53 protein-coding genes and 3 pseudogenes (2 of these 56 running past the window's edge) are annotated in these 57,010 nt (G+C 61.8%); 32 read left to right on the plus strand and 24 right to left on the minus strand.

Translation table 11 applies throughout. The annotated features are described in order from the left end of the window. Together BLP99_RS26960 and BLP99_RS05735 are read right to left on the minus strand one after the other, a co-directional pair. On the minus strand, positions 1-632 hold the start of the coding sequence (locus BLP99_RS26960; protein ID WP_072390638.1) for a methyl-accepting chemotaxis protein. The gene continues 1,345 nt to the left of window position 1, outside the view; the window shows 632 of its 1,977 coding nt (coding positions 1-632); its start codon is at positions 630-632; its stop codon lies off the left edge, out of view. A gap of 187 nt (positions 633-819) precedes the next feature. Further along, a complete protein-coding gene (locus BLP99_RS05735) occupies positions 820-1,740 on the minus strand; it encodes a LysR substrate-binding domain-containing protein (RefSeq protein WP_072390645.1) in 921 nt (306 codons plus the stop codon). A gap of 151 nt (positions 1,741-1,891) precedes the next feature. Here BLP99_RS05735 and BLP99_RS05740 point away from each other — a divergent pair, with 151 nt between their 5' ends. Then, positions 1,892-3,292: a NorM family multidrug efflux MATE transporter gene (locus tag BLP99_RS05740; RefSeq protein WP_072430949.1), complete on the plus strand. Its 1,401-nt coding sequence runs from the start codon at positions 1,892-1,894 to the stop codon at positions 3,290-3,292. Positions 3,293-3,403: 111 nt separating this feature from the next. Here the strand turns inward: BLP99_RS05740 and BLP99_RS05745 are convergent, their stop codons facing one another. Then, positions 3,404-5,077, minus strand: a complete 1,674-nt coding sequence (locus BLP99_RS05745) for a putative bifunctional diguanylate cyclase/phosphodiesterase (RefSeq protein WP_072390651.1) — start codon at positions 5,075-5,077, stop codon at positions 3,404-3,406. Positions 5,078-5,350: 273 nt separating this feature from the next. Between BLP99_RS05745 and rep the strand changes: the two genes are divergently transcribed. Next, on the plus strand, positions 5,351-7,360 hold the full coding sequence (gene rep / locus BLP99_RS05750; RefSeq protein WP_072390655.1) for a DNA helicase Rep: 2,010 nt from the start codon (positions 5,351-5,353) through the stop codon (positions 7,358-7,360). A gap of 54 nt (positions 7,361-7,414) precedes the next feature. Then, complete coding sequence (locus BLP99_RS05755; RefSeq protein WP_072390660.1) at positions 7,415-7,987, plus strand: xanthine phosphoribosyltransferase; 573 nt, start codon at positions 7,415-7,417, stop codon at positions 7,985-7,987. 116 nt (positions 7,988-8,103) lie between these two features. On the opposite strand, the gene BLP99_RS05760 is transcribed toward BLP99_RS05755, so the two are convergent. From BLP99_RS05760 to dadA, 6 genes are all read right to left on the minus strand, one after another. After that, positions 8,104-10,026, minus strand: a complete 1,923-nt coding sequence (locus BLP99_RS05760; protein ID WP_072430951.1) for an acetyl-CoA hydrolase/transferase C-terminal domain-containing protein — start codon at positions 10,024-10,026, stop codon at positions 8,104-8,106. Between the two features lie 140 nt (positions 10,027-10,166). Next, positions 10,167-10,580 carry a c-type cytochrome gene (locus tag BLP99_RS05765; RefSeq protein WP_072390667.1) on the minus strand — a complete coding sequence of 138 codons (414 nt, stop codon included), beginning with the start codon at positions 10,578-10,580 and terminating at the stop codon, positions 10,167-10,169. A gap of 183 nt (positions 10,581-10,763) precedes the next feature. After that, positions 10,764-11,312 (minus strand): cupin domain-containing protein, encoded by a 549-nt coding sequence (locus tag BLP99_RS05770; protein ID WP_072430952.1) that lies wholly within the window; start codon positions 11,310-11,312, stop codon positions 10,764-10,766. A gap of 125 nt (positions 11,313-11,437) precedes the next feature. Continuing rightward, a complete protein-coding gene (gene alr / locus BLP99_RS05775; protein ID WP_072430953.1) occupies positions 11,438-12,511 on the minus strand; it encodes an alanine racemase in 1,074 nt (357 codons plus the stop codon). Between the two features lie 97 nt (positions 12,512-12,608). Further along, complete coding sequence (locus BLP99_RS05780; protein WP_053148623.1) at positions 12,609-12,962, minus strand: RidA family protein; 354 nt, start codon at positions 12,960-12,962, stop codon at positions 12,609-12,611. Continuing rightward, positions 12,934-14,238 carry a D-amino acid dehydrogenase gene (gene dadA / locus BLP99_RS05785; RefSeq protein WP_072458532.1) on the minus strand — a complete coding sequence of 435 codons (1,305 nt, stop codon included), beginning with the start codon at positions 14,236-14,238 and terminating at the stop codon, positions 12,934-12,936. The genes BLP99_RS05780 and dadA overlap by 29 nt, the downstream gene beginning before the upstream one ends. Positions 14,239-14,392: 154 nt before the next feature. Between dadA and BLP99_RS05790 the strand changes: the two genes are divergently transcribed. Then, entirely contained in the window at positions 14,393-14,881 is a 489-nt protein-coding gene (locus tag BLP99_RS05790) for an Lrp/AsnC ligand binding domain-containing protein (protein ID WP_003206849.1), read from the plus strand. A gap of 17 nt (positions 14,882-14,898) precedes the next feature. On the opposite strand, the gene BLP99_RS05795 is transcribed toward BLP99_RS05790, so the two are convergent. Then, on the minus strand, positions 14,899-15,252 hold the full coding sequence (locus BLP99_RS05795; RefSeq protein ID WP_072390681.1) for a YkgJ family cysteine cluster protein: 354 nt from the start codon (positions 15,250-15,252) through the stop codon (positions 14,899-14,901). A 146-nt stretch (positions 15,253-15,398) separates the two neighbouring features. Here BLP99_RS05795 and BLP99_RS05800 point away from each other — a divergent pair, with 146 nt between their 5' ends. After that, positions 15,399-16,712: an NAD(P)/FAD-dependent oxidoreductase gene (locus tag BLP99_RS05800; protein WP_072430955.1), complete on the plus strand. Its 1,314-nt coding sequence runs from the start codon at positions 15,399-15,401 to the stop codon at positions 16,710-16,712. 68 nt (positions 16,713-16,780) lie between these two features. Here the strand turns inward: BLP99_RS05800 and BLP99_RS05805 are convergent, their stop codons facing one another. Further along, the gene (locus BLP99_RS05805; protein WP_072390687.1) at positions 16,781-17,026 is read right to left on the minus strand and encodes a DUF1127 domain-containing protein; all 246 of its coding nucleotides are present in this window, start codon (positions 17,024-17,026) and stop codon (positions 16,781-16,783) included. Between the two features lie 178 nt (positions 17,027-17,204). On the opposite strand from BLP99_RS05805, the gene BLP99_RS05810 reads away from it, so the two are divergent. Then, entirely contained in the window at positions 17,205-18,638 is a 1,434-nt protein-coding gene (locus BLP99_RS05810; protein WP_072390690.1) for an aminotransferase-like domain-containing protein, read from the plus strand. A gap of 60 nt (positions 18,639-18,698) precedes the next feature. Continuing rightward, entirely contained in the window at positions 18,699-20,267 is a 1,569-nt protein-coding gene (locus BLP99_RS05815) for a phospholipase D family protein (RefSeq protein ID WP_072390693.1), read from the plus strand. Between the two features lie 23 nt (positions 20,268-20,290). On the opposite strand, the gene BLP99_RS05820 is transcribed toward BLP99_RS05815, so the two are convergent. Both BLP99_RS05820 and BLP99_RS05825 read right to left on the minus strand, forming a co-directional pair. Then, a complete protein-coding gene (locus BLP99_RS05820; protein WP_072390696.1) occupies positions 20,291-21,433 on the minus strand; it encodes an MFS transporter in 1,143 nt (380 codons plus the stop codon). Between the two features lie 179 nt (positions 21,434-21,612). Then, complete coding sequence (locus tag BLP99_RS05825) at positions 21,613-23,106, minus strand: aldehyde dehydrogenase (RefSeq protein WP_072390699.1); 1,494 nt, start codon at positions 23,104-23,106, stop codon at positions 21,613-21,615. Positions 23,107-23,340: 234 nt separating this feature from the next. Between BLP99_RS05825 and BLP99_RS05830 the strand changes: the two genes are divergently transcribed. Beyond that, positions 23,341-23,703 (plus strand): cupin domain-containing protein, encoded by a 363-nt coding sequence (locus tag BLP99_RS05830; RefSeq protein ID WP_072390701.1) that lies wholly within the window; start codon positions 23,341-23,343, stop codon positions 23,701-23,703. A 125-nt stretch (positions 23,704-23,828) separates the two neighbouring features. Here the strand turns inward: BLP99_RS05830 and rpmG are convergent, their stop codons facing one another. Beyond that, positions 23,829-23,984, minus strand: coding sequence for a 50S ribosomal protein L33 (gene rpmG, locus BLP99_RS05835; protein WP_003177274.1), 156 nt, complete (start codon positions 23,982-23,984; stop codon positions 23,829-23,831). 11 nt (positions 23,985-23,995) lie between these two features. Beyond that, the gene (gene rpmB, locus BLP99_RS05840) at positions 23,996-24,229 is read right to left on the minus strand and encodes a 50S ribosomal protein L28 (protein WP_007921114.1); all 234 of its coding nucleotides are present in this window, start codon (positions 24,227-24,229) and stop codon (positions 23,996-23,998) included. A gap of 438 nt (positions 24,230-24,667) precedes the next feature. On the opposite strand from rpmB, the gene BLP99_RS05845 reads away from it, so the two are divergent. After that, positions 24,668-26,257: an ABC transporter substrate-binding protein gene (locus BLP99_RS05845; protein WP_072430957.1), complete on the plus strand. Its 1,590-nt coding sequence runs from the start codon at positions 24,668-24,670 to the stop codon at positions 26,255-26,257. A 64-nt stretch (positions 26,258-26,321) separates the two neighbouring features. Here the strand turns inward: BLP99_RS05845 and radC are convergent, their stop codons facing one another. After that, positions 26,322-26,996 carry a RadC family protein gene (gene radC / locus BLP99_RS05850; protein WP_072390705.1) on the minus strand — a complete coding sequence of 225 codons (675 nt, stop codon included), beginning with the start codon at positions 26,994-26,996 and terminating at the stop codon, positions 26,322-26,324. Positions 26,997-27,143: 147 nt separating this feature from the next. Between radC and coaBC the strand changes: the two genes are divergently transcribed. The 4 genes and pseudogenes from coaBC (at position 27,144) to argB (ending at position 31,397) form a co-directional block, all read left to right on the plus strand. After that, positions 27,144-28,352: a bifunctional phosphopantothenoylcysteine decarboxylase/phosphopantothenate--cysteine ligase CoaBC gene (gene coaBC / locus BLP99_RS05855; protein WP_072390707.1), complete on the plus strand. Its 1,209-nt coding sequence runs from the start codon at positions 27,144-27,146 to the stop codon at positions 28,350-28,352. A 6-nt stretch (positions 28,353-28,358) separates the two neighbouring features. Next, complete coding sequence (gene dut / locus BLP99_RS05860; protein WP_072390710.1) at positions 28,359-28,814, plus strand: dUTP diphosphatase; 456 nt, start codon at positions 28,359-28,361, stop codon at positions 28,812-28,814. Positions 28,815-29,063: 249 nt separating this feature from the next. After that, positions 29,064-30,467: pseudogene (locus BLP99_RS05865) on the plus strand (phosphomannomutase/phosphoglucomutase); the annotation flags it as partial. A 24-nt stretch (positions 30,468-30,491) separates the two neighbouring features. Then, complete coding sequence (gene argB, locus BLP99_RS05870) at positions 30,492-31,397, plus strand: acetylglutamate kinase (protein WP_053192101.1); 906 nt, start codon at positions 30,492-30,494, stop codon at positions 31,395-31,397. Positions 31,398-31,564: 167 nt separating this feature from the next. Here the strand turns inward: argB and pyrE are convergent, their stop codons facing one another. After that, positions 31,565-32,209: an orotate phosphoribosyltransferase gene (pyrE, locus tag BLP99_RS05875; RefSeq protein ID WP_072390716.1), complete on the minus strand. Its 645-nt coding sequence runs from the start codon at positions 32,207-32,209 to the stop codon at positions 31,565-31,567. Positions 32,210-32,292: 83 nt separating this feature from the next. On the opposite strand from pyrE, the gene BLP99_RS05880 reads away from it, so the two are divergent. Beyond that, a complete protein-coding gene (locus BLP99_RS05880; protein WP_072390719.1) occupies positions 32,293-33,072 on the plus strand; it encodes an exodeoxyribonuclease III in 780 nt (259 codons plus the stop codon). Between the two features lie 115 nt (positions 33,073-33,187). Here BLP99_RS05880 and BLP99_RS05885 read toward each other — a convergent pair whose 3' ends face one another. Further along, positions 33,188-33,556 (minus strand): DUF4870 domain-containing protein, encoded by a 369-nt coding sequence (locus BLP99_RS05885; RefSeq protein WP_072390721.1) that lies wholly within the window; start codon positions 33,554-33,556, stop codon positions 33,188-33,190. Between the two features lie 30 nt (positions 33,557-33,586). Then, positions 33,587-34,309, minus strand: a complete 723-nt coding sequence (rph, locus tag BLP99_RS05890; protein ID WP_003229494.1) for a ribonuclease PH — start codon at positions 34,307-34,309, stop codon at positions 33,587-33,589. A gap of 262 nt (positions 34,310-34,571) precedes the next feature. On the opposite strand from rph, the gene BLP99_RS05895 reads away from it, so the two are divergent. The 7 genes from BLP99_RS05895 (at position 34,572) to BLP99_RS05925 (ending at position 41,077) form a co-directional block, all read left to right on the plus strand. Next, positions 34,572-35,435, plus strand: coding sequence for a YicC/YloC family endoribonuclease (locus BLP99_RS05895; protein WP_072430961.1), 864 nt, complete (start codon positions 34,572-34,574; stop codon positions 35,433-35,435). A 12-nt stretch (positions 35,436-35,447) separates the two neighbouring features. Continuing rightward, on the plus strand, positions 35,448-36,068 hold the full coding sequence (gene gmk, locus BLP99_RS05900) for a guanylate kinase (RefSeq protein WP_072390727.1): 621 nt from the start codon (positions 35,448-35,450) through the stop codon (positions 36,066-36,068). Between the two features lie 167 nt (positions 36,069-36,235). Then, complete coding sequence (gene rpoZ, locus BLP99_RS05905) at positions 36,236-36,499, plus strand: DNA-directed RNA polymerase subunit omega (RefSeq protein WP_003177259.1); 264 nt, start codon at positions 36,236-36,238, stop codon at positions 36,497-36,499. Positions 36,500-36,556: 57 nt separating this feature from the next. After that, entirely contained in the window at positions 36,557-38,662 is a 2,106-nt protein-coding gene (gene spoT / locus BLP99_RS05910) for a bifunctional GTP diphosphokinase/guanosine-3',5'-bis pyrophosphate 3'-pyrophosphohydrolase (RefSeq protein ID WP_072390731.1), read from the plus strand. Positions 38,663-38,685: 23 nt separating this feature from the next. Then, positions 38,686-39,066: a RidA family protein gene (locus BLP99_RS05915; RefSeq protein WP_024780260.1), complete on the plus strand. Its 381-nt coding sequence runs from the start codon at positions 38,686-38,688 to the stop codon at positions 39,064-39,066. 55 nt (positions 39,067-39,121) lie between these two features. Further along, positions 39,122-39,862 carry a hypothetical protein gene (locus tag BLP99_RS05920; protein ID WP_072458526.1) on the plus strand — a complete coding sequence of 247 codons (741 nt, stop codon included), beginning with the start codon at positions 39,122-39,124 and terminating at the stop codon, positions 39,860-39,862. Between the two features lie 471 nt (positions 39,863-40,333). Next, a complete protein-coding gene (locus BLP99_RS05925; RefSeq protein WP_072390739.1) occupies positions 40,334-41,077 on the plus strand; it encodes an SDR family NAD(P)-dependent oxidoreductase in 744 nt (247 codons plus the stop codon). A 319-nt stretch (positions 41,078-41,396) separates the two neighbouring features. On the opposite strand, the pseudogene BLP99_RS26605 reads toward BLP99_RS05925, so the two are convergent. Then, positions 41,397-41,537: pseudogene (locus BLP99_RS26605) on the minus strand (DUF6124 family protein); the annotation flags it as partial. 189 nt (positions 41,538-41,726) lie between these two features. Between BLP99_RS26605 and BLP99_RS05935 the strand changes: the two are divergent. The 4 genes from BLP99_RS05935 to BLP99_RS05950 all read left to right on the plus strand — a co-directional run bounded on the left by BLP99_RS05935 (position 41,727) and on the right by BLP99_RS05950 (position 46,106). Next, on the plus strand, positions 41,727-42,092 hold the full coding sequence (locus BLP99_RS05935; protein WP_092179917.1) for a hypothetical protein: 366 nt from the start codon (positions 41,727-41,729) through the stop codon (positions 42,090-42,092). A 101-nt stretch (positions 42,093-42,193) separates the two neighbouring features. After that, a complete protein-coding gene (locus tag BLP99_RS05940) occupies positions 42,194-43,324 on the plus strand; it encodes a hypothetical protein (RefSeq protein WP_092179919.1) in 1,131 nt (376 codons plus the stop codon). Positions 43,325-43,415: 91 nt separating this feature from the next. Continuing rightward, complete coding sequence (locus BLP99_RS26130) at positions 43,416-44,051, plus strand: Nmad2 family putative nucleotide modification protein (RefSeq protein ID WP_168199068.1); 636 nt, start codon at positions 43,416-43,418, stop codon at positions 44,049-44,051. Between the two features lie 306 nt (positions 44,052-44,357). Continuing rightward, on the plus strand, positions 44,358-46,106 hold the full coding sequence (locus BLP99_RS05950) for a diguanylate cyclase (RefSeq protein WP_092179921.1): 1,749 nt from the start codon (positions 44,358-44,360) through the stop codon (positions 46,104-46,106). Between the two features lie 30 nt (positions 46,107-46,136). Here the strand turns inward: BLP99_RS05950 and BLP99_RS05955 are convergent, their stop codons facing one another. Continuing rightward, positions 46,137-46,994, minus strand: coding sequence for an SDR family oxidoreductase (locus tag BLP99_RS05955; protein WP_072390752.1), 858 nt, complete (start codon positions 46,992-46,994; stop codon positions 46,137-46,139). A 187-nt stretch (positions 46,995-47,181) separates the two neighbouring features. On the opposite strand from BLP99_RS05955, the gene exbB reads away from it, so the two are divergent. The 6 genes from exbB to BLP99_RS05985 all read left to right on the plus strand — a co-directional run bounded on the left by exbB (position 47,182) and on the right by BLP99_RS05985 (position 54,018). Next, positions 47,182-48,162, plus strand: a complete 981-nt coding sequence (gene exbB / locus BLP99_RS05960) for a tonB-system energizer ExbB (protein WP_072458521.1) — start codon at positions 47,182-47,184, stop codon at positions 48,160-48,162. A 6-nt stretch (positions 48,163-48,168) separates the two neighbouring features. After that, positions 48,169-48,597: a TonB system transport protein ExbD gene (gene exbD / locus BLP99_RS05965; protein WP_072390758.1), complete on the plus strand. Its 429-nt coding sequence runs from the start codon at positions 48,169-48,171 to the stop codon at positions 48,595-48,597. Then, a complete protein-coding gene (locus BLP99_RS05970; protein WP_072390761.1) occupies positions 48,594-49,349 on the plus strand; it encodes an energy transducer TonB family protein in 756 nt (251 codons plus the stop codon). Before exbD ends, BLP99_RS05970 begins: the two co-directional genes overlap by 4 nt. A gap of 184 nt (positions 49,350-49,533) precedes the next feature. Beyond that, on the plus strand, positions 49,534-50,454 hold the full coding sequence (locus BLP99_RS05975; protein WP_072390764.1) for a hydrogen peroxide-inducible genes activator: 921 nt from the start codon (positions 49,534-49,536) through the stop codon (positions 50,452-50,454). Between the two features lie 9 nt (positions 50,455-50,463). Beyond that, on the plus strand, positions 50,464-52,539 hold the full coding sequence (gene recG / locus BLP99_RS05980; protein ID WP_092179923.1) for an ATP-dependent DNA helicase RecG: 2,076 nt from the start codon (positions 50,464-50,466) through the stop codon (positions 52,537-52,539). A gap of 78 nt (positions 52,540-52,617) precedes the next feature. Continuing rightward, on the plus strand, positions 52,618-54,018 hold the full coding sequence (locus BLP99_RS05985; RefSeq protein WP_072430966.1) for an aminoacyl-tRNA deacylase and HDOD domain-containing protein: 1,401 nt from the start codon (positions 52,618-52,620) through the stop codon (positions 54,016-54,018). Between the two features lie 82 nt (positions 54,019-54,100). Here the strand turns inward: BLP99_RS05985 and BLP99_RS05990 are convergent, their stop codons facing one another. Then, positions 54,101-54,484 (minus strand): helicase, encoded by a 384-nt coding sequence (locus tag BLP99_RS05990; protein WP_072430967.1) that lies wholly within the window; start codon positions 54,482-54,484, stop codon positions 54,101-54,103. A 462-nt stretch (positions 54,485-54,946) separates the two neighbouring features. Between BLP99_RS05990 and BLP99_RS05995 the strand changes: the two are divergent. After that, positions 54,947-55,319, plus strand: a pseudogene (locus BLP99_RS05995) (DUF6124 family protein). Positions 55,320-55,978: 659 nt separating this feature from the next. On the opposite strand, the gene tagQ reads toward BLP99_RS05995, so the two are convergent. Then, a complete protein-coding gene (tagQ, locus tag BLP99_RS06000; RefSeq protein WP_072390786.1) occupies positions 55,979-56,917 on the minus strand; it encodes a type VI secretion system-associated lipoprotein TagQ in 939 nt (312 codons plus the stop codon). A gap of 84 nt (positions 56,918-57,001) precedes the next feature. Then, positions 57,002-57,010, minus strand: the end of a protein-coding gene (locus BLP99_RS06005; RefSeq protein ID WP_176776493.1) for a formylglycine-generating enzyme family protein. 1,734 nt of this gene lie beyond the right edge of the window; the window shows 9 of its 1,743 coding nt (coding positions 1,735-1,743); its start codon lies beyond the right edge, outside the window; it ends in the stop codon at positions 57,002-57,004.

The raw sequence follows: 57,010 nt of genomic DNA on the forward strand, positions 1-57,010 counted from the left end.
GCGTCGGTGTAATCGAATCCTACGTACAGTGCGGCAATGATCTTGCCACCACTGTCACGAACCGGGCTGTACTGGGTCATGTAGTAGCGCCCGAACAGCAGGGTGCGACCGATGTAGCTTTGCCCACCCATCAGGCGGGCATAGGCCGGGCTGGCATGGTCGAGCACGGTACCGATGGCTCGCGTGCCGTCCTGCTTGGTGACCGAGGTGCTGACGCGGACGAAATCGTCACCGTTGCGCACGAACACCGTGGCGGTGCCGGCGGTCATCTGCTTGAACTCATCGACTTCGGTGAAATCGTTGTTCAGCACCGCATTGCCCAGGTTCAGGCTCGGGAGCTGCACGCCCGCCACTGCGACTGGCTGGTCGGGATGCACGCTCAGGCCGGCGCTGAAACGTTTTTCGAACAGGCCGGCCAACCGCTGGGTGCTTTCCCTCAGGGTGCCATGGAAAGTGCTGAGTTGATCGGCTAGAAGACGCGCTTCACTGGCCAGATGCTCTTCACGGGTGGCGAGGTTGGCTGTATCCAGCGAACGCAACGCAAATACAGTACTGCCGGAAATTACGACCGCCAGTATCACGGCAAGGGCAAGACCCAGCTGTGAGGCGATACGGGCACGGGGTTGAGACATGACGGCTCCTGGACGAGTGACCAGATCATCCTGATCGAGTCGCACACTCGGCTTTTTTTTCGGGGTGAAATATCGGTAAGCCCTTTCTGAACGAAGGTTCCATCTTCACGGATTCGGCGGCAAAGCCGAATACTTGAGCGCATTGGACGGATTAATGCCAACTAGCCACCACCCAAGCTTCAACGATTCAGCCCAGGCGCTTCACCGCAGGCAATTGCATGGCCTTGACCTCCCCCTGGAGGAAGTCACTGAGCCGACGCAAACGTTCACCCCCTGGCCGGGTTTTCGGCCAGACCAGATAGTAGTGCTCTCCGCTGGCCACGGCGGTGGGCCACGGCAGGCTCAGACGTCCCTGGGCCACGTCCTCGGCCACCATCAACAGATCACCCATGGATACGCCGTAACCTCGGGCCGCCGCAATCATGCCCAGCTCCAGCGTATCGAACACCTGCCCACCCTTGAGGGACACCTTATCTGACAGCCCCATGCACTCGAGCCACTTGCGCCAGTCCCGACGGTCGGGCGTCGGGTGCAGCAATTCGACACTGGCCAGCCGTTGCGCATCCCAGGGTCGATCGCTTCCCAGGTTCGGCGCGCCTACCGGAATCAACTCCTCGGGGAAAAGGAAACTGGCCTCCCAATCCGCTGGAAAATGCCCATTACCCAGGAGCACCGCGCAATCGAAGGGTTCGGTGTTGAAGTCCACGGAGTCGACGTCCATCCAGGCGCTGGTCAACTGCACCTCATTGCCAGGCTGCAGATGTCGAAAGCGACTCAGGCGCGCCAGCAACCAGCGCATGGTCAGGGTCGAGGGCGCCTTCATGCGCAGGATGCCGTCCTCCCCGTGCAGGGTGTGGCAGGCCCGCTCCAGCGCCATGAAGCCTTCGCGCACGCCTGGCAACAGCAACCGCGCCGCTTCGGTCAGTTGCAGGTTGCGACCACTGCGCTGGAACAATCGACAGGCAAAGTGCTCCTCGAGGGTGCGGACATGCCGGCTGACCGCACTCTGGGTGATCGACAGCTCTTGCGCCGCCCGGGTGAACGAGCTGTATCGCGCCGCCGCTTCGAATGCCCGCAGCGCATACAGGGGAGGAAGACGACGGGACATGAGAAAAGCTCCGGGGATGAGTCCTGCACCTTAGCAAATAGTTGCCCTGCATGAGTTTTAATCATGCCAGCGATCTTTTTTATCCTTTTGTGCAAAGCCCGGCAAGGGCCGAGAATCGACGCTTTACTGCCTCGTCTGGACAGGGAGTGTTATGAACATGCGGCATCCGGTGCATACCGAACTCGGGGCCATTCTGCGGCTGGCGGGGCCATTGATTGCCTCGCAGCTGGCGCATATGTTGATGGTGCTGACCGACACCCTGATGATGGCGCGCTTGAGCCCCGAAGCCCTTGCCGGCGGCGGTCTCGGTGCCGCGGCCTACTCGTTCGTCTCGATTTTCTGCATTGGCGTGATCGCGGCCGTGGGTACCCTGGTGGCGATCCGCCGGGGCGCGGGCGATGTCGAGGGCGCCACCCGCCTGACCCAGGCCGGGTTGTGGCTGGCCTGGCTGATGGCCCTGATGGCCGGACTGCTGCTGTGGAACCTCAAGCCGGTACTGCTGATGTTCGGCCAGACCGAAACCAACGTGCTGTCCGCCGGGCAATTCCTGCTGGCGCTGCCGTTCGCCCTGCCTGGTTACCTGAGCTTCATGGCCCTGCGCGGCTTCACCAGCGCCATCGGCCGCGCCACGCCGGTCATGGTCATCAGCCTGTGGGGCACGGTCATCAATTTCCTGCTCAATTACGCACTCATCACCGGCATGTTCGGCCTGCCGAAACCGGGCCTGATGGGGATCGGCCTGGTAACCGCCATTGTCGCCAACTGCATGGCGCTGGCGTTGGCATGGCATATCCACCGGCACCCGGCCTACCGCGCCTATCCGCTGCTCGAAGGCCTGTCGCGCCCCAACCGCCAGTACCTCAAGGAGCTCTGGCGCCTGGGCCTGCCGATTGGCGGCACGTACGCAGTGGAGGTCGGCCTTTTCGCGTTCGCCGCGCTGTGCATGGGCACCATGGGCAGCACGCCGCTGGCGGCCCACCAGATCGCCCTGCAGATCGTCTCGGTGGCGTTCATGGTCCCGGCGGGGATGTCGTATGCGATCACCATGCGGGTCGGCCAGCACTACGGGGCCGGGCAATTGTCGATGGCGCGGCTGTCCGGGCGGGTCGGCATCGGCTTCGGCGCGTCGGTGATGCTGGCTTTCGCCATGGTGTTCTGGCTGCTGCCGAACCAGCTGGTCGGTCTGTTCCTGGACCATGACGACCCGGCATTCCGCTCGGTCATCGACCTGGCGGTGAGCCTGCTGGCCGTGGCGGCGTGGTTCGAGCTGTTCGACGGCACGCAGACCATCGCCATGGGTTGCATTCGCGGACTCAAGGATGCCAAGACGACCTTCCTGGTGGGCCTGGGGTGTTATTGGCTGATCGGCGCGCCGGCCGCGTGGTGGATGGCTTTCCACCTGAACTGGGGGCCGACCGGTGTCTGGTGGGGCCTGGCCCTGGGGCTGGCCTGCGCGGCGGTGAGCCTGACGCTGGCATTTGAATGGAAGATGAAGCGGATGATTCGCAGTGAGGCTGGACAGCCCGGTTTCGAAGCCATTCAGGCCAAGTGAAATCCATCTCTTTGTAAGAGCGAGCTTGCTCGCGATCGCGATAGGTCTGTCACATCCATTTTGGCTGGTACCCCGCTATCGCGAGCAAGCTCGCTTCCACAAGGGTTTGTGTCAGACCACGACATCGTGTGTGGACTGCTGATCACCCTCGAACGTCAAGTACTCGACCAATTCCGGCAACGGCAACGGCTTGCTGATCAGGTAGCCCTGGACCTGGTCGCAACCGAAGCCACGCAGCAGGTCCAGCTGCTCGGGGGTCTCCACCCCTTCGGCCACAACTTCCAGGTTCAGGTTGTGGGCCAGGTTGATCATCGCGTGCACCAGCTTGCGGTTCTCTTCGCGCTGCTCCATGCCGCCGACAAAGCTCTTGTCGATCTTGAGCAAGGCGATGGGTAGGCTGTTGAGGTGCACGAACGAGGAGAACCCGGTACCGAAATCGTCCAGGGAAAAACGCACCCCCAGGCGCCCCAGGGCGTCCATGGTCTGCTTGACCAGCTCGCTGCGACGCATGACGGCGGTTTCGGTGAGCTCGAACTCCAGCCATTGCGCCTCGACGCCGCGTTCGGCGATCAGCCGGCTCAAGGTCGACAGCAACTGGCTGTCCTGGAACTGCCGGAATGACAGGTTGACCGCCATGTGCAACGGCGCCAGCCCTCGCTCGCGCAGCGCCTGCATGTCCCGCAGTGCCCGGGAAATCACCCAGTAACCCAGCGGCACGATCAGGCCACTCTGCTCCGCCAGCGGCACGAACTCACTCGGCGGCAGCAACCCGCGCTCGCCGTGACGCCAGCGCACCAGGGCTTCGAGGCCGACAATGTTGCCGCTATCGAGGTCCAGTCGCGGTTGGTAATGCAGTTCCAGCTCATCGCGACGCAGTGCCCGGCGCAGTTCGCTCTCAAGGTCGGCGAGGCTGCGGGCATTGCGGTTGATACGTTCGTTGAAGATATGAAAGGTACAGCCCTGGGTGCTCTTGGCCTGCTGCATGGCGATGTGGGCGTGCCACATCAGCGGGTCGGCGCCGGCCTGGGCGCGGGCATGGGCGATGCCCAGGCTGCAACCGATCAACAGGCTCTCGCCGTCCACCCAATACGGCTCGGCCATGGCCTGGGTGATGCGCTCGGCGATCCACTCGGCCCGTTGCGGCGCGCGGCGGGTATCGATCAGCAAGGCGAATTCGTCGCTGCCCAATCGCGCCAATTGGTCGCCGGCCTCGAGCGAACCCTTGAGGCGCGACACCACTTGCAGGATCAAGCGGTCGCCGGCCTGGTGGCCCAGGGCATCGTTGGCGTGGCGGAAGTTGTCCAGGTCCAGATGACCGAGTGCCAGGCCGCGACCTTCGTTCTCGGCCAGGCGCGCCGCCAGCAGGGTCTGGAAACCCTGGCGGTTGGCGATGCCCGTCAAGGGGTCCTGCTCGGCCAGGCGCTGCAACGTGTTTTCCAGCACACCGCGCTCGCGTACATGGCGCAGGCAACGACGCAGGGTCGCGCTGTCGAGCGTGTCGCGCACCAGCCAGTCGCTGGCGCCATCGGGCGGTGTCGCAGGTTCCTGCTCCAACAGCAGGACAGTCGGCAGGCGGCAACGGCCGGGTGCCGGCTGCAATGCCGCGACGGTCAGCAGCACGGCACTACGATTGTCTTCGAACAGGTCGCTGACCGACTCCCAGTCCGGGGCGCTGGTCAACACGATCGAGCCCGCCATGGGCGCCAGGCACTCGCGCAGTATCGCCGGCCACTCAGGCTCTTCGGCCAATAACAGCAAACGCAAGGGTTCGACAGGCGTGGACAAGCTGACTCCCTAGACTCTGCAAGGTGGTAGGCGCCGGGCATTATGACCTGCCAATCGGCAATGACCAATGTCAATGGTTCTCAAATACAGGCTTCTGGCGATTTTTTCATCCAAAAATCGAACATTCTCCGCAAATCTGCCGCAAATTCCGCATGGCACAGGCAAAACGGTGATTTGCGTCAGTTGTCGAGTCACAAGTCGGACAGAGCAGCACAATTCGCTGAGCCTGTTAAAATGCCGGCCCATTTTCGCAAACGACTCCCAGACCCCGTCATGTCCCGACTCAACCCCCGGCAGCAAGAAGCCGTGAACTATGTCGGCGGCCCACTTTTGGTGCTCGCCGGTGCAGGCTCCGGCAAGACCAGCGTGATCACCCGCAAGATCGCGCACCTGATCCAGAATTGCGGCATTCGTGCCCAATACATCGTCGCCATGACGTTCACCAACAAGGCTGCCCGGGAAATGAAGGAACGGGTCGGCGGCCTGCTGCGTCCTGGCGAAGGCCGGGGCCTGACGGTCTGCACCTTTCACAACCTGGGGCTGAACATCATCCGCAAGGAGCATGTGCGGCTGGGCTACAAGCCGGGCTTTTCGATTTTCGACGAGACCGACGTCAAGGCCCTGATGACCGACATCATGCAGAAGGAATACTCCGGCGACGACGGCGTCGACGAGATCAAGAACATGATCGGCGCCTGGAAGAACGACCTGGTGCTGCCTCCCGAAGCCCTGGAGAACGCTCGCAATCCCAAGGAACAGACCGCCGCCATCGTCTACGCCCATTACCAGCGCACGCTCAAGGCCTTCAACGCGGTGGACTTCGACGACCTGATCCTGCTGCCGGTCAAGCTGTTCCAGGACCACGCCGACATCCTGGAGAAATGGCAGAACAGAGTCCGCTACCTGCTGGTGGACGAATACCAGGACACCAACGCCAGCCAGTACCTGCTGGTGAAGCTGCTGATCGGCAAACGCAACCAGTTCACCGTGGTGGGCGACGACGACCAGTCGATCTACGCCTGGCGCGGTGCCCGGCCGGAAAACCTGATGCTGCTCAAGGAAGACTACCCATCGCTCAAGGTGGTGATGCTGGAGCAGAACTACCGTTCCACCAGCCGTATCCTGCGTTGCGCCAACGTGTTGATTTCCAACAACCCTCACGAATTCGAAAAACAGCTGTGGAGCGAGATGGGCCACGGTGACGAGATCCGTGTGATCCGCTGCCGCAACGAAGATGCCGAAGCCGAGCGCGTGGCCATGGAAATCCTCAGCCTGCACCTGCGCACCGACCGGCCCTACAGCGACTTCGCCATCCTGTATCGCGGCAACTACCAGGCCAAGCTGATCGAACTCAAGCTTCAGCATCATCAGATCCCTTATCGCCTGTCCGGTGGCAACAGCTTTTTCGGCCGCCAGGAAGTGAAGGACCTGATGGCCTATTTCCGCCTGATCGTGAACCCGGATGACGACAACGCCTTCCTGCGGGTGATCAACGTCCCGCGCCGGGAAATCGGTTCCACCACCCTGGAAAAACTTGGCAACTACGCCACCGAGCGCAAGATCTCGATGTATGCCGCCACCGATGAAATCGGCCTGGGCGAACACCTGGACAGCCGTTTCACCGATCGCCTGGCGCGCTTCAAGCGCTTCATGGACAAGGTACGCGAGCAGTGCGCCGGGGAAGACCCGATCTCGGCGCTGCGCAGCATGGTCATGGACATCGACTATGAAAACTGGCTGCGCACCAACAGCTCCAGCGACAAGGCCGCCGACTACCGCATGGGCAATGTCTGGTTCCTGATCGAAGCGTTGAAGAACACCCTGGAAAAAGACGAAGACGGCGAAATGACCGTCGAGGACGCCATCGGCAAGCTGGTGCTGCGCGATATGCTCGAGCGCCAGCAGGAAGAGGAAGAAGGTGCCGAAGGCGTGCAGATGATGACCCTACATGCCTCCAAGGGCCTGGAGTTTCCCTACGTGTTCATCATGGGCATGGAAGAGGAAATCCTGCCCCACCGCTCCAGCATCGAAGCCGACACCATCGAAGAAGAACGGCGCCTGGCCTACGTCGGCATCACCCGGGCACGCCAGACGCTGGCATTCACATTCGCCGCCAAGCGCAAGCAATACGGCGAGGTGATCGACTGCGCCCCGAGCCGCTTCCTCGACGAACTGCCGCCGGATGATCTGGCCTGGGAAGGCAACGACGACACGCCGACCGAAGTGAAGGCCGTGCGAGGCAACAACGCCCTGGCCGATATACGCGCGATGCTCAAACGCTAGAATCGATTTTTTCAACTGACCTCAGGCGTCGAAAGCGCCACCAAAGGAGGCTTCATGGAAGCCCTGCACCAGAAAATCCGTGAACAAGGCATCGTGCTTTCCGATCAGGTTCTGAAAGTCGACGCCTTCCTGAACCACCAGATCGACCCGCAGCTGATGAAGCTGATCGGCGACGAATTTGCCGCGCGGTTCAGGGATTCGGGCGTGACCAAGATCGTCACCATCGAAGCCTCGGGCATTGCCCCGGCGATCATGACCGGCCTGAACCTGGGCGTACCGGTGATCTTCGCCCGCAAGCAGCAATCCCTGACCCTGACGGAAAACCTGCTGTCGGCTACCGTGTATTCGTTCACCAAGAAAACCGAAAACACCGTAGCTATCAGCCCGCGCCACCTGACCAGCAGCGACCGCGTGCTGATCATCGATGACTTCCTGGCCAACGGTAAGGCGTCCCAGGCGCTGATCTCCATCATCAAGCAGGCAGGCGCAGCCGTGGCCGGACTGGGGATCGTGATCGAGAAATCGTTCCAGGGCGGGCGCGCGGAGCTGGATGCCCAAGGCTATCGCGTCGAATCCCTGGCCCGGGTGCAATCCCTGGAAGGCGGGGTCGTGACCTTTATCGATTGATCCGCAACCCTGTGGGCGCAAGCCTGTTCGCGATGAGGTCGCACATCCAGCATCGAGTTGGCTGATAGTCCGCTATCGCGAGCAGGCGCGCGCCCATAGGCGTCTCAGGCTGATCGCTATGGCGCAGTGGCCTTGAGACCCGCCAGCAACAACCGCTGGGCCAGCTCCTCCTTCAGGCCTTCAGGGCTCGTCAGTTGCATCCGCTCCAGGTGCTGGGCAAATTCCCACGGCTGCGGTGCGTCCAGCGCGGCTTTACCCAATTCCAGGATCTCGGTGAGCTTGAACTTGCTCTTGAGCCAGTTCAGCGCCCGCAGCAGGTCCCGCTCTTCAGCGTCGAAATCGCAGCCCAGCGGGTACTCCGGGAAAAGATTCGGATGCCGTGCCTGGATCGTCTGCAAGCGCTGCGAAGTGTTCTCGGCGAATCGCGGATCGAGACGGAAATCCTTCGGCAGCTTGCCGGCGTTTTGTGCCTGCTCGATCAGCCCCGGCTGGAACCGGGAATCGCTGATATTGAGCAGCGCCTCGATCACTGCGGCATCGGTCTTGCCCCGCAGGTCGGCGATACCGTACTCGGTAACCACGATGTCTCGCAAATGCCGGGGAATGGTACAGTGGCCGTACTCCCAGACGATGTTGGAGCTGACCTCGCCCCCTGCCTCGCGCCAGCTGCGCAGCAGCAGGATCGAACGCGCGCCCTCCAGCGCATGGCCCTGGGCAACGAAGTTGTATTGCCCTCCCACGCCGCTGAGCACCCGCCCGTCTTCCAGCTGGTCAGCCACCCCGGCGCCCAGCAATGTCATGGTGAACACCGTGTTGATGAACCGGGCATCGAGCCGTTGCAAGCGCTTGAGCCGCTCCTGGCCGTACAGCTCGTTGATGAAACTGATACGGGTCATATTGAATTCGAGCCGCCTGCTCTGGGGCAGCTCGTGCAGGCGCTCGTAGAAACTGCGCGGCCCAAGAAAGAACCCGCCATGGATGCAGACGCCATCGGGCTGGGCCGCCTCGTCGAGGGTACCGGCGTTGGCCTGTTCCTGGGTCGGCTCGTCGGGATAGACCTTGCGCCGGATGATCCCCGCTTCCGCCAGCGCCAACAGGCCGTTGACGAACATTTCACTGCAGCCGTACAGCCCCTTGGCAAACGGTTCGACCCCGCCCTCGCGCTCGATCAACCGGGCCCACTGGCTGAGGTTCAGGTCCGCCAGCAGGGCCTGGTATCCGGCGTTGTCGGCCTGGCGCGCCAACAGTGCCGCCGTCAGCGCGTCGCCCATCGAGCCGATGCCAATCTGCAAGGTGCCGCCGTCGCGCACCAGGGTGCTGGCGTGCAGGCCGATGAAATGATCCTGGAACCCCACCGGCATGTTCGGCGTGGAAAACAACCGGTGGCTGTCCTTCTCATCGATCAACAGGTCGAAGGTGTCGATGCCGACCTCAGCATCGCCCGGCATGTAGGGCAGGTCGCTGTGGACCTGCCCCAGCATGAGGATCGTCTCCCCCTCCGCGCGCCGCTTGGCGATCATCGGCAACAGGTCGAGGGTGATGTCGGGGTTGCAGCTGAGGCTCAGGCGATCCGGGTATTGCGGGTCGCTCGCCACCAGTTGTGCCACCAGGTTCAGGCCGGCGGCGTTGATGTCCCGGGCCGCATGGCTGTAATTGCTGCTGACGTAGTCCTGCTGGGCCGAAGCACTGTGCAACAGGCTGCCGGGCTGCAGGAAGAATTGCTGGACCCGGATATTGGCCGGCAGGCTGTCCCGATGCAGGTCGGCGAGATAATCCAGTTCGGGGTAGTCGCCAAAGACACGCTCGATGAAGGGCTCCAGGAAACGCTTCTGCAAACCATCGCCCAGGTTCGGCCGTCCCAGGCTCAGCGCCGTGTAGAGGGTCAGCTGCCGCTCCGGCAGTTGGGCGATGCGTCGGTAAAGCGCGTTGACGAACAGGTTGGGCTTGCCCAGCCCCAGGGGCATGCCAAGGTGAATGTGCGTCGGCAACCGCTCCAGCACCTCGTCCACCGCCTGTTCGATTGAACACAATTGCACCATCGGCCCCTCCGACCTGCTCCGTGAATGTGGGTTGGACCGAGATTGACGGGTCTTGGTTGCGATGAACAGCGTTGCAAAGCCGCAGGCACAAAAAAGCCGCTCGTAAGCGGCTTTTCCGGATGGATGCGGGCTGTTGGCTTTTACAGGCCAGACATCTCTTTGATTGCGCCCTTGAGCTCCTCATCCGAGCAATCGGCGCAAGTGCCTTTAGGCGGCATGGCATTGATACCGGTGATGGCCTTGGCCAGGATACCGTCAAGACCGCCCTGGTGATCGGCACGCTCTTTCCAGGCCGCTTTGTCACCGATTTTAGGGGCACCCAGCAAGCCAGTGCCGTGGCATGCATTGCAGTGTTTCGCAATGACATCCTTCGGTGCCTTGGCCCCACCAGCGCCACCAGCCGAAGCGGCGACTTCCATGCCCTTGCATTCTTTCCCCTGAACACAAACCTGGCCGACGGGTTCAAGACGCTTGGCGATTTCATCGTTGGGCGCCGCTTGAGCGCTCGCAGCCCATAGGGCCAATACGGTTGCTGGTGCAGCCAGCATTTTCATAATTAGGTTCACGCGTACACCCTCAATGGTGGCTAGTCACGCCTGCGGCCACGGTTTGCAGGCGGGCGCAAGTATAGCGGTAAGCCTGCCACACTGAAACAACCCTAAAGTCGCAAGGGTCTTGTCAGCCATGGCCCGCTCACCCCCAGGCGCCTTTGCCATCCAGGCTCGGCGCCGTTTTTCCTAGAAATTGGCCGGCGTAGCTGCGCTGATCAGTCGCGCCGGCGTATCGAACGGATTACGAAAACGGTGTGGCTTGGTGCTCTCGAAATAGTAGCTGTCGCCTGCCTCGAGCACGAATGTCTCGGCCCCCACCACCAACTCCAACCGGCCCTCCACCAGGATCCCGGTTTCCTCGCCCTCGTGGGTGAGCATCTCGTCACCAGTATCGGCGCCAGGCGGATAGATTTCGTTCAGAAAGGCAATCGCCCGGCTCGGGTGCGCCTTGCCCACCAGCTTCATGGTCACGGCACCATCGGAGATGTCGATCAATTCGTTGGCTTTGTAGACGATCTGGGTAGGTTTCTCCTGGAGGATTTCCTCGGAAAAGAATTCGACCATGGACATGGGAATCCCGCCGAGAACCTTGCGCAGCGAGCTGATCGAGGGGCTGACGCTGTTTTTCTCGATCATGGAAATGGTGCTATTAGTAACGCCCGCGCGCTTGGCGAGTTCACGCTGGGAAAGACCTTTGAGTTTACGAATGGCTTGCAGTCGTTCACCGACGTCCAATGCAGGAACCTCCAGGGAGTGTTGTGTGGTAAGTGAGCGTTATCATGGCGACAGCGTTCAGTATTTACAACACTTTGGCCCGAATCCCGTGCGGTGAAGCGACCTCCGGTCGACCCAGCCTCGCCTCAGCCCTCGGAATAGAGCCGTGGCACTCGTCGCAGGTTACAAAAAATCTGATAGGGAATCGTCCCGGCGGCCTTCGCCACGTCACTGGCGAGCACGTGCTTTCCCCAAAGCTCAACGGTGGAACCGAGGCCGGCCTGGGGCAGGTGCGTCAGGTCGACACACAGCATGTCCATCGACACTCGCCCGACCAGTTGGCTGGGCTGTCCGTCGATCCGCACCGGCGTACCGGTCGGCGCCTGGCGCGGATAGCCGTCTGCATAGCCCATGGCAACCACCCCGACCCGGGTCGGTTGCGCGGTCACGAAACGGGCGCCGTATCCCACCGGCTCGCCGGCGGGCAATTCCCGCACGCTGATGATCTTCGACTCCAGTGTCATCACCGGTTGCAGGCGTGACGCCGTGGCCTGGGCCTCCTCGAAGGGCGTCGCGCCATACAGCATGATGCCCGGACGCACCCAGTCGCTTGGTATCTGCGGCCAACCCAGAACCGCCGGTGAATTGCGCAGGCTCGTTTCCGCCACCAGGCCCTGGCGCGCAGCCTCGAACACCGTCAGTTGCTGGACAGTGCTGGGGTCATGCAGCTCATCGGCACGGGCAAAGTGAGTCATCAACACGATCTTCGCCACCTTGCCGCTGGCCAGCAGTCGACGGTAGGCGCCTTGATAGTCCGCCGGGTGCAAGCCGACCCGATGCATCCCGGAGTCAAGCTTGAGCCAGACGGTGATCGGCTTGCTCATCGTCGCTTTCTCGATCGCTTCGAGCTGCCACAACGAGTGCACGACACACCACAAGTCATGCTCGACGATCAACGCCAATTCATCGGCTTCGAAAAAGCCTTCCAGCAGCAAGATCGGCCCACGGATCCCACCGGCCCGCAACTCCAGGGCCTCTTCGATGCAGGCCACGGCGAACCCATCGGCACTGTCCTGCAGGGCCTCGGCGCAACGTACCGCACCGTGCCCGTAGGCGTCGGCCTTGATGACCGCAAGGGCCTTGGCCCCTGTGACTTCGCGGGCCAGTTGGTAGTTATGACGCAGGGCTTGGAGATCGATCAGGGCACGGGCAGGACGCATGGCGGCAGACTTCTAATAGTCGGACAGGGTAAAAAACCGGCGCTGGCTGACGGCATGCACCATCAACAGCGCCGGGAGAGGGACTGGTTCGATCGGTTTACGGCAGCGCGGCCACGACCGACAGTTCAATGAGGATTTCCGGCTCGCAGAGCCGGGCCTGCACTGTGGCCCGTGCCGGCGCGACACCTTGGGGCAGCCATTTGTCCCAGACCGCGTTCATGCCTGCGAAATCCGCCTCGATGTCTTTCAGGTAGATCGTCACCGACAGCAAGCGGCTCTTGTCGGTCCCGGCCAGGTCGAGAAGACGCTCTATATTGGCGAGGGTTTCGCGGGTCTGTTGTTCAATGCCGGCGCTCATGTCGTCGCCGACTTGCCCGGCCAGGTAAACGGTGCCGTTGTGCACCACAACCTGACTCATGCGGTCATTGGTGAGCTGGCGCTGGATTGCCATGTTTCGCAGACTCCTGATGTTTGCTGCCATAACGGGAAATATCGAGGCCTTCGGCGCTGATCTGTGGCTTTTTCCGAGCCATCAGGTCCGCCAGCAGACGACCGGAACCGCAAGCCATGGTCCAGCCGAGCGTGCCATGGCCGGTGTTCAGGAACAGGTTCCTGAACGGCGTGGCGCCGACGATTGGCGTACCGTCCGGGGTGGTCGGGCGCAGGCCGGTCCAGAAACTGGCCTGGGCCAGGTCACCGCCCTGAGGATAAAGGTCGTTGACGATCATCTCCAGGGTTTCGCGGCGACGCGGGTTCAGGGACAGGTCGAAACCGGCGATTTCCGCCATGCCACCCACGCGGATGCGGTTGTCGAAGCGGGTGATCGCCACCTTGTAGGTTTCGTCGAGGATGGTCGAGGTGGGCGCCATTGCCGGATTGGTGATCGGCACGGTCAGGGAGTAACCCTTGAGCGGATACACCGGTGCACGGATACCGAGGGGCTTGAGCAATTGCGGCGAATAGCTGCCCAGGGCCAGGACGTAGCGGTCGGCGGTTTCCAGCTTGCCGTCGATCCAGACGCCGTTGATGCGGTCGCCGGCAGAGTCCAGGCGCTGGATGTTCTGGCCGAAGCGGAATTCCACACCGAGCTTGACGGCCATTTCCGCCAGGCGCGTGGTGAACATCTGGCAATCGCCGGTCTGGTCGTTGGGCAACCGCAAGGCGCCGGCGAGGATATCGGTGACATTGGCCAGGGCCGGCTCGACCCGCGCGATGCCTTCGCGATCGAGCACCTCGAAGGGCACGCCGGACTCCTTCAGCACCGCGATGTCTTTCGCCGCGCCGTCGAGCTGGGCCTGGGTACGGAACAACTGTGTCGTCCCCAGGGTACGGCCTTCGTAGGCAATGCCGGTTTCGGCGCGCAGTTCGTCGAGGCAGTCGCGGCTGTACTCCGACAGGCGCACCATGCGCTCCTTGTTGATGGCATAACGGCTGGCGGTGCAATTGCGCAGCATCTGCGCCATCCACAGGTACTGGTCGATGTCGGCAGTAGCCTTGATGGCCAGCGGAGCATGACGCTGCAGCAGCCACTTGATGGCCTTGAGCGGCACACCCGGCGCGGCCCACGGCGAGGCATAACCCGGCGATACCTGGCCGGCGTTGGCGAAGCTGGTTTCCATGGCCGGCGCCGGCTGACGGTCGACCACCACCACTTCAAACCCGGCCCGGGCCAGATAGTAAGCACTGACAGTGCCGATGACGCCGCTACCCAAGACCAGAACGCGCATTTTATGACCTCATCGCGGATAACCGCTGACGTTTGTTGTACACAGCTTTGATGCGCGCAGTTTAAAAAAGATCAGCCAGTGCTTTTCACTATATAAATGCCTATATTTGGCGAGAATTCTCGGCAAAAACCCTTTTCATGGAGGAGCATCCCCTGTGCGTACCAATACACAGACCAAACGCGAGCTGGACAAGATCGACCGCAACATCCTGCGCATCCTCCAGGCCGACGGGCGGATCTCCTTCACCGAGCTGGGCGAAAAGGTCGGCCTGTCCACCACACCGTGTACCGAGCGGGTGCGGCGCCTGGAGCGCGAAGGGATCATCATGGGCTACAACGCCCGGCTAAACCCGCAGCACCTCAAAGGCAGCCTGCTGGTGTTTGTCGAGATCAGCCTCGACTACAAGTCCGGCGACACTTTCGAAGAATTCCGACGCGCCGTGCTGAAATTGCCCCATGTGTTGGAATGCCACCTGGTGTCGGGGGATTTCGACTACCTGGTCAAGGCACGGATTTCCGAAATGGCCTCGTATCGCAAGCTGCTGGGAGACATCCTGCTCAAGCTGCCCCACGTGCGTGAATCCAAGAGCTACATCGTGATGGAAGAGGTGAAGGAGAGCCTGAACCTGCCGATTCCGGATTGAACCTGGGCGTTGCGGCGTCAGACCAATACCTGCCGATTGCTGGCCATGTACTCATGGATCTGCTGCTCGACCCGCGGATGGATCAGCTCCACCGGGCGCCGGCCATTGGGGCATGGCAGACTCGCCGTGGTGCCGAACAGCCGACAGATCAACGGTCGCTCGTCATAGACGGTGCAACCGTTCGGTCCCAGGTGAACGCAATCGAGCGCTTCCAGGGCGGCGTCCTGTTCGGCCCGGGTCTTGCGCGGCAGACGGGCCATTTCCTCGGGGGACGTCGTCACCGGTCCGCAGCAGTCATGGCAGCCCGGCACACATTCGAACGACGGGATCTGCTGGCGCAGCGTGCGGATTTTTTGACTGTTGCAACTCATCGAAACGGCTACCAAGGCGAGACAGTTCGGGATTCTGCCTTAAAAGCAGTGGGCCAGACAGCGTCGGCCGACCGATGTTGCTCACGAGCAAAGTCGCGGCTTATGCTCCGTAAAATTTCTCAAACATGACAATCAGGATTACGCACATGAACGCCCGTGTTCAGCAAGCTGTCCCGAGCCACGCACACGCCGCCTCCTATTACGCCGCCAGCAGCCTGCCACAGCCGGACCACCCAGTGCTGCAAGGCGAGCGGATGGCGGATGTGTGCGTGGTCGGCGGCGGGTTTTCCGGGCTGAACACCGCCATCGAACTGGCCGAGCGCGGCATGAGCGTCATCTTGCTGGAGGCACACAAGATCGGCTGGGGGGCGAGCGGGCGTAACGGCGGCCAGTTGATCCGTGGCGTCGGCCATGGCCTCGATCAGTTCGCCCCGGTCATCGGGGCCGATGGCGTGCGCGAGATGAAACTCATGGGCCTGGAAGCGGTAGAAATCGTCCGACAACGCATCGAGCGCTTTCAGATTCCTTGCGACCTGACCTGGGGTTATTGCGACCTCGCCAACAAACCTGCCGACCTGGAAGGTTTCGCCGAAGACGCCGAAGAATTGCGCGCCCTGGGTTATCGCCACACAACGAGACTGCTGCAGGCCCACGAGATGCACAGCGTAGTGGGTTCGGATCGCTACGTGGGTGGCCTGATCGACATGGGCTCGGGCCACCTGCACCCGCTGAACCTGGCCCTGGGCGAAGCCGATGCGGCACAGCGCCTGGGGGTCGGCCTGTTCGAGCAATCGGCGGTCACGCGCATCGACTACGGCCCGGAAGTGACGGTACATACACAACAGGGCTCGGTCCGCGCCAAGACCCTGGTCCTGGGTTGCAATGCCTATCTCAATGGCCTCAACCAGGAACTGAGCGGCAAGGTGCTGCCGGCCGGCAGCTACATCATTGCCACACAACCCCTGAGCGAGGACCTGGCACAGCGTCTATTGCCACAGAACATGGCTGTCTGCGATCAGCGAGTGGCGCTGGATTACTATCGTCTTTCGGCGGACCGACGCTTGCTGTTCGGCGGCGCCTGTCATTATTCGGGGCGGGATCCGCAGGACATCGGCGCCTATATGCGTCCGAAGATGCTCAAGGTCTTCCCGCAACTGGCTGATGTGAAAATCGATTATCAGTGGGGTGGGATGATCGGCATCGGCGCCAATCGCCTGCCGCAGATCGGCCGGCTGAAGGATCAACCCAATGTGTATTTCGCCCAGGCTTACTCAGGCCATGGGGTGAATGCCACGCACCTGGCCGGCAAGTTGCTGGCCGAGGCCATCAGCGGGCAACAAAGCGGCAGGTTCGATCTGTTCGCCCGGGTGCCCCATATCACCTTCCCCGGCGGCAAATACTTGCGCTCGCCGCTGCTGGCGCTGGGCATGCTGTGGCACAGGATGAAAGAGCTGGTCTGATCCATGGTGGGGTGTGGCGAGGGCATCCAGACTCTCGCCATCCCCGTCTGCGCTTGGCGAGCGATTGCTCAAAGCCGCCAGAATGGCTTGAGCCCCTCCTCCCTCGCCTGTTCACGCGTCAACCCGATATCCCGTAACTGTTCGGGCGTCAGCTCCAGCAAGGCCTTGCGTGTATGCAAGCGATGCCAGAACAGGCCCCAGCGGCTCAGGCAGGCAGGCCCGCTGCGCAGCATTGGATTGCGCAACTCCCTTTCCTGCCCCGCCTGGAGTTCCTGACCGTGCAGCGCCAGCCGTACATCGCTCAAGCCGTTCATTTTCATCGCTCCTGTTTACTTGGGTAGCCAGAGCTTTCATGATGCGCGGACGGCCAAATGCAATACAGATTCAACCACTGTCTTTTAGAAGCATACAGATAAGGCTTTTCCGTCACTGAATCCTGTTTTTCCCGGCCAACTGTATCGGTATCGTTCTCACCTCTATCGAGAGTACGCCATGACCCTCTACGTGAACCTCGCCGAATTGCTCGGCACTCGCATCGAACAGGGCTTCTATCGTCCGGGCGACCGGCTGCCGTCGGTGCGGGCCCTGAGCGTGGAGCACGGGGTCAGCCTGAGTACGGTGCAGCAGGCCTACCGCGTATTGGAAGACAGCGGCCTGGCGATGCCGAAGCCCAAGTCCGGTTATTTCGTGCCGGTCAGCCGAGAATTGCCCGAGCTGCCGGCGGTTGGCCGCCCGGCCCAGCGTCCGGTGGACATCTCCCAATGGGACCAGGTGCTTGAACTGATACGTGCGGTGCCGCGCAAGGACGTGGTACAGCTGGGGCGCGGCATGCCGGATATCCACTCACCGACCATGAAACCGCTGCTGCGCAGCCTGGCGCAAATCAGCCGCCGGCAGGATATGCCGGGGCTGTATTACGACAATATCTACGGCAACCTGGCACTGCGCGAGCAGATCGCCCGCCTGTTACTGGCTTGCGGCTGCACGCTCGGGGCGGGTGACCTGATCGTCACTACCGGTTGCCACGAGGCGCTGTCGGTCAGCATTCGCGCCACTTGCGAGCAAGGCGATATCGTCGCGGTAGACTCCCCCAGCTTTCACGGCGCCATGCAGACCCTCAAGGGCCTGGGCATGAAAGCACTGGAAATCCCCACCGACCCACTGACCGGTATCAGCCTGGATGCATTGGAACTGGCGTTGGAACAGTGGCCGATCAAGGCCATACAGTTGACGCCCAGCTGTAACAACCCGCTGGGCTATATCATGCCGGACGCCAATAAACGCGCCCTGCTGACCCTGGCTCAACGCTTCGACGTGGCGATTATCGAAGACGATGTGTATGGGGAACTGGCCTACACCTATCCACGACCACGCACGATCAAATCCTTCGACGAAGACGGCCGAGTCCTGCTTTGCAGTTCGTTTTCCAAGACCCTGGCACCCGGCCTGCGGGTCGGCTGGGTAGCGCCGGGACGCTATCTGGAACGGGTGCTGCACATGAAATACATCAGCACCGGTTCCACCGCCCCGCAGCCGCAGATCGCCATCGCCGAGTTCCTCAAGGCCGGGCATTTCGAACCCCACTTGCGCCGGATGCGCACCCAGTACCAGCGCAATCGCGACGTGATGATCGATTGGGTCAGTCGCTACTTTCCGCCGGGTACCCGGGCCAGTCGCCCACGGGGCAGCTTCATGCTGTGGGTCGAGTTGCCCGAAGGCTTCGATACGCTGAAGCTCAACCGGGTCCTGAACGACCAGGGCGTACAGGTCGCCGTCGGCAGCATCTTTTCCGCGTCGGGCAAATACCGCAATTGCCTGCGGATGAACTACGCTGCCAAACCAACGGCACAGATCGAAGAAGCCGTGCGCAGGGTCGGTGCGGCCGCCATCGCGTTGTTGAACGAAAGCCAACGCGACGTCGTCTGAACTTACGCAGGGAAGCAGCACCCGACAGCCGATAGATGCCAACTTGCGGAACGCTCCTACGTGAGACCCAGACCGATCCTGACTGCTCTACTGTTAATCGCCTCGCTGTTGGGTGGCTGCGCCAGTCTTGATGTCACTCGCGAGCCGTCCCAGGCGCTGCCGGCCTCACAGTCTTCCTTCGGCCGCTCGGTCCAGAGCCAGGCCGCCCCGCACGAGGGGCGCTCGGGGTTCCGCCTGCTGTCCGACAGCGCCGACGCCTTCTCCGCCCGCGCCGAGCTGATTCGCCAGGCCCAGAGCAGCCTGGATTTGCAGTACTACATCGTGCACGACGGCATCAGCACGCGGATGCTGGTGGATGAGTTGCTCAAGGCCGCCGACCGCGGCGTGCGAGTGCGGATCCTGCTGGACGACACCACCAGCGACGGCCAGGAGCAAATCATCGCCACCCTCGCCGCACATCCACAGATCGAGATCCGCCTGTTCAACCCGCTGCACCTGGGGCGCGCCACCGGTGTAACCCGTGGCCTGGGGCGCCTGTTCAACCTGTCGTTGCAGCATCGGCGGATGCACAACAAGCTCTGGCTGGCGGACAACAGCATGGCGATCGTCGGCGGGCGCAACCTGGGGGATGAATATTTCGATGCCGAGCCCAACCTCAACTTCACCGACATCGACCTGCTAGGCGTCGGCCCGGTAGCCGAACAGCTGGGACACAGCTTCGACCAGTACTGGAACAGTGCCCTGAGCAAGCCCATCGAGCAATTCCTGTCCCATCGCCCCACCGCCCAGGACTTGGCCAACAGTCGCCAACGCCTGCAGGAGTCCCTGGAACAGACGCACAAGGAGAACCAGGCGCTGTACCGACAGCTGACCACCTACAGGACTCAGCCACGCCTGGATATCTGGCGCACTCAGTTGATCTGGGCCTGGAACCAGGCATTGTGGGACGCCCCTAGCAAAGTGCTGGCCAAGGACGAGCCGGATCCGCAGTTGCTGTTGACCACGCAGTTGGGACCGGAGCTGACGGGGGTGCAGGACGAACTGATCATGATTTCGGCCTATTTCGTGCCCGGTCAGCCAGGGCTGGTGTACCTCACCAGCCGCGCCGATGCCGGAGTCTCGGTGAGCCTGCTGACCAACTCACTGGAAGCCACCGATGTACCCGCGGTGCATGGCGGTTATGCGCCCTATCGCAGGGCGTTGCTGGAGCATGGGGTACGCCTGTTCGAACTGCGCCGCCAACCCGGGGATACCGGAGGCAGCAGCCCCCACCTGTTCTACAGCAAGTCCTACGGCGAATCGGATTCCAGCCTGCACAGCAAGGCGATCATTTTCGACCGGCAGAAGTCCTTCATCGGGTCTTTCAATTTCGACCCGCGCTCAGTGCTGTGGAACACCGAGGTAGGCGTCCTGGTGGACAGCCCGGAACTTGCCGGCCAAGTGCGTGAGCTGGCCTTGCAAGGCATGGCGCCGCCGCTCAGCTATCAAGCCCGGCTCAAGGATGGCAGGCTCGTGTGGAGCACCGAGGACAACGGCAAACTGCACGACCTGGACAGCGAGCCGGGTAGCTGGTGGCGACGCTTCAACGCCTGGTTCGCCACCACCGTGGGGCTGGAGCGAATGCTGTAGGCGCTGTGTCGCGCTTGCAGGATTCAGGCGGTCTGCGCGGTGCCAAACGCTCCCTGGCGCAACAACAGGATCACCAGCCCGAACGCTCCCACGGCCATGAACAAGGGCAGTGCATGGCCGCTGATCCACTGGCTGCCCGCGCCCGCCACCAAGGGGCCGATCAAGCAACCGATCCCCCACAGCTGGGCGATATGGGCATTGGCCCGCACCAGCGCATCGTCGCGATAACGCTCGCCGATCAGGATCAACGACAAGGTGAACAATCCGCCCGCACTGGCACCGAACAGCACCCACAGGGGCCAGATCAGCAAGGTATCGATCAACAATGGAACAGCGAGGCTGGACAAGGTCAGCGCCACCGCGCAACCGGCGAACAGCGAGCGGCGCGACAACCGATCGGCCAAGGCTCCGATGGGCAGTTGCAACAAGGCATCACCCACAACCACCGTACTGACCATCGCCAAGGCGATATCGGCGCTGAACCCCTGGCGCAGGCAATACACCGGCAACAGCGTCAGGATCATCGCCTCGAACGCGGCGAACAGCGACACGGCCCAGGCAATCGCGGGCAAGCCCCGGCAGAAACCCCATAGATCCCTGAGCGTAACGCTGCAGGCTTCGCTGCTGGGAGCACCGCTACGGCCAAGCAATAACAGCGGCGAGACCAGCAGCAGGGCTACGCCCACCCAGAAGCCGTAATCGTGCTCGGTGCCCAAGGCGCCGAGCAGCAACGGACCAGACAGTTGGCTCAAGGCGTAGCTGCTGCCATACAGCGCCACAAGTCGGCCCCGCCACTGTTCAACGACCAACTGGTTGATCCAGCTCTCACCCAGAATGAACACCAGGGTCAGGACCACACCGATCAACAACCGCAATACCAGCCATACCGGATAGCTGGGCAACAGCGCCAGCATCCCGATGGACACCGCGCCGCCCCAAAGGCACAGGCGCATCAAGGCCGCCGTGCCGAAACGCGCCGCCAGGCGGCTCGACACCTTGGCACCGAGCAACACTCCCACGGCCGGCATGGCCGCCATCACTCCAATGGCAAACGAGCCATAGCCCCAGCTCTCCAGGCGCAGCGACACCAGCGGCATGCTTACGCCCAGGGCCAGGCCGACGCTCAGGACTGACGACAACACGGCGAAATAAGTCGCCCAACGCATTTCCACGCTCCTGTGGACAGTTATTCGCTTTTCAGTGTTCGCCCAAAACAAATGCGGGAGCGAGCTTGCTCGCGATGACGGCGCAACATTCAACAGAGTCGTCGACTGCCTTACCGCTATCGCGAGCAAGCTCGCCCCCACAAGGGACCCGGGCTACATGAAGCGCGGGGTCTTCGTTGTCAGAGCTTGATCCAGGTCGCCTTCAGCTCGGTGTATTTATCGAACGCATGCAGCGACTTGTCGCGTCCGTTGCCCGACTGCTTGAAGCCACCGAACGGCGCGGTCATGTCGCCGCCGTCGTACTGGTTTACCCACACGCTGCCGGCCCGCAGGGCCTTGGCGGTGAGGTGGGCCTTGGAGATGTCCCGGGTCCATACCGCCGCCGCCAGGCCATAGGGCGTGTCGTTGGCGATCTGGATGGCTTGCTCGGCGGTGTCGAAGGCGATGACCGACAAGACCGGGCCGAAGATCTCCTCCTGGGCGATTTTCATGGCATTGCTCACACCGTCGAAAATCGTCGGTTCGACGTAGGTGCCACCGGTTTCTTCCAGGATCCGCTTGCCGCCAGCCACCAGCTTGGCACCATCGCCATGACCGGCCTCGATGTAGGACAGCACGGTGTTCATCTGCTGGGTGTCCACCAGCGCACCGACCGTCGTGGCCGGATCCAGTGGATTACCCGGCTTCCAGCCCTTGAGGGCTTCGATCACCAGGGGCAGGAAAGTGTCCTTGATGGAGCGCTCCACCAGCAGGCGCGAGCCGGCGGTGCAGACTTCGCCCTGGTTGAAGGCAATGGCGCTGGCGGCCGCTTCGGCGGCGGCCTGCAGGTCCGGGGCATCGGCGAACACGATATTCGGACTCTTGCCACCGGCCTCCAGCCAGATGCGCTTCATGTTGGATTCGCCGGAATAGATCATCAACTGCTTGGCGATCCTGGTGGAACCGGTGAACACCAGCGTATCGACGTCCATGTGCAGGGCCAGGGCCTTGCCTACGGTATGACCATAGCCGGGCAGCACGTTCAGCACGCCTTTCGGAATGCCCGCCTCGACAGCCAGGGCGGCGATACGGATAGCGGTCAGCGGGGATTTTTCCGAGGGCTTGAGTACCACCGAGTTACCGGTGGACAGCGCCGGGCCCAGCTTCCAGCAGGCCATCAACAGCGGGAAGTTCCACGGCACGATAGCTCCCACGACACCCACCGGCTCGCGGGTTACCAAGCCCAGTTGGTCGTGCGGGGTCGAGGCCACTTCGTCATAGAGTTTGTCGATGGCTTCGCCGCTCCAGCTCAATGCCTGGGCCGCACCGGGAACGTCGATGTTGAGCGAGTCGCTGATAGGCTTGCCCATGTCCAGGGTTTCGAGCAGGGCCAGCTCTTCGGCGTGCTGCTTGAGCAGGCCGGCGAAACGAATCATGGTGGCTTTGCGCTTGCTCGGCGCCAGGCGCGACCAGGCGCCGGAATTGAAGACGGCGCGTGCGTTCTCTACGGCTCGCTGGGCATCGGCAACGTCGCAGCTGGCGATCTTGCCCAGCAAACGGCCATCGACCGGGCTGACGCACTCGAAGGTTTCACCGGACACTGCATCGGTGTATTCGCCATTGATGAAGGCGCGGCCTTCAATGCGCAGATCGCGGGCACGCTGTTCCCAGTCGGCACGAGTCAGGGTGGTCATGCGAGTGTCCTCCTCTTATTGGAAAATAAACGCCGTGCTGCGCGCAGCGCTCAAGAATTCTGCCCGGCCAGCCTATTCGCGGCATACGTTTTTGGCACAGGGCACCCGCCACCCTAAACCAGCCGCCCCTCAAGTTTCAATATATTTGACACAAGGCCAGTAAACGGCCTTGCGATGTTCATTTTAATAAACATAGACTCGGAACCTTCCAGGCATTCACCAGGGATTACGCAAATGAACATCCAGGACATCGTCGACTTCAGTCAGGCCAGCACCGCCGCCGACCGTTATCGCCCGGATCCGGCCAAGGTCCTCAAGGGTGACCCCGAGCAGGCCGTGTTCAACCACTACAACAGCCCTTGCGGGCAGATGAATGCTGGCGTGTGGGAAGGCGCCGTCGGTCAGTGGACCGTCAACTACACCGAGCATGAATACTGTGAGATCGTCCAGGGCGTATCCGTACTACGAGACCAGGAAGGCAATGCCAAGACCTTGCGGGCCGGCGACCGCTTCGTGATCCCGGCAGGTTTCAAGGGTACCTGGGAAGTGCTGGAACCGTGCCGCAAGATCTACGTGGTGTTCGAACAGAAGGCTTGAGGATGGGAGTCTTGCGGGCCTGACCTCACGGCGGACAGGTATTGCGGTGCGCTCCTGATCCGACAAGCAACAAAAAAGGCCCGCATCTCGCGATACGGGCCTTTTTCGTAAGAAGGAAAAATCAATTACTTGATTTTGCCTTCCTTGTAGATCACGTGCTTGCGAACAACCGGATCATATTTCTTGATCTCGATTTTGTCCGGGGTAGTACGCTTGTTCTTGTCGGTAGTGTAGAAGTGACCAGTACCGGCGCTCGAGATCAAACGAATCAATTCACGCATGATTAGCTCCCTTAAACCTTGCCATCGCGGCGAAGTTCGGCCAGCACGACATCAATGCCGCGCTTGTCGATGATACGCATGCCCTTGGCAGATACGCGCAGACGTACAAAACGTTTCTCGGACTCAACCCAGAAGCGGTGATGCTGCAGGTTCGGCAGGAAACGACGACGGGTTTTGTTGTTTGCGTGGGAAATGTTATTCCCAGTCACCGGACCCTTACCGGTAACTTGACAGACTCTAGACATGCCTCAGCCCTCTAAAACCACATGCCCAACCCGGCATGGGTTGGCCGCTTAATCTCTCAGTCATTTGGCGCCAGGCGCCGCGTTTCTTTAAGGGTCTTACCGGCTACACCTACAGTGAAGGAACCGGGCCCCTAGAAAAGAGCGCTGCTTTATACCAGAAAGACCTCGGTGCAACAACAGCCCGTGTGATTTGTCTTCATGAGAATGCATAGGCCTGCAGCCCCGGATCACTGGGGCAAAGGCTGGCGAGACCCATGACCGCTCGTCGCTGGATTGAGGTTTTTTCAACCGCCAGTGGGTTTCGCCTCATCAATTGACCTGCAAAGCCTGCCGGAAAAAGCAAAAAGGGGATAGTCATTTGCCAACGAGCCCACTAGGGTAGGCCTTTTCCAGACTGCACTCGCAGATGGGCCTCCGACCTGCACAAGGAACCTGCTCATGCGCCTCGCTGCCCTATCACTGTTGCTCGTCCCCCTGCTGGCCAGCCCCCTGGCCCAGGCCGCTGCCCTGAGCGTCTGCACCGAAGCCAGCCCGGAAGGGTTCGACGTCGTCCAATACAACTCCCTGACGACCACCAACGCCTCGGCCGACGTCCTGATGAACCGACTGGTGGATTTCGACACCGCCAGCGGCAAGGTGGTCCCCAGCCTGGCCGAACAGTGGGATATCTCGCCCGACGGCCTGACCTATGTGTTCAAGCTGCGGCCCAAGGTCAAATTCCATCGCACCGAATATTTCACTCCGCACCGCGAGCTGACCGCCGAGGACGTGAAGTTCAGTTTCGAGCGCATGCTGGATCCGGCCAACCCCTGGCATAAAGTCGCCCAGAGCGGTTTCCCCCACGCCCAATCCATGCAACTGCCGGCGCTGATCAAGAAGATCGACGCCCTCGACCCGCTGACCGTGCGCTTCACCCTTGACCACGCGGACTCGACCTTCCTGGCCACCTTGAGCATGGGGTTCGCCTCGATCTATTCGGCTGAATATGCCGACCAGTTGATGAAGGCCGGCACGCCGGAAAAACTCAACGGCCAGCCCATCGGCACCGGCCCGTTCATTTTCAACCGGTTCCAGAAGGATGCTTCGATCCGCTACAAGGCCAACAGCGACTATTTCGGCGGCAAGCCCCAGGTAGACCCGCTGGTCTTCGCCATCACGCCAGATGCGAACGTGCGCCTGCAGAAACTGCGACGCAACGAATGCCAGATCGCCCTCTCGCCCAAGCCGCTCGACGTACAGGCCGCCCGACAGGAGCCGACGTTGAAAGTGGAACAGACCGACGCCTTCATGACCGCTTTCGTAGCGATCAACAGCCAGCACCCACCGCTGGACAAACCCGAGGTCCGGCAGGCCATCAATCTCGCCTTCGACAAGGGCAGCTACCTCAAGACCGTCTTCGAAGGCACCGCCCAGGCGGCCAACGGCCCTTACCCGCCAAACACCTGGAGCTACGCCAAGAACCTGCCCGGCTACGCCCATGACCCGGCCAAGGCCCGCGACCTGCTGGCCAAGGCGGGCCTGAAGGACGGTTTCAAGACGACGATCTGGACCCGACCTTCCGGCAGCCTGCTGAACCCCAACCCCAGCCTCGGCGCACAACTGCTGCAATCGGACCTGGCGGAAATCGGCATCCAGGCCGAGATCCGCGTGATCGAATGGGGCGAGTTGATCCGCCGCGCCAAGGCCGGCGAGCACGACCTGCTGTTCATGGGCTGGGCCGGCGACAATGGCGACCCGGACAACTTCCTCACGCCGCAGTTTTCCTGCGCGGCGGTCAAGTCCGGCACCAACTTCGCTCGCTATTGCAATGCCGACCTGGACAAGCTGATCGCAGCCGGCAAGACCACCAGCGAACAGGGCGTGCGCACCAAGCTCTATGAGCAGGCCCAGGCACAGATCCAGCAACAGGCCCTATGGCTGCCCCTGGCGCACCCCACCGCCTTCGCGCTGGCTCGCAAGGAAGTCCAGGGTTACGCGGTCAGCCCGTTTGGTCGACAGGATTACTCGAAGGTCAATCTCAAGCCGTAAGCCGCAAGCTCAGATCACACCCTGCCCTGGACTTGCGGCTTGAAGCTGACAGCTTGCCACCGCCTCACATCCACCCAGACTCCGCCATGGACAGCGGCTCCCCGTCGCCCACGATGAAATGATCGAGCACCCGCACATCGATCAGTTCCAGCGCCTCCTGGAGGCGCTCGGTGAGGACCCGGTCGGCCTGGCTCGGCTCGGTGTTGCCCGAAGGATGGTTGTGACACAGGATCAGCGCGGCGGCATTGTGGGCCAGGGCGCGCTTGACCACTTGCCGCGGATAGACGCTGGCGCTGTCGATTGAACCGCGAAACAGCGCTTCGTAGGCCAGCACCCGGTGTCGCGAATCCAGGAACAGGCAACCGAACACTTCATGGGGTTCATGGCGCAGCATGGCCTTGAGGTAATCACGCACGGCCAACGGGCTCTCCAGCACCGACGCGCGGCGCAGATCCTGGGCCAGGTGCCGGCGTCCCATCTCCAGGATCGCCTGCAATTGCGCGAATTTCGCCGGCCCCAGGCCCAACTGCGCGCTGAACGTTCGCAGGTCGGCCTCCAGCAGCACGCGCAGGCAACCGAATTGCCGCAGCAGGTGTCGAGCGAGGTCCACCGCGCTTTTGCCCGAAACACCGGTTCGCAGGAAAATCGCCAGCAACTCGGCGTCGGAAAGACTCGCCGGGCCCAACTCCAACAACTTTTCCCGGGGCCGCTCGGCCGCCGGCCAATCACGAATACTCATAGGACCTCCCTGGTCAGTGGTGCGCCGCTGTTCCATAGCGGACGCTGTGATATCGTAGCCCATCTTTTTTGCAGGCGATTTGCACCCTGGCAAGCGGTTGCCAAGAGGTTCGCCTTGCACTGACCACTGAAATCGAAAGGCAGGCCTATGCAGCGGCTGTATCGGAAACGCATCGTTCTGGGCGTCGGCGGCGGCATTGCCGCCTACAAGAGCGCCGAGCTGGTTCGCCGACTCATCGACCAGGGCGCGGAAGTACGGGTCGTCATGACCCGCGGCGGCAGTGAGTTCATCACTCCGCTGACCATGCAGGCCCTGTCCGGGCACCCGGTCCACCTGGATCTGCTCGACCCGGCGGCCGAAGCCGCCATGGGGCATATCGAGCTGGCCAAGTGGGCCGACCTGGTGCTGATCGCACCGGCCACCGCCGACCTGATCGCCCGCCTGGCCCAAGGCATCGCCGACGACCTGTTGACCACCCTGGTGCTCGCCACCGACGCGGTGGTCGCGGTCGCGCCGGCGATGAACCAGGCCATGTGGCGCGACCCGGCCACCCAGGCCAACCTGCAACTGCTCGAAAGCCGCGACCTGAAAGTCTTCGGCCCGGCCTCCGGCAGCCAGGCCTGTGGGGATGTCGGCATGGGTCGCATGCTCGAAGCAACCGACCTGGCCCAATGCGCCGCCGATTGCTTCAAGCGCCAGGCGCTGACCGGCAAACACGTGCTGATCACCGCCGGCCCCACCCAGGAAAACATCGACCCGGTGCGCTACATCACCAACCACAGCTCCGGGAAAATGGGCTTCGCCCTGGCCGAAGCCGCCGTGGAAGCCGGCGCCCGGGTCACCCTGATCACCGGCCCGGTGCACCTGCCGACGCCGGACCGGGTGACCCGCATCGACGTGGTCAGCGCCCGGGACATGCTGGCGGCCTGCGAAGCGGCCATCCCTTGCGACCTGTTCATCGCCTCGGCGGCGGTTGCGGACTACCGTCCCGAGGTCGTCGCCCCACAAAAATTGAAGAAAGACCCTACAAGCGGCGACGGCCTGTTATTACAAATGGTCCGCAACCCGGATATTCTTGCCACAATCGCCACCCGTCCCGACCGCCCTTTCAGCGTCGGCTTCGCCGCCGAAACCGAAAACCTGCTCGATTACGCCGCGCGCAAGCTCAAGGACAAGAATCTGGACTTGATCGTCGCCAACGACGTCGCCAACCCGAGCATCGGCTTCAACAGCGAAGAAAACGCCTGCAGCGTGATCGACCGCCAGTTGCACGCCACCCTTTTCGCCCAGACCAGCAAGGGCAAGATCGCCCGCCAACTGATCACTTTTATCGCCGAACGGCTGAACCAGGTTTAATTTTCCATGCACGCTCTACAAGCCAAGATCCTCGACCCCCGCATCGGCAGCGAATTCCCGCTGCCGCAGTACGCCACACCGGGCTCCGCCGGTCTCGACTTGCGGGCCATGCTCAAGCAGGACACCATCCTGGAACCAGGCCAGACCCTGCTGATTCCCACCGGTCTGTCGGTGTACATCGGCGATCCGGGCCTGGCCGCTCTGATCCTGCCGCGTTCGGGCCTGGGTCATAAGCACGGTATCGTGCTGGGCAACCTGGTGGGCCTGATCGATTCCGACTACCAGGGTGAGCTGATGGTCTCGTGCTGGAACCGTGGCCATACGACATTCAACATCGCGGTGGGCGAACGCATCGCCCAACTCGTGCTCGTACCGGTGGTCCAGGCCCACTTCGAACTGGTCGAGGAATTCGACGAGAGTCAGCGCGGCGCAGGCGGTTTCGGGCACTCGGGCAGCCACTGACCGGTGAGATCGGCCGGGCGTCCTGCCCGGCCGGTTTATTAAGCTTCTGTTTCAGGGCAAAAAATGCGCAATGGCTTTCTGCTAGGTTTCCCATCCGGAATCAATGTATTAGGCGTGCGAGGCCGGGGTAACGCTGTCTCATGGCACTTTCCCACCACGAACTCTCTGTCAAAAACGCCGTCATACCCTTCAGCTTGAGCCTGCCGACGCTGTCCGTCGGCCTGTCCAGTCACCTTCTGATAGAGCGCCCCGTCCATGAACACCCCAGCCGCAATCGCCCCGATCTTCCCTGACAGCATCTTCCGCGCCTACGACATCCGTGGCGTGGTGCCGGAGACGCTGACCGCCGAAACCGCCTACTGGATCGGTCGTGCCATCGGTTCCCAGAGCCTGGCCCAAGGCGAACCCAACGTATGCGTCGGTCGCGATGGCCGCCTGTCCGGCCCCGAACTGGTCGAACAACTGATCAAGGGCATTGCCGACAGCGGCTGCCACGTCAGCGACGTGGGCCTGGTCCCGACCCCTGCGCTGTACTACGCCGCCAATGTGCTGGCAGGTAAATCGGGCGTGATGCTCACCGGCAGCCACAACCCGTCCAACTACAACGGCTTCAAGATCGTGATCGCTGGCGACACCCTTGCCAACGAGCAGATCCAGGCCCTGCATACCCGCCTCAAGACCAACGACCTGAGCAGCGGCAAGGGCAGCGTGACCAAGGTCGATATCCTCGAGCGCTACAACGACGAAATCGTCAAGGACGTGAAACTCGCCCGTCGCCTGAAAGTGGTGGTCGATTGCGGCAACGGCGCGGCCGGCGTGATCGCCCCGCAACTGATCGAAGCCCTGAACTGCGAGGTCATCCCGCTGTTCTGCGACGTGGATGGCAACTTCCCCAACCACCATCCGGACCCGGGCAAGCTGGAAAACCTCGAAGACCTGATCGCCAAGGTCAAGGAAACCAATGCCGACCTGGGCCTGGCCTTCGACGGTGACGGCGACCGCGTAGGCGTAGTGACCAATACCGGCAGCGTGGTGTTCCCCGACCGTCTGTTGATGCTGTTCGCCAAGGATGTGGTGGCTCGCAACCCCGACGCGGAAATCATCTTCGACGTCAAATGCACCCGTCGCCTGGTGCCGCTGATCAAGGAATATGGTGGTCGCCCCCTGATGTGGAAGACCGGTCATTCGTTGATCAAGAAGAAAATGAAGCAGAGCGGCGCCCTGCTGGCTGGCGAAATGAGCGGCCACATCTTCTTCAAGGAGCGCTGGTTCGGTTTTGACGACGGTATCTACAGTGCCGCGCGCCTGCTGGAGATCCTCAGCAAGGAGCCTGCGAGCGCCGAAGAGCTGTTCGCGACCTTCCCGAACGATATTTCTACGCCGGAAATCAATATCCATGTGACCGAAGAGAGCAAATTCAGCATCATTGATGCACTGCACGACGCTAAATGGGGCGAAGGGGCCGAGCTGACCACCATCGACGGTGTACGGGTCGACTATCCCCATGGCTGGGGCCTGGTTCGCGCATCCAACACCACACCGGTGCTGGTATTGCGTTTCGAGGCCGATAACGAAGCCGAACTGCAGCGCATCAAGGATGTGTTCCACACCCAACTCAAACGTGTTGCACCCGATCTCAAACTACCGTTCTGACTTTTTGAAGCTCCGGAGCCCTGAATGACCCTCGAACGCGAAGCCGCCACCAATACCGCCAAGGTTCTGTCCGAAGCGTTGCCGTATATCCGACGCTACGTCGGCAAGACCCTGGTGATCAAATATGGCGGCAACGCGATGGAGAGCGAGGAGCTGAAGACCGGCTTCGCCCGCGACATCGTGCTGATGAAGGCCGTGGGCATCAACCCGGTGGTAGTACATGGTGGTGGCCCGCAGATCGGTGACCTGCTCAAGCGCCTGTCGATCGAAAGCCACTTCATCGATGGCATGCGCGTCACCGACGCGCAGACCATGGATGTGGTGGAAATGGTCCTCGGCGGCCAGGTCAACAAGGACATCGTCAACCTGATCAACCGCCATGGCGGCAGCGCCATCGGCCTGACCGGCAAGGACGCCGAGCTGATCCGGGCGAAGAAACTCACCGTTACCCGCCAGACACCGGAAATGACCCAGCCGGAAATCATCGACATCGGTCACGTGGGCGAAGTGGTCGGCATCAACACCGACCTGCTGAACCTGCTGGTCAAGGGCGACTTCATCCCGGTGATCGCGCCGATCGGCGTGGGCGCCAATGGAGAGTCGTACAACATCAACGCCGACCTGGTGGCCGGCAAGGTCGCCGAAGCCCTGAAGGCCGAAAAACTGATGTTGCTGACCAACATCGCCGGTTTGATGGATAAGTCGGGCAAGGTCCTGACCGGGCTGTCGACCCAACAGGTCGACGACCTGATCGCCGACGGCACTATCTACGGCGGCATGCTGCCGAAGATCCGCTGCGCGCTGGAAGCGGTACAAGGCGGCGTGGGCAGCTCGTTGATCATCGACGGCCGGGTACCGAACGCCATCCTGCTGGAAATCTTCACCGATACCGGCGTGGGTACGTTGATCAGCAATCGCAAGCGTCCTTAAGCGATATCGGTAAAAAAATACCCCGCTCAACGGGTTGAGCGGGGTCTTTTTTTGACTATTGCGGGAGCGAGCTTGCTCGCGATAGCAGTGGGTCAGTCAATATCAATGCTGAATGATAAGCCGCTATGGCGAGCAAGCACGCTCCCACAAGGCTTGGCACAGGCCTTTTAAACACCGAACTGCGCCCGGTAGGCCTCCACCGCCGGCAGATGCTGCTTGAGCTGCGGATCGTCGGCCAGGAACTCCAGGACCTGATTCAGCGACACGATGCTGATCACTGGGATGCCGAAATCACGCTCCACTTCCTGGATCGCCGACAGTTCGCCGTTACCGCGCTCCTGGCGGTTCAGGGCGATCAGCACACCGGCGGCCTTGGCGCCTTCCTGTGAAGCGATGATCTGCATCACCTCGCGGATGGCGGTGCCGGCGGTGATCACGTCGTCGATGATCAGTACGTCACCGGTCAGCGGCGCGCCCACCAGGCTGCCCCCTTCGCCATGGGCCTTGGCTTCCTTGCGGTTGAAGCACCAGGGCAGGTCGCGGCCGTGGTGTTCGGCCAGGGCGACGGCGGTGCTGGCGGCCAGCGGGATACCTTTATAGGCGGGGCCGAACAGGACGTCGAACGAAATACCACTCTCGACAATGGCCGCCGCGTAGAAACGCCCCAGCTGCGCCAGGGCCGAACCGCTGTTGAACAGGCCGGCATTGAAGAAATACGGGCTCGTACGCCCGGACTTGAGGGTGAACTCACCGAAGCGCAGAACGCCGCGATCGATGGCAAAACGAATGAAATCGCGTTGATACGCCTGCATGAAAAAAAGCCTCAGATACCGCGGATTTAGCTAAATAGGTAGACGGCGTGTATCATACACGCACGTGATTTTTGGGGCCATTTATGCGGATCATCAGTGTGAACGTCAATGGTATTCAGGCTGCAGTGGAGCGAGGTTTGCTCAGTTGGCTGCAAGCACAGAATGCCGACGTCATCTGCCTGCAGGACACCCGCGCCTCCGCCTTTGAACTGGACGATGCAGCCTTCCAACTGGATGGTTACTTCCTTTATGCCTGCGATGCCGAAGTCCCCGCCCAGGGTGGCGTGGCCTTGTACTCGCGGCTGCAACCGAAGGCTGTCATCAACGGTCTCGGTTTCGAGACGGCGGACCGCTACGGGCGCTACCTGCAAGCCGATTTCGACAAGGTCAGCATCGCGACCTTACTGCTCCCGTCGGGGCAGAACGGCGATGAAGATTTGAATCAGAAATTCAAGTTGATGGACGACTTCGCCCGTTACCTGGATAAACAGCGGCGCAAACGTCGCGAGTACATCTATTGTGGCTCGCTGTACGTGGCGCAACAGAAGCTGGATATCAAGAACTGGCGCGACAGCCAGCAATCGCCTGGCTTCCTGGCGCCGGAACGGGCCTGGATGGACGAGATCATCGGCAACATGGGTTATGTCGATGCCCTGCGTGAAGTCAGCCGCGAAGGCGACCTGTACAGCTGGTGGCCAGACAACGAACAGGCCGAGATGCTCAACCTCGGCTGGCGTTTCGACTATCAGCTGCTGACGCCAGGCTTGCGCCGTTTCGTACGCAGCGCACGCCTGCCCCGCCAGCCACGGTTCTCGCAGCACGCACCGTTGATCGTGGACTATGACTGGACGCTGACGATCTGAGTGTCGTCCGGCCGCCACAAAAAACCGACAGAACTGTCGGTTTTTTTGTGAGCGACCATTTTTTCGATAAGGGAAGCGAACCTGCTCGCCTCCCCTATCAATGACTAGCTGATCATTATTTGATCAGCCGCCAAGTGAACGGATACCGATACGGCTGCCCCTCGTTGGCCTTGACCCCGGCAATGATGGTCAACACCAGCGCACCAATGGCGATCAGTCCGAACAGGAAGAAACCGATCACCACGAGCATCAGCAGGAAACTGATCATCGAAGCGATCGCCACGGTGATCTGGAAGTTCAGTGCTTCCTTGCCCTGGGCATCGATGAACGGGTCAGACTCGCGCTTGACCTGCCAGAGCACCAGGGGCCCGATCAGCGTACCGAACGGAATCACGATGCCCAGTAGGGCGGAAAGGTGGCAAAACATTGCCCACTGACGTGCCTCCTGGCTTGGCTTAGGCAGCAGGACTTGCTCATCACTCATGTCGCTCTCCTTGTCTGAAGCGTGTCACGATCAGTCGGCCAGTGCGGCCTTTTGCAGTTCGAAGATCTCGTTCATGCCTTTCTTCGCCAGCTCCAGCATAGCGTTCAATTCTTCAGGCTGGAACGGCGCGCCTTCGGCGGTGCCCTGCACCTCGATGAAGCCACCGGTGCTGGTCATGACCACGTTCAGGTCGGTCTCGGCGGCGGAGTCTTCCAGGTAGTCCAGGTCCAGCACCGGCTCACCCTGGTACATGCCCACGGACACCGCGCCGATCATCTGCTTGAGAGGATCGCCGCCCTTGAGACCGCCACGCTTCTTGATGACTTTCAAGGCATCGACCAGCGCGACCATGGCACCGGTGATGGACGCGGTGCGGGTCCCGCCGTCGGCCTGGATCACATCGCAATCGACATACAGCGTCACATCGCCCAGCTTGGACATGTCCAGGGCGGCGCGCAGCGAACGGCCGATCAGGCGCTGGATTTCCAAGGTCCGGCCACCCTGCTTGCCACGGCTGGCTTCGCGCTGGTTCCGCTCGCCGGTGGCACGCGGCAGCATGCCGTATTCGGCGGTCAGCCAGCCTTGACCCTGGCCCTTGAGAAACCGTGGCACGCCGTTTTCGACGCTCACCGTGCAGATGACTTTGGTATCACCGAATTCGACCAGTACAGATCCCTCGGCGTGTTTGGTGTAGTTGCGGGTAATGCGGATCGAGCGAAGCTGATCGGCAGCGCGACCACTTGGACGTTTCATAGGGGACACCTGTACAGAGGACGGAAAACTGCCGGCATTATAGAGCCGTGAGCCTGCGGAGGGCAGTTCTAAAAAACCGGTGCGACGAGCGAAGCCTCTCCCGGGCCCGGCCGACGGGCTGCAGCGCTTTGTCACATGCTCGGTTTGGGGCATGCGCCCCACTGCGCTACAATCCTGCGCCTTTGCGGCCCTTCGGCTTTAATTCACAGATTCCAGGCCTCACGACCACCGTCGTGCCCAGCCTGCATTGCGAGGAACCCCCATGGTGCACAGCATGACCGCCTTCGCCCGCGTCGAAAAAGCCGGCGCACAAGGCACGCTGAGCTGGGAGCTGCGCTCGGTCAACAGCCGTTACCTGGAGCCCCACCTGCGCCTGCCTGAATCCTTCCGCGACCTCGAAGGCGGCGTACGCGAAGCGCTGCGCCAGGGCCTGTCCCGGGGCAAGCTTGAATGCACCCTGCGCTTCACCGAGGAAAACACCGGCAAGACCCTGCAGGTAGATCGCGAGCGCGCCGCGCAACTGGTGGCCGCCGCCGAAACCGTCGCCAGCCTGATCAAGAACCCCGCCGCCCTCAACCCTCTGGAAGTGCTGGCCTGGCCCGGCGTGCTGGTGGGTGACGCCAGCGATCCCCAGGCTCTCAACGCCGAGGCACTGGCTTTGTTCAACCAGGGATTGCAGGAGCTCAAGGCCGGGCGCGAGCGCGAAGGTGCGGAACTGGCCCGGCTGATCAACGAACGCTTGACCGCCATCGAGGAAGACGTGGCGACCCTGCGCGAACTGGTCCCGCAGATGCTGGCCACCCAGCGTCAGAAAGTGCTCGACCGTTTCACCGACATGAAGGCCGAGCTGGACCCCCAGCGCCTGGAACAGGAAATGGTCATGCTCGCACAGAAGAGCGACGTGGCCGAAGAACTGGATCGCCTGAGCACCCACATCATCGAAGTGCGCCGGGTGCTCAAGTCCGGCGGCGCGGCCGGCCGCCGCCTCGACTTCCTGATGCAGGAGCTCAACCGCGAAGCCAACACACTGGGCTCCAAGGCCTTCGACCCGCGCAGTACCCAGGCTGCGGTCAACCTCAAGGTGTTGATCGAGCAGATGCGCGAACAAGTGCAGAACATTGAGTAAGGCTAACCCGACATGACCCACAGCACCGGCACTCTCTACATCATCTCCGCGCCCTCGGGCGCCGGCAAGACCAGCCTGGTCAAGGCACTGATCGACGCCGAGCCGCAGATCCGCGTCTCCGTCTCCCACACCACCCGCGCCATGCGCCCGGGCGAAGTGAACGGCGTGAACTATCACTTCGTCGACCGCGAAGAGTTCGTGAGGATGGCCGAGCACGGCGACTTCCTGGAGCGTGCCGAAGTCTTCGGCAACCTCTACGGCACCTCGCAGAGCTTCTTGCAGCAGACCCTGGACGAAGGCCACGACCTGATCCTGGAAATCGACTGGCAAGGTGCCGAACAGGTGCGCAAGCTGATGCCCCAGGCCCGTTCGATCTTCATCCTGCCACCGAGCCAGGAAGCGTTGCGCCAGCGCTTGACCAATCGCGGCCAGGACAGCGACGACATCATCGAAGGCCGGATGCGCGAAGCGGTCAGCGAAATGAGCCACTACGTGGACTACGATTACCTGATCATCAACGACGATTTTGCCCACGCACTGGACGACCTCAAGGCGATTTTCCGCGCCAGCCAGCTGCAACAGAAACGCCAGCAACAACGTTTCGGCAAATTGCTGGCTGAATTATTGGGCTGAACAGCCCTTCCCAAAACCGTTGCGACGGCCTTACATTGGTACTCGCAGCGCGCCGAGGGGTTTGGTTAAAAAATCAGCGCTTCCCTAAACGCTGGTGTTTTTTTAAACTGTCGAGTCCGCTCGCCCAACCGGGCAGCGCGCATATTGCATTCGCTCCGAGGAATACCATGGCCCGCGTAACCGTTGAAGACTGCCTAGAACACGTGGAAAACCGCTTTGAGCTGGTCATGCTCTCTACCAAGCGGGCCCGTCAGCTGGCCACCGGTGGCAAAGAGCCGTTGGTCCAGTGGGAAAACGACAAGCCTACCGTGGTAGCGCTGCGTGAAATCGCCGAAGGCCTGATGAGCTACGAGTTCATCGCCAATGCCGAAATCGTTGAAGACGAGCCGCTGTTCGCAGCGTTCGAGGACGAGTCCAACGAGGCGGTCTAAGCCTATGCCTGGTCGACGTAGCACGGCGCGGGGTCACAGCAAACGGCAGGAGTCATCATGCCGAGCATAGACGCCCTCGCCGATCGCTTATCGGCCTACCTCGGCAAGGACCAGGTCAACCTGGTCCGCCGAGCCTATTTCTACGCCGAACAAGCCCACGACGGCCAACGCCGCCGCAGCGGCGAGGCGTACGTCACGCATCCCCTTGCCGTGGCGAACATTCTTGCCGACATGCACATGGACCATCAGAGCCTGATGGCGGCCATGCTCCATGACGTGATCGAAGACACCGGCATCGCCAAGGAAGCACTGCAAGCGCAGTTCGGCGAAACCGTGGCCGAACTGGTCGACGGAGTCAGCAAGCTGACCCAGATGAACTTCGAGACCAAGGCCGAGGCCCAGGCCGAGAACTTCCAGAAAATGGCCATGGCCATGGCCCGCGACATCCGCGTGATCCTGGTCAAGCTCGCCGACCGCCTGCACAACATGCGCACCCTGGAAGTGCTGTCCGGTGAAAAACGCCGGCGCATCGCCAAGGAAACCCTGGAAATCTACGCACCCATCGCCAACCGCCTGGGCATGCATGCGATCCGCATCGAATTCGAAGACCTCGGCTTCAAGGCCATGCACCCGATGCGTTCGGCGCGGATCAACCAGGCCGTCAAGCGCGCCCGGGGCAACCGCAAGGAAATCGTCAACAAGATCGAGGAGTCGTTGAGCCACTGCCTGGCCATCGACGGCATCGAAGGCGAAGTCAGCGGCCGACAGAAACACCTCTACGGCATCTACAAGAAAATGCGCGGCAAGCGCCGGGCCTTCAACGAGATCATGGACGTGTACGCGTTCCGGATCATCGTCGACAAGGTCGACACCTGCTACCGCGTACTGGGTGCTGTGCATAATTTGTACAAACCGTTGCCGGGGCGCTTCAAGGACTACATCGCGATCCCCAAGGCCAACGGCTACCAGTCGCTGCACACCACGTTGTTCGGCATGCACGGCGTACCGATCGAGATCCAGATCCGTACCCGTGAAATGGAAGAAATGGCCAACAACGGCATCGCCGCCCATTGGCTCTACAAGTCCAGCGGCGACGAACAGCCCAAGAGCACCCATGCCCGGGCCCGACAGTGGGTCAAGGGCGTGCTCGAAATGCAGCAGCGGGCCGGCAACTCCCTTGAATTCATCGAGAGCGTGAAGATCGACCTGTTCCCGGACGAGGTCTACGTGTTCACGCCCAAGGGCCGGATCATGGAGCTGCCCAAGGGCTCCACGGCGGTGGACTTCGCCTATGCGGTGCATACCGACGTCGGCAACAGCTGCATCGCCTGCCGGATCAACCGTCGCCTGGCGCCGCTGTCCGAGCCGCTGCAAAGCGGCTCCACCGTGGAAATCGTCAGCGCCCCCGGCGCGCGGCCGAACCCGGCGTGGCTCAACTTCGTGGTCACCGGCAAGGCCCGCACCCACATCCGTCACGCCCTGAAACTGCAGCGCCGCTCCGAATCCATCAGTCTGGGCGAACGCCTGCTGAACAAAGTGCTGAACGGCTTTGACAGCTCCCTGGACAAGATCCCGGCCGAGCGCGTGCAGGTGATGCTCAACGAGTACCGCCTCGAACTCATCGAAGACCTGCTCGAAGACATCGGCCTGGGCAACCGCATGGCCTATGTGGTCGCCCGCCGCTTGCTCGGTGAGGGCGAACAGTTGCCAAGCCCCGAAGGCCCGCTAGCGATTCGCGGCACCGAAGGCCTGGTACTCAGCTACGCCAAGTGCTGCACGCCGATCCCGGGCGACCCTATCGTCGGACACCTGTCCGCCGGCAAGGGCATGGTGGTGCACTTGGACAACTGCCGCAACATCAGCGAAATCCGCCACAACCCGGAAAAATGCATCCAGCTCTCCTGGGCCAAGGATGTCACTGGCGAATTCAACGTCGAGCTGCGAGTCGAGCTTGAACACCAGCGCGGCCTGATCGCCCTGCTGGCCAGCAGTGTCAACGCCGCCGACGGCAATATCGAGAAAATCAGCATGGACGAACGCGATGGCCGCATCAGCGTCGTCCAACTGGTGGTCAGCGTGCACGACCGCGTGCACCTGGCCCGCGTGATCAAGAAACTGCGCGCCCTGGCCGGGGTCATCCGCATCACCCGCATGCGCGCGTAGCCCACCCATAACAAGGAGTCCTCATGACCAAGACCGTTATCACCAGCGACAAGGCCCCGGCCGCCATCGGCACCTATTCCCAGGCGATCAAGGCAGGCAACACCGTGTACATGTCGGGCCAGATCCCACTGGACCCGAAAACCATGGAGCTGGTGGAAGGCTTCGAAGCCCAGACCGTGCAGGTATTCGAAAACCTGAAAGCCGTGGCCGAAGCGGCCGGCGGTTCGTTCAAGGACATCGTCAAGCTCAACATCTTCCTCACCGACCTGAGCCACTTCGCCAAGGTCAACGAGATCATGGGCAAGTACTTCGAACAGCCCTACCCTGCCCGCGCCGCCATCGGCGTAGCCGCCCTACCCAAGGGCGCGCAGGTCGAGATGGATGCCATCCTGGTCATCGAGTAACAAGGCCGGCGCAGCGTCCCCCGCTGCGCCGTTTTCGTTTTGAAAGGATTTCACCATGCGCAAAGCGCTTGCTCTCCCGCTGCTCGCCCTTCTCCTGGCCGCCTGCGCCAGCGACCCCGCCGACCGTGATATCAGCGGCACCTGGATCAACCAGGCGGCCATCGACGCTGCCGCCAAGGGCGGTCCACTGCGCGAAGCGCTGCAGGCCTATGGCCCGAACCTGGAATGGGACGTCAACACCCGGGCCGGCCAGGCGCGCTACACCAATGGTTTTGAAAACGTCGAAGGCAAGCTGCTGGGCGAAGAAGACGGCGCGTGGAAAGTCGATTTCTATGGCAGCTCCGCCAGCGAACTCAAGCGCGACGGCGATCAGCTGAACCAGGCCGCCACCGAGAACGAACCCGAACAAGTCTTCGACCGTGCCCAGGTTCAGGTCCCGGCAGGCGCTCCCCTGGGTGCCAGCTTCGAACGCACCCTGTACGCCGCCTACCTGGGCGGCACCTGGCACATCCAAAGCGGCCCCGGCCAGGGCGCCACCGTGCAATTCCAGCCCGACGGCCAGGTCAGCGGCCTACCGGGCGCCGACCGCTATGCCCTGTGCCTGGCAGGCGACTGCGCCTCCATGAGCGGCGGCAACGACAACATCTGGCTGCAACAGAATGGCCAGGGCAACACCTGGATCTTCGCCCGCAATGGCAAGACGCTGGAAATCTTCCAGACCGTGAACGCGGCACTGGCGGATGAAATGCCGTCGTTCTCGCCGGGCAACCGGCAGTGGGTATTGGAACAGCAATAAGCTGGACCTGAACCTTTCCAATCCTCTGCTCGCGATAGCGCGGTGAAGAGCCGCAGCCATCTCGAGCAAGGTTGACTGATCGATGCCGGTGCGACTGCCGCTAGCGAACTCAGTAGACCAGTTACCCACCCAATGAATCTCTATCGCACATTCTCTCGCCGATAACCCCCCCAGCGGCGCCCCTCCCCTGAATACGCCGGAAGGCGACCCGCACCCAGCCCAGATTTTCTAGGATCCAAGGTTTTTCACTTCAGTAGTGCCCAATTCAGGCGGTCGACGCGTGTGATGTATATAGGCAGCAGAGGGCGAGATGGGGTCATTAAGACCTCCTCCCTAGTCTTTACGACAACTCTAGTAAGTTGTCATAAAGACACCTAATGCTCTCAACCTGCTGATTTTATTAGCATCATGCTGCTGGCACAGAAAATGTAAAAGCAATGCGGTTATTTCAAATGATCGCGGAGCAGCGTAATGGACAGTGAGTACGACAATCGCATTGCAGTGGTAACGGGGGCCAGTTCAGGCATCGGCCTGGCCGTGGTGCAGCAGCTGCTGACTCAGGGCGCGTCGGTGGTGGCAATGGCGCGAGGGCGAGGCGGACTTACCGAACTCAAGGATATCCATGGAGATCGCCTGCATCTGTTCAAGGGCGATGTCACCTCGATGGCTGACCTGGAAGGGCTGGCGCGCTACAGCAGCGAGCTCGGCCCGGTGGATTTCCTGGTGCCCAATGCAGGAGTGGCAATCTTGGAAAACAGCCTGGACAGCACTGGCTTTGCCCGCAACTGGGAGGTGAACGGAGCAGGAGCACTAAACACCTTATCGGCATTACGTTCGCAATTGGCAACGTCCGCTTCGGTGGTATTCATCGGAACCTTTCTCAGCGCGCTGGCATTTCCAGGCCTTGCCGGCTACATCGCTTCAAAAGCGGCATTGACCGCTCATGCACGCACGCTGGCGGTGGAACTGGCCAGTGCGGGCATCCGGGTCAACGTTGTATCGCCGGGGCCAACCGCGACGCCGATCTGGAAGACATTAGGGCTGGACAATGCTCAATTGTCGGCGGTAGCGGAAGCGGTTAATGAACGCTTGATCGAAGGCGAGTTTCTCCAGCCTGAGGCAGTGGCCGATGTGATCCTGTTGCTGCTGTCCAACCGCTCACGCGGTATCTATGGACAGGACATCGTGGTGGACGGCGGCTACACACTGCGCTAGACGCAGCGACATATCGAATGACTTACAACGCGTGATGATGCTGGGCTACGCACCCATGGACCGGCTGCGAACGAAGCATCTGCCCGAAGAGCGAGGCAGGTGCTTCTGATCAACCGGTATCCATTACGCTCCAGAATCCGCGACATTATCTTCACGGCTCTCGCCTCGCCAGATCAGGAAGATGTGAATCGCATCCACGATTACCGGTTCGATCCGGCTGATGTTCCGTAAAGGCAGCCTTGCGAAAAGCTGCTCTAGATGGCGCCCCCCTGAAAAACCCGATACAACGCATCGATTTTTTCATCGGTCCCACTTGCCGTTATCGCGGCTCGACGTTATCCAACGCCCGATTCGCCAGCAACGTACCCAGCTCGATCAATTGCTGAATTCCATGGGCAACATGGCGGCGGGAGCCATCCAGTTCGAAAGCCAAGTCGCTGACCATGGCATCCGCACAAGCCGGCGGATTCTGGCGTAGTCGTAGGCAGAGGCGCAAAGCGGCGTGGCCTGGTGGAAGCCTGGCAGTCAGGAGATGAAGCACGCGGCGGGAGCCTTTCATTGCCCTGGCCGCCAGGCTTTGATCTATGGTGTCGAATCGCTCTGCCACACGGCAGCGGCGCAATCCACCACTTCGCTTGGAAGAGAAACCATGCTGTTCAAAACCGATGACGAGCTGATCGCCGAGCGCTACTTCCGCTCCTCCCAGGACATTGGCGCCCTGTTTGGCATTAGCGCTGGCTTCACCTGCCTGCAATTCCCCGATCCCCGCCCCTTCGCGATGATCGTCACTGCGCTGTTTTTTCTTTGGGGCTATCTGTCGGGCGACAGTTACCGGCGGGTCGCCAAGGCCTACCTCAAGCAATACCCAGGCCCCTTGGGCGGCATCCGGTTCGCCTTTACCAAACTTCCCCTCGTGGTGCTCTGCCTGGGATTTCTCACCTTGATCATGATGGGCGCCGTGACCGCCGAACGTATTTCAGCGTGGGGACGGTTCTTGCCGCCGTCGCCTTTCTGAGAATGCATGACGAGGGATTGGCGAGACGGCAATTTGCCATCTACGCTCCGACTGGGCATGCCGGACCGCCTCCTCCCCTTCGCATTCTTAGGAAAGAAATCATGAAGGACGTGACTTGGTCATCCGTTTTGATTGTGTGTGTCTGTCTATTCGCGGGATGTGCGCCTTATCAGAAGTCTCGAGTTCTTGAGGCTGACGAACGGTTACTGACCTACTCCACTCGCACGGATAGGAGTGGCAAGAACACCGAGGTGCTGTGTCCCGAGCCCAGCCCGGATGCCCTCAAGACGTTGGCTGGCTCGTTATCCTTGGAAAAAGAAGATGTGGCTGCGCTGGCGGCAGCCTTTCAGGAATCGGGGGCAAGTATTGGTCTGCGAACCCATTCTATTCAGCTGCTGAGGGATCAGCTCTACAGTATTTGCCAAGCCTACGGTAACTCTGGCATTACACCGAGCGCGTACAGGATGATGCTCACCAGAAACCAGCGCAACACTGTCGCTTTAATGGCGATAGAACAGCTCACGGGGGTGGTTCGTAGTCCAAGTGTAACGCTGAGCGGCTCGGCGACAGCAGACAGAGCGGGTACCGTGCTTGAACTGACCACCCAATTGAACGCAGCAAATGCAAAGTACAAGGGCATGGATCCGACGACTGATGGAGCCAAGCAGTTGAAAGCGTCGATTGACTCCATTGAGGCTGCGCTCAAGGAGGCGAGAAAGTCGCTGGTTACGGCGTCTGGATCAAGCGCCTCCACATTGGCCAGCACAAGCGAAATCAGTAAGGACGTCATGCAAGTGGTTGCGGCCAGTGTGGAGAAGATAGCTGGCTCGGTGATCGGTGTTGATGATCAGTTCTATCTGTGCCTTGACCTGTACGAAAGTATTGGCGAGGACAAGGTCCCGACCGTACTGAAAGACAGGTGCTCGGCTGTTTTCGCAAGAGACCTGGGCGATAGCGTGAAAAGCTTAGGACAACAATCTCAACAATCAGGCCAACTAGCTCGACCCGGTGAGGGAGGGCGCGTCGATACGCCTCCGCCTACGCTCGGAATGAACTCCCGAGTTGCCCGTACTGTAACTTTGCCGTCGGGCGCACAACTGTTCCTATACGATGATCACAGTATGGCTGTAATGAAAAAACTCGAACTTGGTAAACCCCTCGGGAAGGAGTTGGCGGTCGACCCCAAAGGCTTGCAAAAGGCAATTGAGGACCTGCGCCGGGGGGAGATGTAACTTTCGCGGGAAAGCGAACCGAGGACGGAACTGGCAGCACGGTATCCTCGGTAAAACTCCTCGTTCGAATCTTTATGAAGGAGGCGCGGATTTGCGAGTCCACACGTATGTAATCGTTACGGACGCGGGGTCCGCCCCGAACTACGACCCGCCGGCCGTAACGCTGGCGGTTTGTAAACCACGCATCCGCAAGAAGGCGAAAGTGGGCGATGTCGTGCTCGCATTTGCCGGTTCGGCAATGAATCCCTCCTCACGCCACAGCGTCGTCTGGGCAGGCGTCGTCTCCGAAGTCCTGACCATCGCCGAGTACTGGAACGACGCGCGCTTTGCCTCAAAGAAGCCTAACCGCACCGAGGTACCGGACAACTTCTATAAACCTACCGATGGCGGTGGTTTCATCTGGCAGCGTAATTGTGTTCACGGTGCTGAGGCGCTGCAGCACGACACTGGCGGCCGGAACGTCCTTGTGTTCGAACAGGCCTGGCGCTTCGGCGCCTTCGGTCCACCTCTGCCGCAGGACTTTGGGCTGCGCATGACGGCTGGCCGACGCGGGGAACGGGTTGCCGACCGGAATGATGTCGAGTGGCAACGCCTCGAAGCCTGGCTCAATGCCCAATCGCAGGTTACCGTTGAGCCAATCCATTACCGCAAGTCTTGCGTTACCGACATGCAATGTTCACATCCGGTAACGCCACGACCAACCTCGCCAGCAAAACGGCGATGCTAGGTGTCGGCCGTTCTACAAGACATTTGAATCTTTTGCCACGCTTGATTCACCAGCAACACACCTAGCGTTGGATGCCCAACGCACATGGCGTCGCAGAGCGATGAGTTAGAAAGCCAGGCCTCTGCCCGTTGCATCAACCCCAGGCTGGCGTCAAGGTCGCTCTTTCTGGGGATGACGCTTGCAGTGGAGCGCATTTCCACCCCGGGCTTTGGCCCACACGGACTAGGCTTGGGATGAACTCCAACGAAACCTCCTGTTCCGTATCTTCAAAGCGCAGGTCGTTTACCTCCATGTGCAGGGGCCTTGATGGGATACCGTAAACCCAGCTTGAAAATCGCAGCCGCCGCGGCGGTGATCATCATGAGCTTCAATGCCGCCGTTGCGCCGCTGTGCCTGTCCTGGGTGGGGCAGACCCAACGTGACCGTCAGTTGGTCGAGGACCAACTGACCTCCCTTCGTGGCTTGCTCGAGCTGGTGGTGGATGCTGAAACCGGGCAGCGCGGCTACATCATCACCGGCGATGACCGTTTTCTGCAGCCCTACTACGCCACCATGACCAATCTGCCCGAAGGACTGCGCACGCTCGAAGCGCTGTACGCCACCGATCCGGAGCAAGAACAACAGGCCGTCCAGGGCATACGGGCCCTGGTGGACGAGAAGATGGCGAACCTGGCCGAGACCATCAAGCTGCGCCGTGACAAAGGCTACGACGCGGCCATGCAAGTGGTGATGCAGGGCGTCGGCAAGGGGCTGACGGACCGCATCAGGGAAAGCATCGCCACCCAGGTCAAAGGCGAAATGGATGAAGTCGTGCAGCTCGATCAGCAACTGGTGCAAAAAGCCCTGTTGGCCGTTGCCTTTTCCCTGTCGGGCACTTTGCTCACGCTGGTGCTGCTGACCTGGCTTTTCCTGAGGATGCGTGAAGCCATACGCCAGACCGAAAACTCGGCTTTGGAGGCGTCCCAGGAGTCGAGTCGTGTCGAGGCGGGCATGGTGTTGCTGCGAAAACGCAACAGGGAAATCTCGCTACTCGGAGAAATGTCCCAACTGCTGCAGACCGAAATGACCCTGGCCGAAGGCCTGAAAGTCACTGCGGAATATTGCAATCATCTGCTGGCGGGAACCGCAGGTTCCGTTTATCTGTACAGCCAGGCAGCCGATCTGTTCGAGCTGGCCGGTGAATGGGGGGATGGACAACCCGCCTCCCCGACCATCATCCCCCACGAATGCTGGGGCCTGCGGCGTGGCAATGCCCACCATGGTGTGCTCGGCCAGCCACTGATTTGCTGCGAGCATTACTCGCCGCTGGACCCAGCCTCCGAGCGCAACCAGTCCAACCTTTGCCTTCCGCTCATCGCCTACGGCGAAGTGATGGGGATGTTCTACATTCGCAAGCTTGCCGAGGCCGGTAGCCAGGAAGCTTTCAGCGAGACGCAAATGGAGATCGCCAAGTCGATTTCCGAGCAGGTCGCGCTGGCCCTGTCCAACGTCAAGCTGCGCAATGCGCTGCATGACAAGTCGATCCGCGACCCACTGACCGGGCTGTTCAACCGCCGTTATATGGAGGAAACCCTCAACCGGGAGATGGCCCGGGCACAACGCATGGAGTCGCCGTTGAGTGTGGTCATGCTGGACCTCGATCACTTCAAGCAGATCAACGACATGCATGGCCACGCTGTCGGCGATGCCGTGCTGCGTTCGGTGGCGAATCTGCTGAAACAGTCGCTACGGACTTCGGACGTGGCCTGTCGGTATGGCGGCGAGGAGCTCATGCTCATCCTTCCCAACTGCACCAGCGAGCACGCCGTGCAGAAGGCACAACAGCTGTGCGATTCGGTGCGTGCGTTGATCATCACCGAGGCCGGCAAGGCCATCTCGGTCACGGCCTCGTTTGGCGTGGCCTCGACGGGCATCGGTCATTTCGATGCGGCGGAGCTGGTCGGGATGGCGGACAAGGCGCTTTACCACGCCAAGGAGACGGGGCGCGACCGGGTTGTTTTGCAAGCCTGCCGCCCTGAGGCGACTGCAAGCCCGGTGCACCCGCAGGTGCCCTGAGCACAGCCGCATCCACCGCAGGCTGACGGATCAGCAACGCCCTTCGAGAATCGCCGCATACCCCTCGCGAAAGCTCGGATAACGCGGCGACCAGCCCAGGGCCTTGGCCCGGGCGTTGCTGCAACGCTTGCTGCCGGCGCGACGGACGCTGGCGTTTTCGGCCCATTGGGTGACACCCAGGTAGTCCCGCAGCCAGCCCACCACGTCGGCCAGGGCGGCGGGAGCATCGTCGACGCCGATGTAGCAGTCGTCCAGGGTCTTGCCCTGGCGATCGGCTTCCAGCAGGAAGGCCAGCAGGCCTGCGGCGTCATCAGCGTGGATGCGGTTGGCGTACAGGGGTGGGTCTTCCACCACACTGTAGCCCTGGCGCACCTGGGTCAGCAGCCATTCGCGGCCCGGGCCGTAGATGCCGGTCAGGCGGACACGGCTGGCAGGGATGCCGCTTTCGAGCGCCACTTGCTCAGCCTCGAGCATCAGCCGGCCGGAGTAGCCGCCGGCCACGGTGGGCGAGGTTTCATCGACCCACTCCCCCGCCTGTTGCCCGTACACGCTGCTGCTGGAGACAAACAGCAGCCGTTTCGGTTGCTGCCCGTGCTGCCTCAACCAGCCCAGCACATGCTTCAACCCTTCGACATAGGCGGCGCGATAGCCCGCTTCGTCATGTTCGGTGGCTGCGGCGCTATACACCAGGTAGTCCAGCGGAGCGGTAGGCCAATCGGCGGGGCATTGCTGGCTGAACAGGTCTCCCGCCACCCCGAGCACACCCGCCGGGAGGTTGGAAACCGTACGGCGCAAGCCATACACCTGCCAGTGTCGGGCCTGTAGCTGGCTGGCCAGACGGCCGCCGATATCACCGCAACCGGCGATCAGAACAGAAGGCGCGGACATCAGAAACTCCTCGTTTAAAGCCGCAGACTAGCCCTCGAAAGGGACGAGCGGCTAGCGATGTCGGAAAAAAAGATACTCTATTACTTCTGCTAACAAGAATTACTTGCAATAATGCTCGCCACTTTTGTTCTCGGCCCCACGAGGCCTGGAAGAACATCAACCTTCTTATCTCTCAGGTCCGGCCAGCATGAAACACTCTCTATCCTTCGCTTCGCCAACCCAACGACCTCGCGCCTGGAGCGCCGTGGCTGCGCTGTTGTTCAGCCTGCTGCTGGCGCCGGCCGCCGCGTTCGCCGATGCGCAGACGCCCGCGACGACTGCCCCAGCCACCGCGCCTGCCACCCAGGCACCTGCCGATGCGGCCGCTCCGGCTGCAACGCCGGTGGCCACCGAGCCGGCCCAGGCCACCGAAGCCACACCGACCGACGCGCCTGAAGTGCTTGAAGCCGACAACACCCTGGGCATGGCCCATGACCTGTCCCCATGGGGCATGTACCAGAACGCCGACGTCATCGTGAAGGCCGTGATGATCGGCCTGGCCATCGCCTCGATCATCACCTGGACCATCTGGATCGCCAAGGGCTTCGAGCTGCTGGGAGCCAAGCGTCGCCTGCGCGGTGAGATCGCCGCCCTGAAAAAAGCCACCACCCTCAAGGAAGCCAGCGCCACTGCGGCGAAGGAAGGCACCCTCGCCAACCTGCTGGTGCACGATGCGCTCGAAGAGATGCGCCTGTCGGCCAACAGCCGCGAGAAGGAAGGCATCAAGGAACGCGTGAGCTTCCGCCTCGAGCGCCTGGTGGCCGCCTGCGGTCGCAACATGAGCAGCGGCACCGGCGTACTCGCCACCATCGGTTCCACCGCGCCGTTCGTGGGCCTGTTCGGTACCGTGTGGGGCATCATGAACAGCTTCATCGGCATCGCCAAGACCCAGACCACCAACCTCGCCGTCGTGGCGCCCGGCATCGCCGAAGCCTTGCTGGCGACTGCGCTGGGCCTGGTGGCGGCGATCCCCGCCGTGGTCATCTATAACGTTTTCGCCCGCTCCATTGCCGGCTACAAGGCCCAGGTGTCCGACGCGTCGGCCGAGGTGCTGCTGCTGGTCAGCCGCGACCTCGACCACCTGCCGCCTGAGCGCAGCTCGCAACCGCACATGGTGAAAGTGGGGTAATCGGCCATGGGCCTGCATTTGAAAGAAGGCGCAGACGACGATCTGGCCGAGAACCACGAAATCAACGTCACCCCATTCATCGATGTGATGCTGGTGCTGTTGATCATCTTCATGGTGGCGGCCCCGCTGGCCACCGTGGACATCAAGGTCGACCTTCCGGCGTCGACGGCCAAGCCCTCGCCCCGGCCTGAGAAACCGATGTTCCTGAGCGTCAAGGCCGACCAGCGCCTGTTCCTGGGCGAAGAGGAGGTCAAGGCCGAGAACCTCGGCGCGGCCCTCGATGCCAAGACCCAGGGCAAGAAGGACACGACGATCTTCTTCCAGGCCGATAAAGGCGTGGACTACGGCGACCTGATGAGCGTGATGGATGCCCTGCGCGGCGCCGGCTACTTGAAGGTCGGTCTGGTCGGCTTAGAGACGGCGCCCAAGAAATGATCACGACGCGCCAAAAGCTGACGCGTTACAGCGGTAGCCTGGCCGTGGTGCTGGGCGTGCATGCGCTCGCCATCGCGCTGGCGCTGAACTGGACGACACGGCCCCCCATCGAACTGCCGCCCCAGGCGATGATGGTGGAGCTGGCACCGGTTCCCGCCCCGCCACCGCCGGCGCCGCCTAAAGTCGTCACGCCGCCGAAACCGCCGGAGCCGGTCGAAGAGCTGCCGTTGCCCAAACTCGCCGAAGCGCCGAAGGCGGAAATCGCCGTGCCCAAGCCGGTCAAGCCCAAGCCCAAGCCTCAACCGCCCAAGCCCAAGCCCGTGGAGAAAAAGCCGGAGCCGCCGAAGGAACAGCCCTCGGAGCAGAAGCCCAGCGACGCCCAGCCGACCCAGGCACCGACGGAAAAATCCGCGCAGCCGGCCCCTGGCCCTTCGCCCGCACAGTTGGCGGCCAAGGCCAGTTGGCAAGGTACCTTGCTGGCCCACCTGGGCAAGTACAAGAAGTACCCGGCCAGCGCACAAGCGCGGGGCAAGGAAGGCTTGAACCGCCTGCGGTTCGTGGTGGACGCCGAAGGCAACGTGTTGTCCTTCGAACTGGTAGGCAAGTCGGGCAACGCCGATCTGGACCGGGCCACCCTGGAAATGATCCGCCGCGCCCAGCCACTGCCCAAGCCCCCGGCGGACATGCTGACCAACGGCTCCATCGAAATCGTTGCGCCGTTCGTGTATTCCATCGACAAGCGCAGGCGCTGATATTTGCAAGCCCCTGTTACAGGGGCTTGTGACCCTGTGGCGAGGGGATCTATCCCCTCGCCACAGGTTGTTTCTTTCGCCACCGCCCCCTATTGCCCGGTGTCACACCGCACCTTCAGTCTGATAACGTGCGTCTATCGATTGCAGCCGGTATGCTTGGCTCGCAACTTCATGGATGCTCGCTATGACCCTCACAGAATTACGCTACATCGTGACCCTCGCCCAAGAGCAGCATTTCGGCCATGCGGCCGAGCGTTGCCACGTCAGCCAGCCGACGTTGTCGGTGGGCGTGAAGAAGCTTGAAGACGAACTCGGTGTGCTGATTTTCGAGCGCAGCAAAAGCGCCGTGCGCCTGACCCCGGTAGGCGAAGGCATCGTTGCCCAGGCCCAGAAGGTCCTTGAGCAGGCCCAGGGCATCCGCGAACTGGCCCAGGCCGGCAAGAACCAGCTCACCGCTCCGCTGAAGGTCGGCGCGATCTACACGGTGGGTCCGTACCTGTTCCCGCACCTGATTCCACAGCTGCACCGGGTCGCCCCGCAGATGCCGCTGTACATCGAAGAAAACTTCACCCATGTGCTGCGCGACAAACTGCGCAACGGCGAGCTGGACGCGATCATCATCGCCCTGCCGTTCAACGAAGCCGACGTGCTGACCCTGCCGCTCTACGACGAGCCGTTCTACGTCCTGATGCCGGCCCAGCACCCCTGGACCCAGAAAAAGACCATCGACGCCGCCCTGCTCAACGACAAGAGCCTGTTGCTGCTGGGCGAAGGCCATTGCTTCCGCGACCAGGTGCTCGAGGCCTGCCCGACCCTGACCAAGGGCAGCGAAGGCGCCAAGCACACCACGGTGGAATCCAGCTCCCTGGAGACCATTCGCCACATGGTCGCCTCGGGCCTGGGGATTTCGATCCTGCCGCTGTCCGCGGTGGACAGCCATCACTATGCCCCCGGCGTGATCGAAGTCCGCCCGATGACCGCCCCCGTGCCGTTCCGTACCGTCGCCATTGCCTGGCGCGCCAGCTTCCCGCGACCCAAGGCCATCGAGATCCTCGCTGATTCGATCCGCCTGTGTTCCGTGGCCAAGCCGCCGTCCGCCAAGTAAGCCGCTGCCATGACTGAGCTGTCCAAAGTACCGGTCACGGCACTCAAGGGTGTAGGCGAGGCCATGGCCGAGAAACTGGCCAGGGTCGGGCTGGAAAACCTTCAGGACGTGTTGTTCCACCTGCCGTTGCGTTACCAGGACCGTACCCGCGTGGTGCCCATCGGCCACTTGCGGCCGGGGCAGGACGCGGTGATCGAAGGCACCGTCAGCGGCGCCGATGTGGTCATGGGCCGGCGCCGCAGCCTGGTGGTGCGCCTGCAGGACGGCACCGGCGGGCTCAGCCTGCGCTTCTATCATTTCAGCAATGCCCAGAAGGAAGGCCTCAAGCGTGGCACTCGCGTGCGCTGCTACGGCGAGGCGCGGCCTGGCGCTTCCGGGCTGGAAATCTATCACCCGGAATACCGCGCCATCACCGGCGACGAGCCGCCTCCGGTAGATGAGACCCTGACCCCGGTCTATCCCCTCACCGAAGGCCTGACCCAACAGCGCCTGCGTCAGCTCTGCCAGCAGGCCCTGACCCTGCTCGGCCCCAGCAGCCTGCCGGACTGGCTGCCCACGGAGCTGGCCCGGGACTACCAACTGGCGCCGCTGGCCGATGCGATCCGCTATCTGCATCACCCACCCGCCGATGCCGATGTCGAGGAGCTTGCCCTCGGTCATCACTGGGCCCAGCACCGCCTGGCTTTCGAAGAGTTGCTGACGCATCAACTGTCCCAGCAGCGCCTGAGGGAAAGCCTGCGCTCGTTGCGCGCCCCGGCGATGCCCAAGGCCAGGGATCTGCCGGCACGCTACCTCGCCAACCTCGGCTTCACCCCCACGGGCGCCCAGCAACGGGTGGGCAACGAGATTGCCTACGACCTGAGCCAGCCCGAGCCGATGCTGCGGCTGATCCAGGGCGACGTGGGCGCCGGCAAGACCGTGGTCGCCGCCCTCGCCGCCCTGCAAGCCCTGGAAGCGGGGTATCAGGTAGCGCTGATGGCGCCCACCGAGATCCTCGCCGAACAGCATTTCATCACCTTCCAGCGCTGGCTCGAACCGCTGGGCATCGAAGTCGCCTGGCTGGCCGGCAAGCTCAAGGGCAAGAACCGCACCGCCGCCCTGGCGCAGATCACCGAAGGCGCGCCGATGGTGGTGGGCACCCATGCGCTGTTCCAGGACGAAGTGCAGTTCAAGAACCTGGCTCTGGTGATCATCGACGAACAGCATCGCTTCGGCGTGCAACAGCGCCTGGCCCTGCGGCAGAAAGGCGTGGGCGGACGCATGTGCCCGCATCAGTTGATCATGACCGCCACACCGATCCCCCGCACCCTGGCCATGAGCGCCTACGCCGATCTCGACACCTCGATCCTCGACGAACTGCCGCCGGGGCGAACGCCGGTCAACACCGTGCTGGTCACCGACACCCGCCGGGTGGAAGTGATCGAGCGCGTGCGCAGCGCCTGCGCCGAAGGGCGTCAGGCCTATTGGGTGTGCACGTTGATCGAAGAGTCCGAAGAGCTGACCTGCCAGGCGGCGCAGAGCACCTATGAAGACCTCACCGCCGCCCTCGGCGAGTTGAAGGTCGGGTTGATCCACGGGCGCATGAAGCCCGCCGAGAAGGCCGCCGTCATGGCCGAATTCAAGGCCGGAGCCTTGCAGTTGCTGGTCGCCACCACGGTCATCGAAGTGGGGGTGGACGTGCCGAACGCCAGCCTGATGATCATCGAGAACCCCGAGCGCCTGGGCCTTGCACAGTTGCACCAGCTACGCGGCCGGGTCGGCCGAGGCAGCGCCGCCAGCCATTGCGTCCTGCTCTATCACCCGCCGCTGTCCCAGATCGGCCGCCAGCGCCTGGGTATCATGCGCGAAACGAACGACGGTTTCGTCATCGCCGAAAAAGACCTTGAACTGCGCGGCCCCGGTGAAATGCTCGGCACGCGCCAGACCGGTCTGCTTCAATTCAAGGTAGCCGACCTGATGCGTGACGCCGATCTGCTCCCTGCGGTACGCGACGCAGCCCAGGCTCTGCTGGAGCGCTGGCCGGACCACGTCAGCCCGTTGCTGGATCGCTGGCTGCGTCATGGGCAGCAATACGGCCAAGTGTGAGCAGTCTCTCAGTTTCCGGGCGCGTCCGCCGGGCAAGCTGGTTATACTGCTCAACTTGTTGGAAAACGGATACAGACCATGACTGACGCTGCTCTCGCCCCAGAAATCCCGCATGCTCCGTCTGTTATTCGGCTGCTGCTCGAGAAATCAGGCATCGCCTTCGACGAAGTTCTCGAACGACCAGGCCTGAACCCTGCCCGCAAGGTGCAGGCCGTTCTGCTGCACGATGCCGTCGGCGCACTCATGGTGCTGTTTCCCCAAAGCCAGTTGCTGGATCTCAATCGCCTGGCCGAGCTCACCGGCCGCAAGCTCACGGCGGTGCCGACCGAAAAGCTGGAGCGCATGCTCGGCAAACACAGCCTGAACATGTTGCCAGGCCTGCCCGCGCTCACCAGCTCCCCGTGCCTGTATGAAGAAAGCCTGCTGCGCGAGCCGATGCTGCTGATCAACTCGGGCGAGCCGGGGGTGTTGCTGGAAGTGACCAGCGAGGCCTTCAAGAGCATGCTCACCAAGGCCAGCGCCGCCACATTCGGCGAAGCCTTGAGCAATATCACCCCCAACCTGGACCGTCCCCACGACGACCGCGCGGAAATCACCCAGGCGGTACAGGCCTTCACGGCCCGGCGCATCCAGCAACGGCTGGAAGAAACCATCGAGATTCCGCCGCTGGCCGAGACCGCTCAGAAAATCATCAAGCTGCGGGTCGATCCGGACGCCACCATCGATGACATCACCGGTGTCGTCGAAACCGACCCGGCCCTGGCCGCGCAAGTGGTGAGCTGGGCCGCCTCACCCTACTACGCCTCGCCGGGCAAGATCCGTTCGGTGGAAGACGCCATCGTCCGGGTGCTGGGCTTCGACCTGGTGATCAACCTGGCGCTGGGCCTGGCCCTGGGCAAGACCCTGAGCCTGCCCAAGGACCATCCGCAACACACCACGCCGTACTGGCAACAATCGATCTACACCGCCGCCGTCATCGAAGGCCTGACCCGCGCCATGCCTCGCGCCCAGCGCCCGGAAGGCGGCCTGACGTACCTCTCCGGCCTGCTGCACAACTTCGGCTACCTGCTGCTTGCCCACGTCTTTCCACCGCACTTCTCGTTGATGTGCCGGCACCTGGAAGTCAACCCGCACCTGTGCCACAGCTATGTCGAGCAGCACCTGCTGGGCATCAGCCGCGAGCAGATCGGTTCATGGCTGATGCGCTACTGGGACATGCCCGACGAACTGGCCACCGCCCTGCGCTTCCAGCACGATCCGCATTACGACGGCGAATACGCCGCCTACCCGAACCTGGTCTGCCTGGCGGTGCGTCTGCTGCGCGCCCGGGGCATCGGCTCGGGTCCCGACGAGGAAATCCCCGACGCCCTGCTCGAACGCGTGGGCCTGGCGCGAGAGAAAGCCAACGACGTGGTCAGCAAAGTGCTTGAAGCTGAAGTGTTGCTGCGGGAACTGGCATCGCAGTTCAGCCACGGCTGAGTAGACTCACCTGGCTTGTGCAGGTCAGTGAAGCTCTTGTGGCGAGGGGATTTATCCCCTCGCCACAAGTATCCGCAGCACCTCAGACCTTGGACTTGGCCTTCTTCGGCTTCAAGTACCGGGTCAACCCCTGAAACCAGATCACCAGCGCCGGGTTGCCCTTGATCTGGATGGACTTGTCCTGGATACCGCTCATGAACGCCAGTTGCTTGTTCTTGGCCTGCATCGTGGCCAAGCCGTAGGCAGCGTCCTTGAAGGCAATGGCGAACGCTGGAGTTGGGTGGGTGCCGGACTGGCTGGTGATGCGCTGGTTTTTCACGGTGAAATGCCGGGCGACCTTGCCATCCAGAGTCTGCAGCTGGAACACCAGGTCCTTGTCGCCCAGTTGCTGCTGAAACGCCGGGTTGGTCCGGCTGGCCTTGCCCATCAACAACCCCAGCATCCACAGCAGGAAACGAAATTTCATCGGCACGGCCTCGTAAGAAAGATGAATGGCCGGGGCAGTTTAGCGATTCTTTGGCGGAACGCCATCATCGTGACGCTTTAGCGGAAGATGAGCAGTATTTCCTGCATGATGACTGCCAAGTCACGTTTTCCCAGCATGACCGTTTCCCTTCAGCTCCCTCGGAGATTTCCTTCAAAACGCCGGGCTGTCCATGAACTAGGCAGGGCTTCCGAGCGCCGCTAACCTCTGTTCGTCATCGCAAAAAACGGTGACACGGACGTGCAAGTCCGTCTCAGGTCGCATTCGTTTATGGCTATTCGTCGAGCATTTTTCTATGCTCGCGGACTGTTATGGCGGCTGCGCGTGGGAGATCTTCGGATCTGCCGGGTTCCTGAGACCGGTCTTGCACACCTGCGCACAGCTGCCACCACTTTCGAAGTGCAATCGAAGGGTGTCGGCTCCATCACTCTCAGGATATTCACTATGTTCAAGGTCACCCCTAATCCACCGCCAAGCGGTCACATGTCCCGCGTCGATGCCCTCGAAGAAAAAAAGCTCGAAGACGCCGCCACCCGCGCCCTCGACTACTACCTCAACCCCCCCCTCCCCATCTCCCGCACCCGATAAAAACCAGCTGTTCATCGTTGCCCCTCATATCGACACCGAAACCCTGCTGGCCAACGCCTCCGAAGACCTGCAATCGATCAGCACCATCGCCGCCGACCTGGCCGACGACGTCGACGACTCCCGCCGCAGCATAGCCTTGGCCATCAGCCGCATGGCCGATGGGGTTCAGTTGCTGGTCGAGCGGGCATTGGATGATCTGGAAACCCGAGAGACGGTGCAGAACGCCTAGATGTAAAGCCTTGCAATGAGGCAAACCGCGGCGACGCCATCGCGAGCAGGCTCGCTCCCACAATTGGACCGACGCATGGCCGGACGAGATAGGTCGGCTGTCAGGCCGCCTCGCTTTGGCTTTGGCTTTGGCTTTGGCTTTTGATCTTAGGCGCCCCATTAACCACAAGGGCCGAACGCAGGCATTGTGGAGTGGGCATCCCGGCATGGATGCCGGGATAGCCGCGCTGGGCCATGGATGGCCCTTCGCGGCGGGCCCACGGAGCAATGCCTTCGTTCGGGAACACCTCGCCTTGGCGAGGTGCCCAGTGGTGGGGCGAAGCCTTTTTGGTTACTTTTGGGGCGTTTGCCAAAAGTAACCCGCCGTAAGGGCGGAACCATAAGCAGCCGTTACCGCAGCAATGGATATGCACACGGTCAACAAAATCCCCGCCAACTGCCAGGCAGCCATCGCGAGCAAGCTCGCTCTCACAAGGGAATCGGGGATAACGCGGATACTGCGACCAGCACAAAATAACTGTGGGAGCGAGCTTGCTCGCGATGGCGGCGGGTCAGTCAACATGAATGCCAACTGAACGGACGCTATCGCGAGCAAACTCGCTCCCACAGCTTTAACGCAGCGATCACTCCCCGAGGGAATGATCAGCAGCCCTCACTCAATCAAACATTCGGGCAAGGCACCGGTGCCCAGTCGCCCAGGTCCGGGTTTTTGCACATGCTGTTGACCTGGGTGGTACCGGCGCTGGCCACCTGCTTGCTTTCATCCTGCTTGGCCTTGGCGGTCTGCAGGGTCTTCTCGGTGGTCACCGCCTCTTTCGGCACGGTTGGCAGCACTGGCGGCTTTTTCGCAGGCTTCACGGATTTCTTGGTCTTGGTGGTGGTCGCCACGACCGGGGTGGTCTCGGCGGTCGCCACGGTCACGACGTCGGTGCGCTGCACACCCACTTGCTGCAGGTCTTTTTCATAGGCCTGGGTGTAGTTGTTCAGGTCTTCCGAAGCCTTGCCGTTGACCGCGACGATCAGGTCGTTGGACTCTTTCAGGCCGGCGACGATTTCCGCCAGGCGCTTGCGGCCCTCGGTGTCGTTGACGGTCTTGGCCTTGCGGTCGGCGACCAGCTTGGTGAACGCGCTCTGGTAGCACTGTTGCGAAGCCTTGGCGTACGCCGTGCTGCGGTCGATGTCGGTGACGCTTTTGTTGACGTCGGCAGCGTAGGAAGCGATGCGCTGGTTGTCGTCGGCGATCTGCTTCTGGCGCTCGGTGTAGTAACCGGCGGCGCCGCCTGCCAAGGCGCCGCCCGCCGCGCCGATGGCGGCGTTGCGGCCACGGTCTTCCTTGTCGGCGGTCAGGGCGCCCAGCAGCGCACCACCGACGGCACCGACAGCGGCACCGGTGATGACCGACTTGGTCATGTTCCCCTCAGTGGCCCGCAGGTGCTGCACCGGCTCGTAGCAGTTGGGGTAGTACTCGACCTTGGTGCTCGATGCGACCTTGGACGTCGGCGACGTCGCGCAGCCGGTCAGGACGGTGCTGAAGCCGACCGCGACCATCAGCAAATGACGCTTGGAAACCGAAGCAAAAGGTTTACGGGAGAAAAGCATAGTTGTGTTCTCTTTTAAGTTTTGACCAGCTCAGCACGGCCCAACGCCGCCTGAGTCCCTTCCAAGCTCGCTGACAACGGGCGGTCATGATCG

This window comes from Pseudomonas sp. NFACC32-1, assembly GCF_900101215.1.
Lineage (GTDB): Bacteria > Pseudomonadota > Gammaproteobacteria > Pseudomonadales > Pseudomonadaceae > Aquipseudomonas.

Bases quoted from the DNA above. Each gene is read 5' to 3' on its own strand.
- BLP99_RS05735 (WP_072390645.1), bottom strand. From the start codon at position 1,740: ATGTCCCGTCGTCTTCCTCCCCTGTATGCGCTGCGGGCATTCGAAGCG.
- BLP99_RS05740 (WP_072430949.1), top strand. From the start codon at position 1,892: ATGAACATGCGGCATCCGGTGCATACCGAACTCGGGGCCATTCTGCGG.
- rep (WP_072390655.1), top strand. From the start codon at position 5,351: ATGTCCCGACTCAACCCCCGGCAGCAAGAAGCCGTGAACTATGTCGGC.
- BLP99_RS05755 (WP_072390660.1), top strand. From the start codon at position 7,415: ATGGAAGCCCTGCACCAGAAAATCCGTGAACAAGGCATCGTGCTTTCC.
- BLP99_RS05760 (WP_072430951.1), bottom strand. From the start codon at position 10,026: ATGGTGCAATTGTGTTCAATCGAACAGGCGGTGGACGAGGTGCTGGAG.
- BLP99_RS05765 (WP_072390667.1), bottom strand. From the start codon at position 10,580: ATGAAAATGCTGGCTGCACCAGCAACCGTATTGGCCCTATGGGCTGCG.
- alr (WP_072430953.1), bottom strand. From the start codon at position 12,511: ATGCGTCCTGCCCGTGCCCTGATCGATCTCCAAGCCCTGCGTCATAAC.
- BLP99_RS05780 (WP_053148623.1), bottom strand. From the start codon at position 12,962: ATGGCAATCCAGCGCCAGCTCACCAATGACCGCATGAGTCAGGTTGTG.
- dadA (WP_072458532.1), bottom strand. From the start codon at position 14,238: ATGCGCGTTCTGGTCTTGGGTAGCGGCGTCATCGGCACTGTCAGTGCT.
- BLP99_RS05795 (WP_072390681.1), bottom strand. From the start codon at position 15,252: ATGAGTTGCAACAGTCAAAAAATCCGCACGCTGCGCCAGCAGATCCCG.
- BLP99_RS05800 (WP_072430955.1), top strand. From the start codon at position 15,399: ATGAACGCCCGTGTTCAGCAAGCTGTCCCGAGCCACGCACACGCCGCC.
- BLP99_RS05805 (WP_072390687.1), bottom strand. From the start codon at position 17,026: ATGAACGGCTTGAGCGATGTACGGCTGGCGCTGCACGGTCAGGAACTC.
- BLP99_RS05810 (WP_072390690.1), top strand. From the start codon at position 17,205: ATGACCCTCTACGTGAACCTCGCCGAATTGCTCGGCACTCGCATCGAA.
- BLP99_RS05820 (WP_072390696.1), bottom strand. From the start codon at position 21,433: ATGCGTTGGGCGACTTATTTCGCCGTGTTGTCGTCAGTCCTGAGCGTC.
- BLP99_RS05825 (WP_072390699.1), bottom strand. From the start codon at position 23,106: ATGACCACCCTGACTCGTGCCGACTGGGAACAGCGTGCCCGCGATCTG.
- BLP99_RS05830 (WP_072390701.1), top strand. From the start codon at position 23,341: ATGAACATCCAGGACATCGTCGACTTCAGTCAGGCCAGCACCGCCGCC.
- rpmG (WP_003177274.1), bottom strand. From the start codon at position 23,984: ATGCGTGAATTGATTCGTTTGATCTCGAGCGCCGGTACTGGTCACTTC.
- rpmB (WP_007921114.1), bottom strand. From the start codon at position 24,229: ATGTCTAGAGTCTGTCAAGTTACCGGTAAGGGTCCGGTGACTGGGAAT.
- BLP99_RS05845 (WP_072430957.1), top strand. From the start codon at position 24,668: ATGCGCCTCGCTGCCCTATCACTGTTGCTCGTCCCCCTGCTGGCCAGC.
- radC (WP_072390705.1), bottom strand. From the start codon at position 26,996: ATGAGTATTCGTGATTGGCCGGCGGCCGAGCGGCCCCGGGAAAAGTTG.
- coaBC (WP_072390707.1), top strand. From the start codon at position 27,144: ATGCAGCGGCTGTATCGGAAACGCATCGTTCTGGGCGTCGGCGGCGGC.
- dut (WP_072390710.1), top strand. From the start codon at position 28,359: ATGCACGCTCTACAAGCCAAGATCCTCGACCCCCGCATCGGCAGCGAA.
- argB (WP_053192101.1), top strand. From the start codon at position 30,492: ATGACCCTCGAACGCGAAGCCGCCACCAATACCGCCAAGGTTCTGTCC.
- pyrE (WP_072390716.1), bottom strand. From the start codon at position 32,209: ATGCAGGCGTATCAACGCGATTTCATTCGTTTTGCCATCGATCGCGGC.
- BLP99_RS05880 (WP_072390719.1), top strand. From the start codon at position 32,293: ATGCGGATCATCAGTGTGAACGTCAATGGTATTCAGGCTGCAGTGGAG.
- BLP99_RS05885 (WP_072390721.1), bottom strand. From the start codon at position 33,556: ATGAGTGATGAGCAAGTCCTGCTGCCTAAGCCAAGCCAGGAGGCACGT.
- rph (WP_003229494.1), bottom strand. From the start codon at position 34,309: ATGAAACGTCCAAGTGGTCGCGCTGCCGATCAGCTTCGCTCGATCCGC.
- BLP99_RS05895 (WP_072430961.1), top strand. From the start codon at position 34,572: ATGGTGCACAGCATGACCGCCTTCGCCCGCGTCGAAAAAGCCGGCGCA.
- gmk (WP_072390727.1), top strand. From the start codon at position 35,448: ATGACCCACAGCACCGGCACTCTCTACATCATCTCCGCGCCCTCGGGC.
- rpoZ (WP_003177259.1), top strand. From the start codon at position 36,236: ATGGCCCGCGTAACCGTTGAAGACTGCCTAGAACACGTGGAAAACCGC.
- spoT (WP_072390731.1), top strand. From the start codon at position 36,557: ATGCCGAGCATAGACGCCCTCGCCGATCGCTTATCGGCCTACCTCGGC.
- BLP99_RS05915 (WP_024780260.1), top strand. From the start codon at position 38,686: ATGACCAAGACCGTTATCACCAGCGACAAGGCCCCGGCCGCCATCGGC.
- BLP99_RS05920 (WP_072458526.1), top strand. From the start codon at position 39,122: ATGCGCAAAGCGCTTGCTCTCCCGCTGCTCGCCCTTCTCCTGGCCGCC.
- BLP99_RS05925 (WP_072390739.1), top strand. From the start codon at position 40,334: ATGGACAGTGAGTACGACAATCGCATTGCAGTGGTAACGGGGGCCAGT.
- BLP99_RS05935 (WP_092179917.1), top strand. From the start codon at position 41,727: ATGCTGTTCAAAACCGATGACGAGCTGATCGCCGAGCGCTACTTCCGC.
- BLP99_RS05940 (WP_092179919.1), top strand. From the start codon at position 42,194: ATGAAGGACGTGACTTGGTCATCCGTTTTGATTGTGTGTGTCTGTCTA.
- BLP99_RS05950 (WP_092179921.1), top strand. From the start codon at position 44,358: ATGGGATACCGTAAACCCAGCTTGAAAATCGCAGCCGCCGCGGCGGTG.
- BLP99_RS05955 (WP_072390752.1), bottom strand. From the start codon at position 46,994: ATGTCCGCGCCTTCTGTTCTGATCGCCGGTTGCGGTGATATCGGCGGC.
- exbB (WP_072458521.1), top strand. From the start codon at position 47,182: ATGAAACACTCTCTATCCTTCGCTTCGCCAACCCAACGACCTCGCGCC.
- exbD (WP_072390758.1), top strand. From the start codon at position 48,169: ATGGGCCTGCATTTGAAAGAAGGCGCAGACGACGATCTGGCCGAGAAC.
- BLP99_RS05970 (WP_072390761.1), top strand. From the start codon at position 48,594: ATGATCACGACGCGCCAAAAGCTGACGCGTTACAGCGGTAGCCTGGCC.
- BLP99_RS05975 (WP_072390764.1), top strand. From the start codon at position 49,534: ATGACCCTCACAGAATTACGCTACATCGTGACCCTCGCCCAAGAGCAG.
- recG (WP_092179923.1), top strand. From the start codon at position 50,464: ATGACTGAGCTGTCCAAAGTACCGGTCACGGCACTCAAGGGTGTAGGC.
- BLP99_RS05985 (WP_072430966.1), top strand. From the start codon at position 52,618: ATGACTGACGCTGCTCTCGCCCCAGAAATCCCGCATGCTCCGTCTGTT.
- BLP99_RS05990 (WP_072430967.1), bottom strand. From the start codon at position 54,484: ATGAAATTTCGTTTCCTGCTGTGGATGCTGGGGTTGTTGATGGGCAAG.
- tagQ (WP_072390786.1), bottom strand. From the start codon at position 56,917: ATGCTTTTCTCCCGTAAACCTTTTGCTTCGGTTTCCAAGCGTCATTTG.